General features: G+C 72.3%; 41 protein-coding genes, 1 pseudogene and 1 riboswitch. Of the genes and pseudogenes, 32 read left to right on the top strand and 10 right to left on the bottom strand.

Annotation, left to right across the window (positions count from 1 at the left end; translation table 11 throughout):
• Positions 1-379 precede the first annotated feature (379 nt).
• Positions 380-2527, top strand: a complete 2148-nt coding sequence (locus tag ACZ5C2_RS32550; RefSeq protein WP_468799406.1) for a primosomal protein N' — start codon at positions 380-382, stop codon at positions 2525-2527.
• Between the two features lie 90 nt (positions 2528-2617).
• Here ACZ5C2_RS32550 and ACZ5C2_RS32545 read toward each other — a convergent pair whose 3' ends face one another.
• Positions 2618-3193, bottom strand: coding sequence for a hypothetical protein (locus ACZ5C2_RS32545; RefSeq protein ID WP_468799404.1), 576 nt, complete (start codon positions 3191-3193; stop codon positions 2618-2620).
• A 343-nt stretch (positions 3194-3536) separates the two neighbouring features.
• Between ACZ5C2_RS32545 and fmt the strand changes: the two genes are divergently transcribed.
• From fmt to ACZ5C2_RS32490, 11 genes are all read left to right on the top strand, one after another.
• Positions 3537-4469 carry a methionyl-tRNA formyltransferase gene (gene fmt, locus ACZ5C2_RS32540; RefSeq protein WP_468799482.1) on the top strand — a complete coding sequence of 311 codons (933 nt, stop codon included), beginning with the start codon at positions 3537-3539 and terminating at the stop codon, positions 4467-4469.
• Positions 4470-4534: 65 nt separating this feature from the next.
• A complete protein-coding gene (locus tag ACZ5C2_RS32535) occupies positions 4535-5953 on the top strand; it encodes an RsmB/NOP family class I SAM-dependent RNA methyltransferase (protein ID WP_468799402.1) in 1419 nt (472 codons plus the stop codon).
• 373 nt (positions 5954-6326) lie between these two features.
• On the top strand, positions 6327-7013 hold the full coding sequence (rpe, locus tag ACZ5C2_RS32530; RefSeq protein WP_468799400.1) for a ribulose-phosphate 3-epimerase: 687 nt from the start codon (positions 6327-6329) through the stop codon (positions 7011-7013).
• A gap of 78 nt (positions 7014-7091) precedes the next feature.
• A complete protein-coding gene (locus ACZ5C2_RS32525; RefSeq protein ID WP_468799398.1) occupies positions 7092-8135 on the top strand; it encodes a sugar-binding transcriptional regulator in 1044 nt (347 codons plus the stop codon).
• A gap of 40 nt (positions 8136-8175) precedes the next feature.
• A complete protein-coding gene (locus tag ACZ5C2_RS32520) occupies positions 8176-8571 on the top strand; it encodes a guanyl-specific ribonuclease (protein ID WP_468799396.1) in 396 nt (131 codons plus the stop codon).
• Positions 8568-8921 carry a barstar family protein gene (locus tag ACZ5C2_RS32515; protein ID WP_468799394.1) on the top strand — a complete coding sequence of 118 codons (354 nt, stop codon included), beginning with the start codon at positions 8568-8570 and terminating at the stop codon, positions 8919-8921. The genes ACZ5C2_RS32520 and ACZ5C2_RS32515 overlap by 4 nt, the downstream gene beginning before the upstream one ends.
• A gap of 107 nt (positions 8922-9028) precedes the next feature.
• Complete coding sequence (locus ACZ5C2_RS32510; protein WP_468799480.1) at positions 9029-10471, top strand: GuaB1 family IMP dehydrogenase-related protein; 1443 nt, start codon at positions 9029-9031, stop codon at positions 10469-10471.
• A 330-nt stretch (positions 10472-10801) separates the two neighbouring features.
• Positions 10802-11254, top strand: coding sequence for an Lrp/AsnC family transcriptional regulator (locus ACZ5C2_RS32505; RefSeq protein ID WP_468799392.1), 453 nt, complete (start codon positions 10802-10804; stop codon positions 11252-11254).
• Between the two features lie 275 nt (positions 11255-11529).
• The gene (locus ACZ5C2_RS32500; protein ID WP_468799390.1) at positions 11530-12729 is read left to right on the top strand and encodes an MFS transporter; all 1200 of its coding nucleotides are present in this window, start codon (positions 11530-11532) and stop codon (positions 12727-12729) included.
• 595 nt (positions 12730-13324) lie between these two features.
• Positions 13325-14113 (top strand): carbon-nitrogen hydrolase family protein, encoded by a 789-nt coding sequence (locus tag ACZ5C2_RS32495; RefSeq protein ID WP_468799388.1) that lies wholly within the window; start codon positions 13325-13327, stop codon positions 14111-14113.
• A gap of 53 nt (positions 14114-14166) precedes the next feature.
• A complete protein-coding gene (locus ACZ5C2_RS32490; RefSeq protein WP_468799386.1) occupies positions 14167-15879 on the top strand; it encodes a flavin monoamine oxidase family protein in 1713 nt (570 codons plus the stop codon).
• Positions 15880-15921: 42 nt separating this feature from the next.
• Here the strand turns inward: ACZ5C2_RS32490 and ACZ5C2_RS32485 are convergent, their stop codons facing one another.
• Positions 15922-16608, bottom strand: coding sequence for a DUF5995 family protein (locus tag ACZ5C2_RS32485; protein WP_468799384.1), 687 nt, complete (start codon positions 16606-16608; stop codon positions 15922-15924).
• A 175-nt stretch (positions 16609-16783) separates the two neighbouring features.
• Here ACZ5C2_RS32485 and ACZ5C2_RS32480 point away from each other — a divergent pair, with 175 nt between their 5' ends.
• Positions 16784-17902 (top strand): glycoside hydrolase family 6 protein, encoded by a 1119-nt coding sequence (locus ACZ5C2_RS32480; RefSeq protein WP_468799478.1) that lies wholly within the window; start codon positions 16784-16786, stop codon positions 17900-17902.
• Here the strand turns inward: ACZ5C2_RS32480 and ACZ5C2_RS32475 are convergent.
• Complete coding sequence (locus tag ACZ5C2_RS32475) at positions 17884-19287, bottom strand: uracil-xanthine permease family protein (RefSeq protein ID WP_468799382.1); 1404 nt, start codon at positions 19285-19287, stop codon at positions 17884-17886. The two genes, ACZ5C2_RS32480 and ACZ5C2_RS32475, sit on opposite strands and share 19 nt — an antisense overlap.
• A 175-nt stretch (positions 19288-19462) precedes the next feature.
• Between ACZ5C2_RS32475 and ACZ5C2_RS32470 the strand changes: the two genes are divergently transcribed.
• A complete protein-coding gene (locus ACZ5C2_RS32470; RefSeq protein WP_468799380.1) occupies positions 19463-19921 on the top strand; it encodes an acyl-CoA thioesterase in 459 nt (152 codons plus the stop codon).
• On the opposite strand, the gene ACZ5C2_RS32465 is transcribed toward ACZ5C2_RS32470, so the two are convergent.
• Positions 19881-21086: an MFS transporter gene (locus ACZ5C2_RS32465; protein ID WP_468799378.1), complete on the bottom strand. Its 1206-nt coding sequence runs from the start codon at positions 21084-21086 to the stop codon at positions 19881-19883. The genes ACZ5C2_RS32470 and ACZ5C2_RS32465 overlap by 41 nt on opposite strands.
• A gap of 151 nt (positions 21087-21237) precedes the next feature.
• Here ACZ5C2_RS32465 and ACZ5C2_RS32460 point away from each other — a divergent pair, with 151 nt between their 5' ends.
• Positions 21238-22416 carry an ROK family transcriptional regulator gene (locus ACZ5C2_RS32460; protein WP_468799376.1) on the top strand — a complete coding sequence of 393 codons (1179 nt, stop codon included), beginning with the start codon at positions 21238-21240 and terminating at the stop codon, positions 22414-22416.
• A gap of 297 nt (positions 22417-22713) precedes the next feature.
• Here the strand turns inward: ACZ5C2_RS32460 and ACZ5C2_RS32455 are convergent, their stop codons facing one another.
• Both ACZ5C2_RS32455 and ACZ5C2_RS32450 read right to left on the bottom strand, forming a co-directional pair.
• On the bottom strand, positions 22714-23472 hold the full coding sequence (locus ACZ5C2_RS32455; RefSeq protein WP_468799374.1) for an SDR family oxidoreductase: 759 nt from the start codon (positions 23470-23472) through the stop codon (positions 22714-22716).
• Positions 23473-23688: 216 nt separating this feature from the next.
• A complete protein-coding gene (locus tag ACZ5C2_RS32450) occupies positions 23689-26016 on the bottom strand; it encodes a chitinase C-terminal domain-containing protein (RefSeq protein ID WP_468799372.1) in 2328 nt (775 codons plus the stop codon).
• A 222-nt stretch (positions 26017-26238) separates the two neighbouring features.
• Positions 26239-26369, top strand: a riboswitch (FMN riboswitch).
• Between the two features lie 144 nt (positions 26370-26513).
• On the opposite strand from ACZ5C2_RS32450, the gene ACZ5C2_RS32445 reads away from it, so the two are divergent.
• From ACZ5C2_RS32445 to ACZ5C2_RS32405, 9 genes are all read left to right on the top strand, one after another.
• Entirely contained in the window at positions 26514-27128 is a 615-nt protein-coding gene (locus ACZ5C2_RS32445) for a riboflavin synthase (protein WP_468799370.1), read from the top strand.
• Positions 27125-27766: a nicotinamide mononucleotide transporter family protein gene (locus ACZ5C2_RS32440; RefSeq protein WP_468799368.1), complete on the top strand. Its 642-nt coding sequence runs from the start codon at positions 27125-27127 to the stop codon at positions 27764-27766. The genes ACZ5C2_RS32445 and ACZ5C2_RS32440 overlap by 4 nt, the downstream gene beginning before the upstream one ends.
• Entirely contained in the window at positions 27763-29052 is a 1290-nt protein-coding gene (locus tag ACZ5C2_RS32435) for a bifunctional 3,4-dihydroxy-2-butanone-4-phosphate synthase/GTP cyclohydrolase II (RefSeq protein WP_468799366.1), read from the top strand. The genes ACZ5C2_RS32440 and ACZ5C2_RS32435 overlap by 4 nt, the downstream gene beginning before the upstream one ends.
• A 22-nt stretch (positions 29053-29074) precedes the next feature.
• Positions 29075-29560: a 6,7-dimethyl-8-ribityllumazine synthase gene (ribH, locus tag ACZ5C2_RS32430; RefSeq protein ID WP_468799364.1), complete on the top strand. Its 486-nt coding sequence runs from the start codon at positions 29075-29077 to the stop codon at positions 29558-29560.
• A gap of 34 nt (positions 29561-29594) precedes the next feature.
• Complete coding sequence (locus ACZ5C2_RS32425; protein WP_103543716.1) at positions 29595-29867, top strand: phosphoribosyl-ATP diphosphatase; 273 nt, start codon at positions 29595-29597, stop codon at positions 29865-29867.
• A 46-nt stretch (positions 29868-29913) separates the two neighbouring features.
• A complete protein-coding gene (hisG, locus tag ACZ5C2_RS32420) occupies positions 29914-30777 on the top strand; it encodes an ATP phosphoribosyltransferase (protein ID WP_468799362.1) in 864 nt (287 codons plus the stop codon).
• Between the two features lie 20 nt (positions 30778-30797).
• Entirely contained in the window at positions 30798-31265 is a 468-nt protein-coding gene (locus ACZ5C2_RS32415) for a PH domain-containing protein (RefSeq protein WP_468799360.1), read from the top strand.
• Between the two features lie 297 nt (positions 31266-31562).
• On the top strand, positions 31563-32894 hold the full coding sequence (locus ACZ5C2_RS32410; protein ID WP_468799358.1) for a hemolysin family protein: 1332 nt from the start codon (positions 31563-31565) through the stop codon (positions 32892-32894).
• Positions 32891-33964: a hemolysin family protein gene (locus ACZ5C2_RS32405; protein WP_468799356.1), complete on the top strand. Its 1074-nt coding sequence runs from the start codon at positions 32891-32893 to the stop codon at positions 33962-33964. Before ACZ5C2_RS32410 ends, ACZ5C2_RS32405 begins: the two co-directional genes overlap by 4 nt.
• A 148-nt stretch (positions 33965-34112) precedes the next feature.
• Here ACZ5C2_RS32405 and ACZ5C2_RS32400 read toward each other — a convergent pair whose 3' ends face one another.
• Both ACZ5C2_RS32400 and ACZ5C2_RS32395 read right to left on the bottom strand, forming a co-directional pair.
• Positions 34113-35975, bottom strand: coding sequence for an AAA family ATPase (locus ACZ5C2_RS32400; protein WP_468799354.1), 1863 nt, complete (start codon positions 35973-35975; stop codon positions 34113-34115).
• 426 nt (positions 35976-36401) lie between these two features.
• Positions 36402-37022: a uridine kinase family protein gene (locus ACZ5C2_RS32395; RefSeq protein ID WP_468799476.1), complete on the bottom strand. Its 621-nt coding sequence runs from the start codon at positions 37020-37022 to the stop codon at positions 36402-36404.
• Between the two features lie 331 nt (positions 37023-37353).
• Here ACZ5C2_RS32395 and ACZ5C2_RS32390 point away from each other — a divergent pair, with 331 nt between their 5' ends.
• The 3 genes from ACZ5C2_RS32390 (at position 37354) to ACZ5C2_RS32380 (ending at position 39758) form a co-directional block, all read left to right on the top strand.
• Positions 37354-38727, top strand: coding sequence for a peptidase C39 family protein (locus ACZ5C2_RS32390; protein WP_468799352.1), 1374 nt, complete (start codon positions 37354-37356; stop codon positions 38725-38727).
• Between the two features lie 138 nt (positions 38728-38865).
• The gene (locus tag ACZ5C2_RS32385; RefSeq protein ID WP_468799350.1) at positions 38866-39006 is read left to right on the top strand and encodes an SCO1431 family membrane protein; all 141 of its coding nucleotides are present in this window, start codon (positions 38866-38868) and stop codon (positions 39004-39006) included.
• Positions 39007-39101: 95 nt separating this feature from the next.
• Positions 39102-39758 carry a TetR/AcrR family transcriptional regulator gene (locus tag ACZ5C2_RS32380; protein WP_468799348.1) on the top strand — a complete coding sequence of 219 codons (657 nt, stop codon included), beginning with the start codon at positions 39102-39104 and terminating at the stop codon, positions 39756-39758.
• Positions 39759-39844: 86 nt separating this feature from the next.
• On the opposite strand, the pseudogene ACZ5C2_RS32375 reads toward ACZ5C2_RS32380, so the two are convergent.
• Positions 39845-40063 (bottom strand): annotated as a pseudogene (locus tag ACZ5C2_RS32375) (chitinase); the annotation flags it as partial.
• Between the two features lie 336 nt (positions 40064-40399).
• Here ACZ5C2_RS32375 and ACZ5C2_RS32370 point away from each other — a divergent pair.
• A complete protein-coding gene (locus tag ACZ5C2_RS32370; protein ID WP_468799346.1) occupies positions 40400-41572 on the top strand; it encodes an acyl-CoA dehydrogenase family protein in 1173 nt (390 codons plus the stop codon).
• Positions 41573-41907: 335 nt separating this feature from the next.
• Here ACZ5C2_RS32370 and ACZ5C2_RS32365 read toward each other — a convergent pair whose 3' ends face one another.
• Positions 41908-42339 carry a hypothetical protein gene (locus ACZ5C2_RS32365; RefSeq protein ID WP_468799344.1) on the bottom strand — a complete coding sequence of 144 codons (432 nt, stop codon included), beginning with the start codon at positions 42337-42339 and terminating at the stop codon, positions 41908-41910.
• A 216-nt stretch (positions 42340-42555) separates the two neighbouring features.
• Between ACZ5C2_RS32365 and ACZ5C2_RS32360 the strand changes: the two genes are divergently transcribed.
• The 4 genes from ACZ5C2_RS32360 (at position 42556) to fxsA (ending at position 47163) form a co-directional block, all read left to right on the top strand.
• Positions 42556-42996 carry an Lrp/AsnC family transcriptional regulator gene (locus ACZ5C2_RS32360; protein WP_468799342.1) on the top strand — a complete coding sequence of 147 codons (441 nt, stop codon included), beginning with the start codon at positions 42556-42558 and terminating at the stop codon, positions 42994-42996.
• A gap of 402 nt (positions 42997-43398) precedes the next feature.
• On the top strand, positions 43399-45003 hold the full coding sequence (locus tag ACZ5C2_RS32355; protein ID WP_468799340.1) for an amidohydrolase: 1605 nt from the start codon (positions 43399-43401) through the stop codon (positions 45001-45003).
• A 547-nt stretch (positions 45004-45550) separates the two neighbouring features.
• On the top strand, positions 45551-46504 hold the full coding sequence (locus ACZ5C2_RS32350; RefSeq protein WP_468799338.1) for a polyprenol monophosphomannose synthase: 954 nt from the start codon (positions 45551-45553) through the stop codon (positions 46502-46504).
• A 71-nt stretch (positions 46505-46575) separates the two neighbouring features.
• Positions 46576-47163, top strand: a complete 588-nt coding sequence (gene fxsA / locus ACZ5C2_RS32345) for an FxsA family membrane protein (protein ID WP_468799336.1) — start codon at positions 46576-46578, stop codon at positions 47161-47163.
• The last annotated feature ends 136 nt before the right edge of the window (positions 47164-47299 follow it).

Here is a 47299-nt window from a genome sequence, read left to right as displayed (position 1 = left end):
AAAAACAACCCCCCCCCCCCCCCCCCCCCCCCCCCCCCCCCCACCCCCCCCCCCCCCCCCCCCCCCCCCCCCCCCCCCCCCCCCCCCCCCCCCCCCCCCCCCCCCCCCCCCCCCCCCCCACGACGCGTACGACAGGCCGTACATTGCGGGTGCACGCCGTACCGGCGGGCTCTGTGCTCCCGGCGCGGCGGTGTACACGGCCGGTGCGTAGGCACGGATCCGACCGGGTGCCGATCCCCGCGGGTCCGCATCCTGCCGCCGGTGCGGGACCGCTGCGGCCGAGCGGACCGAGGCGGACGCATCTTCGGGCGTCCGTCCGTACCCGGGTCCCGTCCCCGGCCCGGCGCCGGTGTCAGTGGCGTTTGGTAAGAATGCAGGCGTGAGCAGCGAGAACGGACAGCAGGACGGCGGCGCGGAGGGCACGCCGCCCGAGCAGCTCGCGCTCATCCGGGAGAGCGTGCGCAAGGCCAGGGCTCCCCGGGCCAAACCGCGCACCTGGCGGGGCGCCGCCCTCGCCAAGGACCTGCCCGTCGCCCGCGTCCTCGTCGACAAGGGCGTGCTCCATCTCGACCGCTACTTCGACTACGCCGTGCCCGAGGAACTGGACGCCGACGCGCAGCCCGGAGTGCGGGTGCGGGTGCGCTTCGGCGCCGGACGGCACCGGGTGCGCGAGGGCCGGCGCGAGGGCGGCGGACTGATCGACGGGTTCCTCGTCGAGCGGCTCGCCGCATCCGACTACTCGGGGCCCCTGGCGGCGCTGGCCCAGGTCGTCTCACCCGAGCCGGTGCTCGACGAAGAACTGCTGGCGCTCGCCCGCGCGGTGGCCGACCGGTACGCGGGCAGCCTCGCCGACGTCCTCCAGCTCGCCGTGCCGCCGCGCAATGCCCGGGCCGAGCGGCGCCCCTCGCCCGCACCGCTGCCCCCGCCCCCGACGCCCGTACCCGGCTCCTGGGAGCGGTACGAGCAGGGGCCCGCCTTCCTGGAGTCACTGGCCTCAGGCGGCGCCCCCCGGGCCGTGTGGAACGCCCTGCCCGGCCCGCAGTGGAGTGAGGAACTGGCCCGGGCCGTCGTGGCGACCCTGGCCTCCGGGCGCGGCGCGCTGGCCGTCCTGCCGGACGGGCGGGCCGTGGCCCGTGCCGACGCGGCGCTCACCGCACTGCTGGGGAAGGGGCGGCACGCGGTCCTCACCGCCGACGCCGGGCCGGAGAAGCGGTACGCGCAGTGGCTCGCGGTGCGGCGCGGATCCGTACGGGCCGTGATCGGCACGCGGGCGGCGATGTTCGCGCCCGTGCGGGACCTCGGACTGCTCGCCGTCTGGGAGGACGGCGACGACAACCACAGCGAACAGCACGCCCCGCAGCCCCATGCCCGTGAGGTGCTGCTGCTGAGGGCGGCGCAGGACAAGTGCGGCTTCCTGCTGGGCAGCTGGAGCTGCACGGTGGAGGCCGCCCAGCTGGTGGACACCGGCTGGGCCCGGCCGCTGGCCGCCACGAGGGAGCGGGTACGGACCGTCGCGCCCCTGGTGCGGACCGTGGGCGACCAGGATCTCGCCCGGGACGAGGCCGCCCGCGCGGCGCGGCTGCCGACGCTCGCCTGGCAGGCCGTCAGGGAGGGACTGCGGCACGGACCGGTGCTCGTCCAGGTCCCCCGGCGGGGGTACGTGCCGCGGATGGCGTGCGCCGGCTGCCGGGCTCCGGCGCGGTGCCGGCACTGTTCGGGACCGCTCGAGGCACAGGGAGCCGACGATCTGCGGTGCGGATGGTGCGGGCGCGAGGAGGGCGGCTGGCACTGCCCGGAGTGCGGCGGGTTCCGGCTGCGGGCGCAGGTGGTGGGGGCGCGGCGGACCGCCGAGGAGCTGGGCCGGGCCTTTCCCGCGGTCCCGGTGCGGACCTCGGGGCGCGAGCACGTACTGGACACGGTGCCCGGGGCGCCCGCGTTGGTGGTGAGCACGCCCGGGGCGGAACCGGTGGCCGAGGGCGGCTACGCGGCGGCGCTGCTGCTGGACGGATGGGCCATGCTGGGCCGGCCCGATCTGCGGTCCGGTGAGGACGCGTTGCGCCGCTGGATCGGCGCGGCGGCGCTGGTCCGTCCGCAGCCGGCGGGCGGCACGGTGGTGGTGGTCGCCGAGCCGACGCTGCGGCCGGTGCAGGCGCTGGTCCGGTGGGACCCGGTCGGACACGCGGTGCGGGAGCTGGCCGAGCGGGGCGAGCTGGGCTTCCCGCCGGTGTCGCGGATGGCGGCGGTCTCGGGACCGGGCGGGACGGTTGCCGAGTTCCTCCGCGCGGTGGAGCTGCCGGCCAGCGCGGAGATCCTTGGCCCGGTGCCCCTGCCGGTCACGGCCGCCGACCGGTCACGGCGCCCGGGCGCGCCCCCGCCCGGGGAGCACTGGGACCGGGCACTGATCCGGGTGCCGCCCGGCCATGGCGCCGCACTGGCAGCAGCGCTGAAGGCCGCCCAGGCGGCACGGACGGCCCGGGGAGGAAACGACCCCGTGTGGCTGCGCGTCGACCCGCTGGACATCGGCTGAGCGGACCTCACCGACCGTGCGTGTCCGTCCTGGCGGACGCGCCGCGCCCTCCCGGGGGCGGTGCGTCCGGGAGGGCGGGGGAGGGGCGGCTCAGCCGTTGCGCGGGGTGGGGAAGATCGTCGGGCGTGGTTCTTCGCGGAGGGACGGGCTGCCGGCCGTGGGCTGGGTCGGCATGGAGCGGGCCGCGGGGACCGTCGGCACCGGGGAGACGCCGGCGCCCACATTGACCGTGCGGGTGCCCGACGACTCCGGTGTTCGCTCAGCCTCGGCGGTGGCGGTGGCGGTGGCGGTGGCGGTGGCGGCCGGAGCCTGGGCGGCCGCACGGCGGGCGCCGTAACGGCGGTGCACCGCCTGCTTGGTGACTCCGAGCGCGGAGCCCACCGCGTCCCACGAGAAGCCCAGTGAGCGGTCGAAGTCCACGGCCGCCGTGACCAGGGTCTCGACACTGTCCCGCAGCTCCTGGGCGAGACGGACCGTCGGGGCGGGGGCGCGTCCGTACACGACGAAGCCCGTGGAGGGGCCGGAGCGGCGCGGACGGTAGACGTTGCCCAGCTGGGCGGTGAGCGTGCGCAGTGCGTCCACCTGCCGCCGGACCCGCTCGATGTCCCGCACCAGCAAGTGCAGGCTGGCCCGAGCCTGGGCGTCGTGGGTTGCGTGGTCGGCCATGAACAAGCCTCTCGAACCGGCGTTGAAAGGAATGAGCCCACTTACGGGCCCGTTGGTCAACTCTCTCTTGACCAACGCCTGGGCGCTCCGCTGGTCACGGGGAGAGGGCGTGGCGGCATATGCGTACGCCCCCTCGGGGGTGCGCCTCGGCCTTCGGCCCCGGATGTTCTCCCACCCGCGCACCGCCCGTTTCCCGTGGGCCGAGAGGTGGCGTCTTGCCGCGGGGGGTTGCCCGCCGTCTATGGCTGTCCCCGGTGGCTGTCCCCGGCGGGTGCCGTCGGCGCCGGGTCATAGACTGGTGCGCCGCCCCCAGCCGACCCTGCCCGAGAGGCCCAAGCACTCCATGAAGCTCGTCTTCGCCGGCACCCCCGAGGTCGCCGTTCCCGCCCTGGACGCTCTTCTCGCCTCCGGGCGGCACGAGGTGGCCGCCGTCGTCACACGGCCCGACGCTCCCGCCGGCCGGGGACGCAGGCTGATCGCCTCTCCTGTCGCCGAGCGCGCCGAAGAGGCCGGGATCGAGGTGCTGAAGCCGGGCAGGCCCAGGGACCCCGGGTTCCTCGAGCGGCTCAAGGAGATCGCGCCGGACTGCTGCCCCGTCGTCGCCTACGGAGCCCTCCTTCCCGGGGCAGCCCTCGACATCCCCGCCCGGGGCTGGGTCAACCTGCACTTCTCCCTGCTCCCCGCCTGGCGCGGTGCCGCGCCCGTGCAGCACGCCATCATGGCCGGCGACGAGATCACCGGCGCCGCCACCTTCCTCATCGAGGAGGGCCTGGACTCCGGGCCGGTCTACGGCACCGTCACCGAGGAGATCCGCCCCACCGACACCAGCGGCGACCTGCTCACCCGGCTCGCCTTCGCCGGTGCCGGCCTGCTCGCCGCCACCATGGACGGCATCGAGGACGGCACCCTGAAGGCCGTACCGCAGCCCGCCGACGGCATCAGCCTCGCCCCGAAGGTCACCGTCGAGGACGCCCGCGTCGACTGGAACACCCCGGCGCTGCGCGTCGACCGCGTGGTGCGCGGCTGTACCCCCGCGCCCGGGGCCTGGACCACCTTCCGGGGCGAGCGGCTGAAGATCGTGCAGGCCGGCCCCGTACCGGACCTGACCGATCTCGCGCCCGGGCAGCTGTCCGTCGGCAAGAACAACGTGTACGTGGGCACCGCCTCGTACGCCGTCGAGCTGTTGTGGGTGCAGGCCCAGGGCAAGAAGCCGATGCGGGCGGCGGACTGGGCGCGCGGGGTGCGGATCACCGCGGGGGAGACCGTCGGCGCCTGACGCCCCGCGACCCGTACGACGTAGGCTGGACCGCGCACCTCACCCCACACCCGGAGCACCTTTTCGTGAGCGACCAGCCCCGTCGGCCCCGCAAGCCCGCCAAGCCCTACCGCCGGCCCAGGAAGGACCCCGTCCGCGTTCTCGCCTTCGAGGCCCTGCGGGCCGTGGACGAGCGGGACGCGTACGCCAACCTCGTCCTGCCCCCGCTACTGCGCAGGGCGCGCGAGGAGGGCGACTTCGACGCCCGCGACGCCGCCCTCGCCACCGAGCTGGTCTACGGCACCCTGCGCCGGCAGGGCACGTACGACGCGGTCGTCGCGGCCTGTGTCGACCGGCCGCTGCGCGAGGTGGACCCGCCGGTGCTGGACGTGCTGAGCCTCGGCGCGCACCAGCTGCTCGGGACCCGGATCCCGACGCACGCCGCGGTGTCCGCCTCCGTCGAACTGGCCCGGGTGGTGCTCGGCGACGGGCGGGCCAAGTTCGTCAACGCCGTGCTGCGCAAGATCGCGCAGGACGATCTCGACGGCTGGCTGGAGCGGGTCGCCCCGCCCTACGACGAGGACCCCGAGGACCACCTCGCCGTGGTGCACTCGCACCCCCGCTGGGTGGTCTCCGCGCTGTGGGACTCCCTCGGGGGCGGACGTGCCGGGATCGAGGACCTGCTGCGGGCCGACAACGAGCGGCCCGAGGTGACCCTGGTCGCCCGCCCCGGGAGGGCGACGACCACCGAACTGCTCGACGAGGAGGCCGCCGTGCCCGGCCGCTGGTCGCCCCACGCGGTGCGGCTGGCCGAGGGCGGGGAACCGGGCGCCATCCCGGCCGTGGCCGAGGGCCGGGCCGGTGTCCAGGACGAGGGCAGCCAGCTCGTGGCGCTCGCCCTGGCGGGCGCGCCCGTCGAGGGCCGTGACCGGATGTGGCTGGACGCATGCGCCGGCCCCGGCGGCAAGGCCGCACTGCTCGGGGCGCTCGCCGCGGAGCGCGGAGCCGTGCTGCTCGCCGCCGAGAAGCAGCCGCACCGGGCCGGACTGGTGGCCAGGACACTTGCCGGGAACCCCGGGCCCTACCAGGTGATCGCCGCCGACGGGACGCGCCCGCCGTGGCGGCCCGGAAGCTTCGACCGGGTGCTGGTCGACGTACCGTGCACCGGGCTGGGCGCCCTGCGCCGCCGCCCCGAGGCGCGCTGGCGGCGCCGTCCGGAGGACCTGGACGGCTTCGCGCCCCTCCAGCGCGGGTTGCTGCGCACCGCCCTGGAATCCGTACGTGTCGGCGGTGTCGTCGGCTACGCCACCTGCTCGCCGCATCTCGCCGAGACCCGGGCCGTGGTCGCCGACCTCCTCAAGCAGTTCCCGGACGCCGAGCCGATCGACGCCCGGCCGCTGCTGCCCGGTGTACCGGACCTGGGAGAGGGCCCCGACGTACAGTTGTGGCCGCATCTGCACGGGACCGACGCGATGTACCTGGCCCTCATCCGCCGCACCGGCTGATCCCCGCCCGTCCTCGCCGTCCCGGGTCACGATGCCGTGGGCCTCGCGCCACCGGCCAGGAACTGACGGACCCGGCTCGCCCCGCGCGGGTCCTGCCGCCCGTGCCCTCCCGGTGTGCCCGGTTACGGGCCGGCGTCGTGGGTCCCCGCCGCCCGTGCTCGTCTCCTGTTTCCGGTTCGGGGCTGACGGGTGAGGCTCTCGGCCACGTGCCCGGTGCAGGACGCGAGGGCGCCCCGGGAGGGTCGGGCCGCGACGTCGTGGAGTATCGGCCGGCCGTGAGGCGGGCGGCCAGGCCCGGCCGCAGGCGGCGAGCACCGGTTTCCGGACCGGTACCGGTGCGGGCAACCCTCGTAAGGCATGGCAGTCTTGGTCCATGGCCCCGCAGATCAACCCCAGCATCCTGTCCGCCGACTTCGCCCGCCTCGCGGACGAGGCGAAGGCGGTCGAGGGAGCCGACTGGCTCCATGTCGACGTCATGGACAACCACTTCGTCCCCAACCTCACGCTCGGCGTGCCGGTCGTGGAGTCGCTGGCCCGTGCGACGGACACCCCGCTGGACTGCCATCTGATGATCGAGGCCCCCGACCGGTGGGCGCCGCAGTACGTGGAGGCGGGCGCCGGGTCGGTCACCTTCCACGTCGAGGCCGCCGCCGCGCCGGTGCGGCTCGCCCGGGAGATCCGCGCCAAGGGTGCCCGCGCCTCCATGGCGCTGAGGCCGGCGACCCCCATCGAGCCGTACGAGGACCTGCTCCCCGAGCTCGACATGCTGCTGATCATGACGGTTGAGCCCGGCTTCGGTGGGCAGGCGTTCCTCGACATCATGCTTCCGAAGATCCGCCGTACCCGTGAGCTGATCAGCAGGCACGGTCTGGAGCTCTGGCTCCAGGTCGACGGCGGAGTATCGGAGTCCACCATCGAGCGGTGCGCGGAAGCCGGCGCCGATGTCTTCGTCGCGGGTTCCGCCGTGTACGGGGCGTCGGACCCGGCCGAAGCGGTACGTGCATTGCGCAACCAGGCGGAGGCCGCGACGGCGAAGGCATCGTGGGCATGCGACCACTGAGCGTCAGGAACATGAACGGCGCCCAGCGGGGCTGATCGACCGCGCCGGATCTGCAAGGATGAACGGCGAGTCCAGAGTGTGAACAGCAGTGAGGAGATCGCCGTGTCGGGTATGTCGGCGGGCCGGTCAGCCATGCGGATGGGACCCGCTGAGCTGGTGCAGGCGGCGGCCATGGCCCGCCGCTTCTACCTCGAGGGGAAATCCAAGATCCAGATCGCCGAGGAGTTCGGCGTCAGCCGCTTCAAGGTGGCCCGGGTCCTGGAGACGGCCCTCGAACGGGATCTCGTGCGGATCGAGATCCGCGTGCCGGCCGAGCTGGACGCCGAGCGCTCCGACGCGCTCCGCGCCCGCTACGGCCTCAGGCACGCCGTCGTGGTCGAGTCCCCACCCGAGTCCGAGGAGACACCCGACCCCGAGAACCTGGGAGAGGTGGCCGCCGACCTGCTCGGCGAGCTGGTCAACGAAGGGGATGTGCTGGGGCTGGCCTGGGGCCGTTCCACCATCCACATGGCGGCGGCGCTGGACCGGCTGCCGCCCTGCACGGTCGTGCAGCTGACGGGCGTGTACGACGCCGGGACCGCCGAGCGCGGCTCCGTGGAGGCCGTGCGGCGCGCCGCGCAGGTGTCCGGGGGCGACGCCCACCCCATCTACGCGCCGATGCTGCTGCCGGACGCGGCCACCGCTCAGGCGCTGCGCCACCAGACCGGGATCGCGCGGGCCTTCGAGTACTTCGACAAGGTCACCGTCGCCTGTGTCTCCATCGGTTCCTGGGAACCGGGCATCTCGACGGTGCACGACATGCTCAGCGACGAGGAGCGGGCACACTACGCCTCCCTCGGGGTCGCCGCGGAGATGTCCGCCCACCTCTTCGACGCCGAGGGACGCCGGGTGGGCCGGGACCTTGGGGAGCGGTGCATCACGGTCAAGACGGACCAGCTGCGCCGGGTCCCCGAGGTCGTCGCGATCGCGGGCGGACAGCGCAAGGGCCCCGCGATCGACGCCGTACTGCGCTCCGGTCTGGTCACCAGCCTGGTGACGGACACGTCGGCCGCGGACTATCTGATGACGGCGGGACCGACCCCGCGGTCCGCCCTCAACCGCGCGGACCCGGATGGCCCCTGACAGCGGGTGACGCGGGAGCGGGCCTGGCAGCATCGGCCGCATGGTGCTGAGACGGGCCCTGCTCCCGCGTCTCCTGGCCTGCCTGCTCGTCCTGCTCGTCCTGCTGGTCGGCTGCTCGTCCGCCGGCGACGACGGCGGGGTGCCCGCGTGGGCCGAGGGCATGCCCACCGTCCAGGAGGCCGATCTTCCCGCCGAGGCACAGCGCACCCTCGACCTCGTCGACACGGGAGGGCCCTTCCCGTACGAAGAGGACGGCGCCGTCTTCGGCAACTTCGAAGGGTTGCTGCCCCAGCGGGAACACGGCTACTACCTCGAGTACACCGTGCGGACCCCCGGATCGACCGGCCGCGGCGCGCAGCGCATCGTCACCGGCGGGGAGGGCGAGACGTACTACACCGACGACCACTACGCATCGTTCACGGCGGTCCTGAGATGACACCCGAACTCAGCGACCGGCTCGTGGTCGCACTCGACCTCGACGGGGTCACCGACAAGGCGGGCCTGATGGAGCACTGCGCCCGAGCCCTGGAACTGCCCGACTGGTTCGGCCGCAACTGGGATGCCCTGGTGGACTCCCTCGCCGATCCCACGCTGTGGCCCGAGGGCGCCGTGGAGCGCGGGCTGCTCATCGTCGTGCGCGGCTGGCGGGCGTACGCGGCCGCGCGCCCCGAGGAGTGGGCGACCGCCCAGGACGTGTTCGCCGAGGCGGCGGACCGGACCGTCTCCCTCATCGTGGCACTCGCCCTTGGAGGATCCTCCGGACAGGGCTCTGACCAGGCTGGATGATCCGACCGGGGAAGGCGCCCGGGTCGGCATGGGACAATGAAGTACGTGCTCTTCCCCCTGGCTGACCTGTCGGGGGGCCACCTCTGATCGACTGGGATGTGCAGCACGTGCGTTTCCTCAACGACATCCAGCCCGCGTACGACCTGACGTACGACGACGTCTTCATGGTACCGAGCCGCTCCGCGGTCGGCTCGCGGCAGGGCGTGGACCTCAGCTCCCCGGACGGCACGGGAACCACCATCCCGCTCGTCGTCGCCAACATGACCGCCATCGCCGGACGCCGCATGGCCGAGACCGTGGCCCGGCGCGGCGGACTCGTGGTCATACCGCAGGACATCCCGATCGAGGTCGTGACCGAGGTCGTCTCCTGGGTGAAGGGTCGCCACCTGGTACTGGACACGCCGATCGTGCTGGCCCCGCACCAGACGGTCGCCGACGCGCTGGCCCTGCTGCCCAAGCGCGCGCACAACGCGGGCGTCGTCGTCGACGACGGACACCGGCCGGTCGGCGTGGTCACCGACACCGACCTGTCCGGTGTGGACCGTTTCACCCAGCTCGAAGAGGTCATGTCCAAGGACCTGCTCCTCATCGACGCCGACATGGACCCGCGCGAGGCCTTCAACACCCTCGACACCGCCAACCGCCGCTACGCGCCCGCCGTGGACAAGGACGGCCGCCTCGCGGGCATCCTCACCCGCAAGGGCGCCCTGCGCGCCACTCTCTACACCCCGGCCACCGACGCCCGGGGCAGGCTCCGTATCGCCGCCGCCGTCGGTATCAACGGCAATGTGGCGGGCAAGGCCGAGCAGCTGCTGGAGGCGGGCGTGGACACGCTCGTCATCGACACGGCGCACGGCCACCAGGAGTCGATGATCAGTGCCGTCCGGCTGGTGCGCGGTCTCGACCCCCAGGTGCCGGTCGTCGCGGGCAACATCGTCTCCGCCGAGGGCGTCCGCGATCTGATCGAGGCGGGCGCAGACGTCGTCAAGGTCGGCGTCGGGCCCGGCGCCATGTGCACCACCCGCATGATGACCGGCGTCGGCCGGCCCCAGTTCTCCGCCGTCCTGGAATGCGCGGCAGAGGCGAAGAAGTACGGCAAGCACGTGTGGGCCGACGGAGGTGTCCGCCACCCGCGGGACGTGGCGATGGCTCTCGCGGCCGGCGCGTCCAACGTCATGATCGGCTCCTGGTTCGCCGGAACCTACGAGTCCCCGGGCGACCTCCAGCACGACGCGAACGGCCGCCCCTACAAGGAGTCCTTCGGCATGGCCTCCGCGCGTGCCGTACGCAACCGCACCTCCGAGGAGTCCGCCTACGACCGTGCCCGCAAGGCGCTGTTCGAGGAGGGCATCTCCACCTCCCGCATGTTCCTGGACTCCGTCTCCCCCGGAGTCGAGGACCTGATCGACTCGATCATCGCGGGCGTCCGCTCGTCCTGCACCTACGCCGGCGCCGGCTCGCTGGAGGAGTTCGCCGAGAAGGCCGTCGTCGGCATCCAGAGCGCCGCCGGTTACGCCGAGGGCAAGCCGCTGCACGCCAGCTGGAACTGACGGACCCCTCAGGAGCGGGTCGGGTGCGCAACGGCCCGCAACGCCTGCGCAACGAACACCCGCCGCACCCCGAGGAACGCAATGATCTTGCGCTGGTGCTCGGCTCCCTCTTCTGCGGTGTGCTGGCCGCCGCCATCCGCTCGGCCGGCTCGCCGACGCCTCCAGCATCGGCACCCTGTTCGCCTGTGGATGACGGGCAGCCTGTCCACGGCCACGTGGGCGGTCCTCGGTGTCCGGATGGCCGTCGGGCTCGTGTTCTACTTCCTTACGGCTACCGCCGCTCCCGGCTCGCCGCACCGGACACATCAGAAGCGAAGTGAACCACCCGCAGTGCTGAACGATCTCGACGAACGCATCGTGCACGCCCTCGCCGAGGACGCCCGCCGCTCCTACGCGGACATCGGCCAGCTGGTCGGCCTGTCCGCGCCCGCTGTGAAACGGCGGGTGGACCGGCTGCGCGCCACCGGGGCCATCACCGGATTCACCGTACGTGTGGACCCCGCCGCCCTCGGCTGGGAGACGGAGGGGTTCGTCGAGATCTACTGCCGCAGCAACACCTCACCGGAGACCATCCAGCGGGGCCTGGAGCGCTACCAGGAGGTCGTGGCCGCCTCCACCGTCACCGGCGACGCCGACGCGGTCGCCCAGGTCTTCGCCTCCGACATGCGCCACTTCGAACGGGTCCTCGAACGCATCGCGGGTGAGCCGTTCGTCGAGCGGACCAGGTCCGTGCTGGTGCTGTCCCCGCTGCTGCGGCGGTTCTCGTCGGGATCGCCCACGTAGGGAGGCTCGTACCGGCGTACGCTGACTCCACCCTCGACGGCGAAAGCCTCCGGCCGCGTCGAGCGCAGCGGCGACGTCGTGCTGCAGCCGCTCCCCGCCCGGGAGCGGTGAGCGGCGCAGCCCGGGGAAATGCCCGGCAGGAGCCGCCGCGGCCGGACTAGTATGGGTGTCATGACCTGGCGACATTGATCCACCAGCCGAGCCTCCCGAGGCCCGCCTCGGGCGCCGTACGTCCTCCACGTTCGGTGTCCGAACCGCCCCTCCGGGAAGGCCTCATGACTCTCACGCCCACGCGTGCCTCCGACGTCCGCGTGCGACGGCTGACGACCACGCTGTACGGCTACTCGTTCCTCGAAGACTTCATCCTGCTGTACCCGGTGTACGCGCTGCTGTTCAGCGACACCGGCCTGTCCGTCTGGCAGATCTCCTCCCTGTTCGCCCTCTGGTCGGTCACCGGCGTGCTCCTGGAGGTGCCGTCCGGTGCGTGGGCCGACGCCGTCTCGCGCCGGCTGCTGCTGTGGCTCGGCCCCCTGTTGACCGCCACCGGATTCGCCCTGTGGGTGCTGCTCCCGTCGTACGGCGCCTTCGCCCTCGGCTTCGTGCTCTGGGGCGCCGGGGGAGCGCTCGCATCCGGCGCGCTGGAGGCGCTGGTCTATGAGGAGTTGGAACGGCTCGACGCGACGGACCGCTATGCCCGGATCATGGGCCGGGCCAGGGCCGCCGGACTGGTCGCCGTGATGGCGGCGATGGGACTCGCCGGACCCGTGCTCTCCTGGGGTGGTCACACCGCGGTCGGCGCCGCCAGCGTCCTGGTCTGTCTGCTGACGGCCGCCACGGCACTCCGGTTCCCCGAACACCGCACGCCTGCCGACGGGCACGAGACCTGGACCGGAACCCTGCGTGCCGGACTCGCCGAGGCCCGAGCCGACCGGACGGTCCGCGGGGCGCTGCTGCTCGTCCCGGCCGTGAGCGCTGTCTGGGGCGCCCTGGACGAGTACACGCCGCTGCTGGTCCGGGGGACCGGTGTCGCGGACGGGGCGGTGCCCTTCCTGCTCCTGCTGGTCTGGGCCGGCGCCACGGCCGGAAGCCTGCTGGCGGGGGAGGGCGAGCGACTCGGCACGGGTGGTCTCGCCGCCCTGCTGGCCGGCGCCGGTCTCGCCCTGGCCCTCGGCGCCGCGGACGGAACCCCCTGGGGGTTGATCCTGGTCGCCCTCGCCTTCGGCGGCTTCCAGGCGGCGACCGTGCTGGCCGACGCCCGGCTCCAGCGGCGTATCGAGGGCTCCGGGCGCGCCACCCTGACCTCGGTCGCGGGACTGGGCACGGAGCTGGCGACGGTCGCCGTCTTCGGCGCCTACGCGCTGATCGCCTCCGGCAGCGCGCACAGCACGGCCTTCGCCGTCCTCGCGGTGCCCTATGTGGCGACGGCGTTGCTGCTCGTCGGAGGGCGGGCCCGGTCCGCCAAGGCACGGCCGTGACGCCCGTACCGGTCGGAATCGCAGGCTCCCGCGGCCGGTGCTCTCGAATGAGGACAGCGCTCTTGTATGTGGCTGCCACTCTCGAAGGTGAGCGGCGCTCTCCTGTGTGGCTGCCGCTCTCCCCTGCGAGTGAGACTGCCGCCTCCCCATGCGAGCGGTGCTCTCCCATGCGAGCGGTGCTCTCCCAGATGACCGGTACCGGCGCGGGCGCCGCCGTCGTGGCGTCCGGTGCGGCGGCGATGCTGCTCCCGCTGCCGTGTTCGCCGGCCGTACGGGCGTGGGCTGCACGTGCCGTGCCGCGTCCCGGTCGCAGGGCACCCCCGCGGCGCGGTTCGGCGCCCGGGAGGGCTGCCACGGGCACGCGGACGTGGCAGGGTCGGTGTCCCGCCGCAGGGCGGGAACACCCCGCCGGCCCGTGACTTGCGGTCCGCCCCGGCCCTCCGACGACACGCGCGCAACGAATCGCCGCACGCACCCTTCCACACGCAACGAACCGCTCACCGGCGCGCAACGGCTCCCGCTTGTCCGCCCGAGCCGGCCGACCGTACCTTCTTTCTGGCCCCCGAAACCCCCCGCGTACCGGTGAGGAACACGCATGCGCACCGCCCTGCTCCAGAGCTCCGGACAGCCCGGAAACGTCGCCGAGAACCTCAAGGTCCTCGACGAGGCGGCCCGCCGCGCCGCGGCTGCGGGCGCCGGGCTGCTCGTCACCTCGGAGCTGTTCCTGACCGGGTACGCGATCGGCGACGACATCGGCCGGCTCGCCGAACCCGCCGACGGCGACGCGGCCGACGCGATCGCCGAGACCGCAGGCCGGTACGGCCTCGCCGTCGCCTACGGCTACCCCGAACGCGACGGCGACACGGTGTACAACTCCGTCCAGCTCGTCTCCGCCGGCGGTGGCCGCCTCGCGAACTACCGCAAGACCCACCTCTACGGCTGCTTCGAGCAGGACCAGTTCACCGCCGGGGAGCGGACCGTCGTCCAGGCCGAGCTCGACGGTCTCACCATCGGCCTGATGATCTGCTACGACGTCGAGTTCCCGGAGACCGTGCGCGCCCACGCGCTGGCCGGTACCGACCTCCTTGTGGTGCCCACGGCCCAGATGCACCCGTTCCAGTTCGTCGCCGAGTCCGTCGTACCGGTGCGGGCCTTCGAGAACCAGATGTACATCGCGTACGTCAACCGGGTCGGCCAGGAGGGCGAGCTGGAGTTCGTGGGCCTGTCCGCGCTGGCCGCCCCCGACGGAGTCGTCCGCGCCCGGGCCGGCCGCACGGAGGAACTCGTCCTCGGCGACGCCGATCCCGTCCTCCTCGCCGCCTCCCGCGAGAACAACCCGTATCTGCGGGGCCGCCGCCCCGGCCTCTACGGGTCCCTCGTCTGAACCTCCCCTGCTCCACTCCCTGTTCCACCCCCCCCGCAAGGAGTCCGTACCCCATGACGTCCACGGTGCCCAACGCCGTCGAGCACGCCGACGAGCAGCAGCCGCCGATCACCATGTTCGGCCCGGACTTCCCGTACGCGTACGACGACTTCCTCGCCCACCCGGCGGGCCTCGGGCAGATACCGGCGACCGAGCACGGCACCGAGGTCGCGGTCATCGGCGGGGGCCTCTCCGGCATCGTCGCCGCCTACGAACTGATGAAGATGGGCCTCAAGCCGGTCGTCTACGAGGCCGACCGGATCGGCGGGCGGCTGCGGACCGTGGGGTTCGACGGCTGCGACGCGTCGCTGACCGCCGAGATGGGTGCGATGCGCTTCCCGCCGTCCTCCACGGCGCTGCAGCACTACATCGACCTGGTGGGCCTGACCACCCGGCCCTTCCCCAACCCCCTCGCCGAGGTGACGCCCTCGACCGTCGTCGACCTCAAGGGCGAGTCACACTACGCCGAGACCCTCGACGACCTGCCCCAGGTCTACCGTGACGTCGCCGACGCCTGGGCCAGGTGCCTCGAAGAGGGCGCCGACTTCTCCGACATGAACCGTGCCCTGCGCGAGCGGGACGTCCCGCGCATCCGCGAGATCTGGGCGAAGCTGGTCGAGAAGCTCGACAACCAGACCTTCTACGGCTTCCTCTGCGCATCCGAGGCATTCAGGTCCTTCCGGCACCGCGAGATCTTCGGCCAGGTCGGCTTCGGCACCGGCGGCTGGGACACCGACTTCCCCAACTCCATCCTGGAGATCCTCCGGGTCGTCTACACCGAGGCCGACGACCACCACCGCGGCATCGTCGGCGGTTCCCAGCAACTCCCGCTCAGGCTCTGGGAACGCGAGCCGGAGAAGATCGTCCACTGGCCCTACGGCACCTCCCTGAAGACCCTCCACGTGGACGGCGAGCCGCGCCCGGCGGTGACCCGGATGGGCCGCACCACCGGCAACCACATCACGGTGACGGACGCCGAAGGCGACATCCGCACCTACCGGGCGGCGCTCTTCACCGCCCAGTCCTGGATGCTGCTCTCCAAGATCGCCTGCGACGACGCGCTCTTCCCCATCGACCACTGGACCGCGATCGAGCGCACCCATTACATGGAGAGCTCCAAGCTCTTCGTGCCCGTCGACCGGCCGTTCTGGCTGGACGAGGCCGTCGACGACAGGGGGAACCCGACGGGCCGCGACGTCATGTCGATGACGCTCACCGACCGCATGACCCGCGGCACCTATCTGCTCGACGACGGTCCCGACAGACCCGCCGTCATCTGCCTCTCCTACACCTGGTGCGACGACAGTCTGAAGTGGCTGCCGCTGTCCGCGCACGAGCGGATGGAGGTCATGCTCAAGTCGCTCGGCGAGATTTATCCCAAGGTCGACATCAGGAAGCACATCATCGGCAACCCGGTGACCGTCTCGTGGGAGAACGAGCCCTACTTCATGGGCGCGTTCAAGGCCAACCTCCCCGGCCACTACCGTTACCAGCGGCGCCTGTTCACCCACTTCATGCAGGAGGAGCTGCCGGCGGACAAGCGGGGCATCTTCCTCGCCGGTGACGACATCTCCTGGACGGCCGGCTGGGCCGAGGGCGCCGTCCAGACCGCGCTGAACGCGGTCTGGGGCGTCATGCACCACTTCGGCGGCGAGACCGACCCGACCAACCCGGGCCCCGGCGACGTCTACGACGAGATCGCACCCGTCGAACTCCCCGAGGACTGAGCCCGCCCGGATCTCCGCGGCCCGCGGCCGGGAACGGCCGGATCAGTCGGACAGCGGGGTGAGGAGCATGCGCCCGGCGAAGCCCACCGCCGTGTCCAGCCGCTGGGTGAACTCCCCGGCGACGTCGGGCAGCCCGCGCAGCGCCCACAGGGCGCGGGCCGCCGTCCAGGCGGCGTCCCGGGCGCGTTCCAGGCTCCAGGCGCCGAGCAGATGGGTCAGCGGATCGGCGATCCGCAGCAGGTCGGGGCCCGGTGTCAGCTCCTCGCGGATGCGTTCCTCCAGCGAGAGCAGGAGCTCGCCCACCCGGTCGAACTCGTCCTCCAGGTCGACAGGCTGGCAGGCCAGCGTACGACAGGTGTCCACGACGGACAGCGCGAGATCGTGACCGATGTGCGCGTTGATGCCCGCCAGGGCGAACTGCAGCGGGCGTACCCCCGGATGGCGGCGGAACGCGAACAGCGGACGCCAGCAGGCCGGTGGCAGCCGCTCCTCGGACACCGCGTCGACCGCGGCCAGATAGCGCTCCGCGAACCGCACGTCCAGCGCGATCGCCGCCGTGGTGTCCGTGAACCGGCCGGCGTCGATGCGCCGGTCCACGGCCTCGGTCACGGCGAGGTAGACACGGTTGAAGACCGCGACCCCGTCCCGGGCGGGCAGGACCGCGTCGAGGGCGCGCATCCGGGAGATGACCCCGTCCACGGGGGTGAGGACTTGTTCGCATTGCGCCATGAGCGCAGAGTTGCACCTTTAGGGTGGCGCCAGTGGCGGCGGGCCCGACGCTTCCCCGGAACGGGGGAACGCTTCCGCCGCGGGGGAGGGGGGGAGCAGTACTGTGTCAGGCCCGCGTACCCAGCGCCTGTCCGCGCTCAGAGCCGAGCGCCGCCGTGCCGCCCGGCGCGGAACGATGGTCGCGGTGGCGTCCGTCGTGGTCGCGGTCGGCACCGCCACCGGCATGATCTCCGCGGTCGGCGATGGACGCGGTGCGGACGAGGCCCGGCCCGAAGTGTCCGCCGCCCCGCGCCTGGAACCGCTGCCCGCCGTGCCGTCACCCTCCCCGTCGGTGACCAAGTCCCCGTCGCCCAAGGCCAGTCCGAAGAAGAAGGCGAGCCCGAAACCGTCCGCGTCCCGGACCGGGAAGAAGCGGCAGACCACCCCGCTGCCCACCCGTCTGTACCGCCATTCCGAGAGCCGGGTCCTGGACTGGGTGCGGGCCAACCCCGACGACCCGCGCCGCGCGGTCATCGAGTCCCGGATAGCCGACCAGCCCGCGGCCGTGTGGTTCGCCGACTACTCCCCGGACTCGATCACGTCCCGGGTACGCGCGGTGGCGTCCGGCGGCGCCGCGCAGGGCCGGACGCCGGTCCTGGTGCCGTACACGATTCCCGGCCGCGACTGTGGCGGGCACTCCCAGGGCGGAGCCCCCGGTCCGGGTGCCTACGACGCCTGGATCGACCGCTTCGCCGCAGGTCTCGGCAGGGGTGAAGTCATCGTGATACTGGAACCCGACTCGGTCGCCCAGGCCGCATGCCTCACCGCGGGACAACGCGCCGACCGCTTCGCCTCGCTGGCCCGCGCGGGACGGGTACTCAAGGAGGCCAACCCCCGGGCCCGCGTCTACTTCGACGCCGGGCACTCCGGCTGGAACGCGCCCGCCCAGCAGGCCGGCTGGCTGCGGCAGGCCGGAGCCGCCTCGGCCGCCTCCTCGGACGGCGTCTTCAGCAACGTCTCCAACTTTCACAGCACGGCCGACGAGACCGCCTACGACCGTGCCGTGCTCGACGCCCTCGGCGGCCCGTCGGGCCTCGGTGCCGTCATCGACACCAGCCGCAACGGCAACGGCGCCCCGGGGGACGGCGAGTGGTGCGACCCCGCCGGCCGCAAGCTGGGCCGGACCCCGACGCTCAGCACCGGCGAGGCCGGGATCCACGGCTATCTGTGGGTGAAGCTCCCCGGTGAGTCGGACGGCTGCGAGGGAGCGCCGGGCACCTTCACCCCGTCGTACGCCTACGACTTGGCGCGCTGATCCCCCTCGGCGCCGCCCGTGTCGTAGGAGGACGTGCCCTCGTCGAGCAGCGGCTCCTGCGTCTTGAGGTGGGCGGGCGCGAAGGCGCGCAGCGCGTGGTAGCCGGTGATGACCACCAGTGTGCCGAGTGCGATACCGCTCAGCGAGAAGGTGTCGGTGAACTGCATCGAGACGTTGCCGACGCCGATGATGATGCCGGCCGCGGCCGGTACGAGGTTCAGCGGATTGCGCAGATCCACCTTGGCGTTGATCCAGATCTGGGCACCGAGCAGGCCGATCATGCCGTAGAGGATCACGGTGATCCCGCCGAGCACCCCGCCAGGGACGGCCGCCACGACCGCGCCGAACTTCGGGCAGAGACCGAACAGCAGGGCGAAACCGGCGGCGGCCCAGTACGCGGCCGTGGAGTAGACCCGGGTCGCGGCCATGACGCCGATGTTCTCGGAGTAGGTGGTGTTCGGCGGGCCGCCGACGGCGGTGGACAGCATGGAGCCGACGCCGTCGGCGGAGATGGCCGTGCCGAGCTTGTCGTCGAGGTTGTCCCCGGTCATCTCGCCGACCGCCTTGACGTGCCCCGCGTTCTCGGCGATCAGCGCGATGACCACCGGCAGGGCGACCAGGATCGCCGACCACTCGAAGGAGGGGCCGTGCAGGGCCGGCAGGCCTATCCAGTCCGCCTGGCCGACGGCGGACAGGTCCAGACGCCAGTGGTCGGTGACCTTGCCGCTCGCGTCCGCCGAGTGGATCTGTCCGAAGACCCGGTCGAGGGCCCAGGACAGGACGTACCCGAAGATCAGCCCCAGGAAGATCGCGATCCGGGACCAGAAGCCGCGCAGACAGACCACGGCCAGACCGGTGAACAGCATCACGAACAGGGCGGTCCACTGGTCCTGCGGCCAGTAGGTGGAAGCGGTCACCGGTGCCAGGTTGAAGCCGATCAGCATCACCACCGCGCCGGTCACGATCGGCGGCATCGCCGCGTGGATGATCCGCGCACCGAAGCGCCGCACCGCGAGACCCACCAGGAACAGCGCGGCCCCGACCACGAACACCGCGCCGGTGACGGTGGCGCTGGACCCGCCCTGGGCCCGGATGACCGCGGCGACGCCGACGAAGGAGAGCGAACAGCCGAGGTAACTGGGCACCCGTCCGCGGGTCGCCAGCAGGAAGACGATCGTCGCGACACCCGACATCATGATCGCCAGGTTGGGGTCGAGACCCATGAGCACCGGAGCGACGAAGGACGCCCCGAACATCGCCACGACGTGCTGGGCCCCCAGGCCCGCGGTGCGGGGCCACGAGAGCCGTTCGTCGGGGCGGACCACCGCGCCCGGGGCCGGGGTGCGTCCGTCGCCGTGCAGTGTCCAGCGGACGCCGAGATCCATGAGCTGTCGCTTTCGTCGTTCGGCCAGCGTGTCCGGACCATTGTGAGGGCTGGTCAGGAGTGCTCCGTACAGCTGACCGGGAGCGACGGGTTCGGCTGAGCGTCTGCTTAGTATGAGGGTGCGCCGCTGTTCGACGGAGAGCGGCACTCACCCGTACGTCCCAGGAGCCCCACCCGTGACCGCCCAAGCAACGCTCGCCCCCGCACTCTCCTGCGGCCGGCTGATCCCCGTGACCGTTCACTTCGACGACCTCGACGCGCTGGGGCTGCTGCACAACGCCCGGTACCCGCTCCTGGTGGAGCGGGCCTGGACCGAGCTGTGGCACGACAACGGCGTCCGCTTCGAGGGCGACTGGGCCGCGGCGGGCGACGCCTGCAACGCGGTCAGGGAACTGCGCGTCACCTACGACGCCCCGGTGACCCGGCCGGGCACCTACGCCGTGCACCTCTGGCTGGACCGGCTCGGCACCACCGGGCTCACCTACGGCTTCCGCTTCTGCTCGGAGGACGGGGCGGTGACCTACGCCCGGGGCACCCGGGTGCTGGTGCGGCTGGACGCCAGGACACTGCGCCCGGCGCCCTGGAGCGAGACGTTCAGGGGCGCGGCTCGGGAACTGCTGCGTCCGGACGCGTGACCTTCCTGCGGTCTCCCGCGCGCAGGACGCTCGCGAACCCCGCGATGCCACACGACAGCACCGTCACCAGGACGAACGACACCATCAGGCTGGTCGCCTGGGCCAGCAGTCCGATGGCGCTCGGAGCGATCAGCCCCGAGGTGTAGGTGATGGTCGCCACGCCCGCGATGGCGAGGCTCGGATTGGCCCCACTGCGGCCCGCCGCGGCGAAGCACAGCGGCACGACCACCGCGATGCCGAGCCCCATCAGCGCGAACCCGCCCATCGCCGTCGCGGGGTGCTCGGCGAGGACGATCATCAGTGCGCCGAGCACGGCGACCACACCGCTCGCGCGGACCGTGCGCACGGCGCCGTAGCGGTCCACCACACGGTCCCCGGCTATCCGGGCGATCGCCATGGTGAGCGTGAAACCGGTGGTGCAGGCCGCGGCCAGACCCGCCGAGGAGCCCAGCTGGTCGCGCAGATAGACCGCCGACCAGTCCAGGCTCGCGCCCTCCGCGAACACCGCGCAGAAACCGATCGCGCCGATGAGCAGCGCGGAGCGGGGCGGCAGCGCGAACCGCGGGGGCGGCTCCTCGTCCTCGGCGGGCTGCAGATCGAGCACCCGGGCGCAGGCCGTGACACCCGCCACCGTCAGCACGGCCGCCGCGAGCGCGTGGTGCAGCCGGGCGTCCGTGCCGAGGTGGGCGGCGAGCGTGCCGGCCGCCGAACCGATCAGGGCGCCGGCGCTCCACATCCCGTGCAGTCCCGACATGATCGACTTGTTGAGACGGTTCTCCACCTCCACACCCAGCGCGTTCATCGCCACATCCGACATGCCCGCCGTGGCGCCGTAGACGAACAGGGCCAGACAGAGGGTGAGCAGGCCGGGGGCGACCGACGGCAGGATCAGCGCGAGGGTCCACAGCGCGATCAGTCCGCGCAGCGCGTTCCGGGCCCCGAAGCGGTGGCTGATGCTGCCCGCCAGCGGCATCGCGACGGACGCGCCGAGCGCGGGGAAGGCAAGCGCGAGGCCCAACTGCCCGGCGCTCACGCCGGCGTGGTCCTGGATCCACGGGACACGGGTGGCGAACGAGCCGGTCACGGCGCCGTGCACGGTGAACACGGCCCCCACGGCGTACCGCGCCCGTCTCACCTCGCGCTGTGTGTACACCACTGCACTCATCAACCCGCCCCTCCCGTGGTCCGTTGCTTCAAGCGCCGGAGTAAACTATCAGGAACCCTGCCTGAAAGATAAGTGGTGGTGAGTCCGCCCTCGCTCGTTTCGCTGCCGGTCCCCGCGCCGACCGGTCCCGACGATCTGGAAGGATCCCGGCATGGCCGCATCCCCCAGCACCGCCAGAGCCATCAACGACCGGCTCGCCCTGCGCCTGCTCCAGCAGGAGGGCCCGCTGACAGCCGGGCAGTTGAAGCAGATGACCGGTCTGTCCCGGCCCACCGTCGCCGATCTCGTCGAACGTCTCACCGCGGCCGGCCTCATCGCGGTGGCGGGAGAGGCGGGCGAGCAGCGGCGCGGACCCAACGCCAAGCTCTACGGCATTGTCGCGGGCCGGGCACACCTGGCCGCGCTGGACGTCCGCACCGAGGGCGTCACCGTGGTCGTCTCCGACCTCGTCGGCGAGGTCCTGGCCGAGGCCTCCCTGCCCATCACCGGCGACGTCGGCACGGGGCCGGCGGTGGACCAGGCCGTCGCCCTGGTCGAACGGACGGCGAAGGAGGCGGGCGCCGACCGGCTGCACACCGTGGGGATCGGCGCGCCCGGGCTGATCGATCCCGCGAGCGGCGAACTGCGCGACTCCACCGGCCTGCCCGAGTGGCACCGCCGCCTGGTCGCCGCACTTCAGGAACGGTTTCCCGAGGCCCGCGTCAGCGTCGAGAACGAGACCAACCTCGCCGCGCTCGCCGAGCAGCGCGACGGGGCGGCCCGCGACCGGGACACCTTCGTCCTGCTGTGGCTCGGCCACGGCACCGGCGCGGCCGTGATCCTCGACGGCACCCTGCGCAGGGGCGCCTCCGGAGGCACGGGCGAGATCGGCTTCCTCCCGGTCCCGGGCACCCGCGGCCTGCCGTCGGCCACCGACTGCGAGGGCGGCTTCCACTCGCTGGTGGGGGCGGCGGCGGTCGCGGAACTGGCGCGGGAGTACGGCATGGCGGCGGAGGCCGGGACAGACCCCGAGGCGGCCGGTGCGGTACGCGCGGCGCTCGCCGCGTCCGCCGGGGCCCCCTTCCTCGACACCCTGGCCGACCGGATCGCGGTGGGCGTCGCGTCGGTGGTCGCGCTGCTGGACCCCGGGTGCGTGGTCCTGGGCGGCGAGGTCGGGCAGGCGGGCGGCGAGGCCCTCGCCGCGCGGGTGCGGGACCGTCTGGCCACGATGTCGCCGCTGCCCGCCGACGTGCGCCCCGGCGCCCTGGGCGGCGGCGCGGTGCTGCGCGGAGCCCTCCTGACGGCCCGCGACCACGCCCAGAACGAACTGTTCGGTACACCGGGGCACTGACGTACGCCCCGGCCGCCACCGGCCGCGGGCGGTCGTGCCGCTGGGGCGGCACGGCTGGGCGCGACGGCACTCCGCAAGCACCGGGCCGCGCCGCGCACCCCGCCCGGCGCAACGCGGCGGGACCCCGCAAGCACCGGGTCGCACGACCCACCGGTCCACCCGCGCACGGCCACCCGCAAGCGGTGGACCCGGCCCCGCCGGCCTCGACGGCGCCGCTGCCCGGGTTCCAGGGACCGGCCGGCGGTCAGGCGGCCAGGGGCACCGGACCGGCGGGGACAGCCGGGGGCGCCGCCCTCCTCACCGGCGCACGACACCCGCTCCCGCCCGCTTCGCCAGGAACTCGTCGAACGTCTCCTTGCCGACCGCATGCTCCGGAGCGAGATGAAGTCCCTCGCGAAAGGCCCGGTACGCCGCGCCGCGCAGCGGGACCTTCACCACCGCGCGGCGCCGGCCCGTGGCCTTCAGATACGCCCGGGCCAGGGAGTCGAACGTCCGGACCTCCGGGCCGCCCATGTCGTCGACGCGGCCCGCCGGTGCACCCTGGGCCAGCTCGGCCAGACGGTCCGCGACCTCCGTGACATCGACCGGCTGGTCCTTCACCCGGGCCGGCAGCAGCACGACCGGCAGCTTCGCCAGACCCTGGAGCACAGTGAGGACCAGATCGTGGAACTGGGTGGCGCGCAGCACCGTCCAGCCGATCCCCGAGTCCTCGACCAGCCGCTCCACCGCCAGCTTGGACCTGTAGTAGCCGTACGGCACGCGGTCGACGCCGACGATCGAGATGTAGACGAGATGCCCCACCCCGGCCCGCCGCGCCGCGGCGACGAGGTTCCGCGCGGCCTTCTCGTCGCCACCGCGCGGTGACGTCGCGCAGTGCACCACCGTGTCCACGCCCGTGACGGCCGCGTCCAGCCCGCTTCCGCCTTCGCGCAGATCGACGGCGTACGGCTGCGCGTGCCGGCTGAGCACCCGCACCTCGTGCCCGTCCGCCCGCAGCCGCTCGGTGAGATGCCGGCCGAGGGTTCCGGTACCGCCGGTCACCAGGATCGTGGTCATGCTGTTCAGCCCCTTCGGACACCGGCGCTCCCCGACGGAGCGCCCTTCGTCGACCAGGGACGGATCAGCCACGTCGGATGTGACATCACGCGTGCCGGCCGACGCCGTACGCCCTCCAGCTTCGCCGGGTCACCCGCCGCGCGCATCCGCGCATGGTGAGGCCCGGCGGTGGGCAAGGGCCGTCGTCACCACCGCCGGGCCGGTTCCTCGTGGGGGTCAGCAGGCTCCCTGGTCCCGCCACACTCCCCATTCGCCGGTGGTACCGGGCTCCTCTCCCCGCGTCCACCACTGCGCCTTCCAGAGGCGCCCCGCGTGGGACACCACGCTGCTCCCGCCGTACGCGGTCGCCGCGTCCCAGGCCGGCTCCGCGCAGTCGCCGCCCTCGCCGGGCGGTGTCGTCGGGTCGGTCGGGGTGCCCTCACCCGGGTCCACGACCGTGGTCCCGCGCGCCAGGTCCCCGGCCAGGGCGTACGTCTTCCCGCCGAACGTCACCGTCCAGTTCGACGGCGTGGACACCGGCAGGTGGTACACGAAGTCCAGCTCCGCCGACGCGCCCGGAGCCAGCGACTGCCAGGCCGGCAGCTTCAGCGACACCCGGTGGTAGTCACCGTCGAGACCGCCCGCGTTGCTGCCCGTGTGGTCGGAGCGGATCACCGTCGTCCCCCACCCGGACTGGTCCTTGGCGTTGCCGGGAGCCGAGGTGGCGTAGTCGAACCGGAACTCCGTGCCGCCGGGCAGAGCCGTCGACGTGTTGTTGGTGATCTTCAGCTTGGGGCTGATGGGGTAGTTGGAGTCGCCGAGCGGAAACTGCCCGAAGTCGACGCCGATGTCCAGTGCCTCGGACGGCGTCTCGGTCGTCGCGCGCGTCGCGCCGTACGGGGAGGCCGACTTGAACTTCTCGTACATCGCCGTCGTCAGCGTGGAGCCCGGCTCGTACTGCCCCGCGGCCGCGTTCCAGTCGTAGTCGCCGGCCAGCTCCCACACCATCGTGCCGCCGATACCGCGGTCGACGACGTAGTCGGCCTTGGCCTTCACCGACTGCTCGTCCTCGGTGGACAGGAACACCCTCTTCTCGGCGTTCCACAGCCAGGGCGCGACCAGCGTGGAGTCGTACTTGCGGGCGTAGGTGCCGGTCAGCCGCGTGTCGGCCGGGAAGCCGTAGTCCGTGACGTAGTCCCCGACGACACCCTTCTCCAGGTTCTTGGCGTGCCACATCGGGTTGGAGCCCGCCGGGGACTCCGCGCCGTCCGTGTCCAGGTCGTGCCAGAGATTGTCGATTCCGGTCGCGCCGTCACCGCACTTGGTCAGCCCGGAGCCTGCCGGGCAGTCGGACGAGGGAGCCCTGCCCCAGAGGCCGTCCGTGCCGCCGGTGACGTTCTTGAACCCGCGCGTGTAGTACGGCAGCCCGATGTTGATCCGGCCGGCCGGCATCGAGCCACGGAAGTAGTGGTACGCCCAGTCGGTGTTGAGGTAACCGGTCCCGCCGTACTGCGACGTCGTGTAGACGCCCGCGGCGGCCAGCTCGGCATCCTTGCCGTCGTCGAAGAGGGAGGCGTTCGGACCGACGTACTCGTTCCAGGCGCCGTGCAGGTCGTACGACATGATGTTGACGTAGTCCAGGTACTTCTGGACCTGGAAGGTCTCCATGCCGCGCAGCAGATAGCCCGACGAAGGGGCCGCCACCGTCAGCATGTAGTGCCTGCCGTCGGCCGCGCCCGCGCGGTCCAGCTTCTCGCGCAGTGTCTTCATCAGCGCCGCGTAGCCCTTGACCAGCCCGGCACGTCGGGCATTGGCGAAGGTCCAGTCGAGCGGGTTGCCGGCATCCTTCATCGTCGTCGGGTACTCGTAGTCGATGTCGACGCCGTTGAAGCCGTAGGTCCGGATGAAGTCGACGGCCGAATCGGCGAACGTGTCAATGCCGGACTGGTTGACCGAGCCGTCGGCGTTGGTGGCCATCGAGTAGAAGCCGCCGGAGTCCACCCGGGCGCCGCTCTCGTCGAAGTAGCCACCGGTCTCCGCCCAACCACCCACCGAGATCAGTGTCTTGACGTCGGGGTGCTGCTTCTTGAACTTGGTGAGCTGGTTGAAGTGCCCCTGATAGGGCAGGCCCGGGTCCATCTCCGCGCCGGGGACGCCCGGCCAGGTCATCCCGGTCGCCGGGTTGGTGCCGCCGTCCGCACCCACGGAGAGCTTGTTGCCCTTGTCGACGTGCGCGAACGCGTAGTTGATGTGGGTGATCCTGTCCCACGGGATGTCGGACGCGAGGTAGGCGGGCTTTCCGTCCTTGCCGGTGCGCCAGCCGGTGAAGTAGCCGATCACCCGGCGCTGGTGGTCGGCGCCCATCTTCTCCCGGCCTGCCGAGTCGTAGACCGAGCAGTACGGGACGTCGACACCCGGTGTGCTGTACAGGCCGTCGGGACGGCAGGACTCCTGGTCGGCGGCGTGCGAGACGGTGGCGGGCAGGGTTGTGAGCAGCAGCCCCGCGATGGCGGCGGCACAGGCGAGCAGCGCGGGTCTCGCCCCGGGGCGTGAGGGGGACGGCACAGTGGGTTCCTCTCCACGGAAGTTGGCTCGGACCCTAAGAGGACTAGACCACAGCGTCAATAGGTATGGACCAATCGCGGCTCGGTCAAGGTGCGCTGGTGCGGGGGGAGTTGCCCGGGGTGTGAAGCCCGGCGGCCCCGATGTCACCGCCTGTGAGCCACTCCACACACCTCGCCCGCATGGAGGGTCTCCGGTCGTGGCAAACTGGCCCTGTACCAGTAGCAGCGCACTCCGGGGTCGGTGAAAGTCCGAACCGGCGGTTACAGTCCGCGACCCGGTCGCTTCCAGCGGCCGGTTGACCAGGTGAAATTCCTGGACCGACGGTTAAAGTCCGGATGGGAGGCAGTGCGCGGCGGGCGGGCATCCATGCGCGCCGCCGTACCGGTTCGCCGTTGAGGCGAGCTCCGTCCGGCGTCGCTCGCGGTGTTCCCGCTCGTACTCTCTGTCGTCATCGACAGCCCCGGAGTCCGTGCCCCAATGGCAGGAGGACCCGGGAAGTGTTCACCGGAATCGTCGAAGAGCTGGGCGAGATCACCGCCGTCGAGACCCTCGACGACGCCTGTCGCTTCCGGCTGCGCGGCCCCGTCGTCACCCAGGGCGCACAGCACGGCGACTCCATCGCCGTCAACGGCGTCTGCCTCACGGTCGTCGAGCACGAGGGCGACGAGTTCACCGCCGACGTGATGGCGGAGACCCTGAACCGTTCCAGCCTCGGCGCCCTCGCCGCCGGTTCCCGCGTCAATCTCGAGCGCCCCACCGCCGTGGGCTCCCGCCTGGGCGGCCACATCGTGCAGGGGCATGTGGACGGCACCGGCGAGATCCTCGGGCGCACGCCGTCGGAGAACTGGGAGATCGTGAAGATCTCGCTCCCCGCGGACCTCTCCCGCTACGTCGTGGAGAAGGGCTCCATCACCGTCGACGGCGTCAGTCTCACCGTCGTCGACGCCGGAGACGACCACTTCACCGTCAGCCTCATCCCCACCACCCTCGCCCTGACCACGCTCGGCCTCAAACAACCCGGCGACCCGGTCAACCTCGAGGTGGACATCATCGCCAAGTACGTCGAGCGGATGCTCGGCGACCGCGTCATCGATGCGGGGGCGGCCCGGTGAGCTGGCTCAACTCCGAGGCGTTCACCCTCTTCGACCAGCACATCAAGTGGTCGGACATGATCGGCAACGTGGTCGGTCTGATCGCCCTCGCCCTCGGCTGGCGCCGCTCCCTCTGGACCTGGCCCGCCCAGTTCGTTTCCGGCCTGGTCCTCTTCGGGGCTTTCGCCACCGCCCACCTCTCGGGCAGCGCGGGCAAGCAGGTCGTCGTCATGCTGGTCGCCGCCTGGGGCTTTCGGCAGTGGAACCGCGGCCGGCAGCAGGCCCAGGACGGCTCCATCGCCGTACGGTTCGCCACGTGGCGCGAGCGCGGCGCACTGCTTGCCGGGGCCACCCTGGGCACCCTCGCCGTCGGCGGGCTGTTCACCCTCTACCCGTCCCTGTCCTGGGACCCCTGGCCGGACGCCTACATCTTCGTCGGCACGATCGTCGCCATGTACGCCCAGGCCCGCGGCATGGTCGAGTTCTGGTTCGCCTGGCTGCTGGTCGACCTCGTCGGCGTCCCGCTGAACTTCGCCAACGGCTTCGCCTTCTCCGGCTTCGTCTACGTCATCTACGGCGCACTGGTCCTGTGGGGCCTGCGCGACTGGTGGCTGCGCTCCCGCGACGCGCGGCCCGCCCTGGAAGGAGCGCCGGCATGAGTGCGGCACCGATCCTGTACGGCACCGAAGGCCCCGAGGACCTCACGCTCGACCCGGTCGAACAGGCCGTCGCCGACATAGCGGCCGGCCGCCCGGTCGTGGTCGTCGACGACGAGGACCGCGAGAACGAGGGCGACCTCGTCATCGCGGCCGAGATGGCGACCGAGGAGATCGTCGCCTTCATGATGAGCGAGTGCCGCGGCCTGATCTGCGCCCCCATGGAGGGGGACGAACTGGACCGACTGCGCCTCCCGCAGATGGTCGACGACAACACCGAGTCGATGAAGACCGCCTTCACCGTCTCCGTCGACGCCTCCGCCGCCCACGGAGTGACCACCGGCATCTCCGCCGCCGACCGTGCCGCCACGCTCCGGCTGCTGGCGGCGGGCACCGCCGAACCCGCGGACCTGGTCCGCCCCGGCCACATCTTCCCGCTGCGCGCCCGTCCCGGCGGCGTCCTGGTGCGCGACGGCCACACCGAGGCCGCGGTCGACCTCGCCCGCCTCGCGGGACTGCGACCGGCCGGCGCCATCGTCGAGATCGCCGGGGAGGACGGCCGCATGCTGCGGCTGCCCGAGCTGATCCCGTTCGCCCGCAAGCACGGCCTGACGATCATCTCCATCGAGGACCTGATCGCCTACCGCCGCTCCGCCGAGCCCACCGTCCGCCGCGAGGCCGAGGTACGGCTGCCCACCTCCCACGGCACCTTCACGGCGTACGGCTACCGTTCCACCGTCGACGGTGTCGAGCACGTCGCCCTCGTCCACGGCGAGATCGGTGACGGGGAGGACGTCCTGGTGCGCGTCCACTCCGAATGCCTCACCGGCGACATCTTCGGCTCCCGGCGCTGTGACTGCGGCCCCCAGCTGGACGCCTCCCTCGACCGCATCCAGGCCGAGGGCCGGGGCGTCGTCGTCTACCTGCGCGGGCACGAGGGACGCGGCATCGGCCTGATGTCCAAGCTGCGCGCCTACGAACTCCAGGAGCGCGGCCGGGACACCCTGGACGCCAACCTCGAACTCGGGCTGCCCGCCGACGCCCGCGACTACGGCGCCGGCGCGCAGATCCTCGCCGACCTCGGGGTCCGCGGCGTCCGCCTGATGACCAACAACCCCGACAAGTCCGATGCGCTCGTCCGCCACGGCATCCAGGTCATCCGGCGCGAGCCGATGCCCGTCACCGCGAGCGAGCACAACCTCCGGTACCTGCGGACCAAGCGGGACCGGATGGGTCACGACCTGCCCTGGCTGGACACACCGACCGTGCCCGCCTGCGGCAACCAGTAAGAGAACCACCGAGGAGAGACGCGTGAGCGGCAAGGGTGCACCGGAGTTGTCCGTACGCGATGTGGGAGACCTGCGGGTCGCCGTCGTCGCGGCACAGTGGCACGAGAAGGTGATGGACGGACTGGTGAACGGCGCCCTGCGCGCCCTGCACGACCTCGGCATCGACGAGCCGACCCTGCTCCGGGTCCCCGGCAGCTGGGAACTTCCCGTCGTCGCCAAGGTCCTGGCCGGCCGGGGCTACGACGCGGTCGTCGCCCTCGGCGTCGTCATCCGGGGCGGCACACCGCACTTCGACTACGTGTGCCAGGGCGTCACCCAGGGCCTCACCCAGGTCTCGGTCGACACGGGCGTCCCCGTCGGCTTCGGTCTGCTCACCTGTGACACCGAGGAGCAGGCCCTGGACCGCGCCGGACTGCCCGGATCCGGCGAGGACAAGGGTCATGAGGCGGTCACCGCGGCCGTGGCGACCGCGGCCTGCCTGCGTTCGGTATCCGAACCCTGGCGGTGAGCAGCCCCCGTCACCGCGTAGGGTAAGGACCACCATGTCCAAGAAGACGTTCGAGGAGCTCTTCACCGAGCTCCAGCACAAGGCCGCCCACGGCGATCCCGCCACCTCCCGCACCGCCGAGCTGGTCGACAAGGGCGTCCATGCCATCGGCAAGAAGGTCGTCGAGGAAGCCGCCGAGGTCTGGATGGCCGCCGAGTACGAGGGCAGGGAAGCGGCCGCCGAGGAGATCTCGCAGCTGCTCTACCACGTCCAGGTGATGATGGTCGCCCGCGGCATCTCCCTCGACGACGTCTACGCCCACCTGTAAACCGTCACGTTCGTGACACCCCTTCACACAAAAGGAAGCCGACCTCATGCTGCGCATCGCCGTCCCCAACAAGGGTTCCCTGTCAGGCCCCGCGGGGGAGATGCTGCATGAGGCCGGCTACCAGCAGCGCCGCGAGTCCAAGGAACTGCGGATCGTCGACCCGACGAACGAGGTGGAGTTCTTCTACCTCCGCCCGCGCGACATCGCGATCTACGTCTCCTCCGGCAAGCTCGACATCGGCATCACCGGCCGCGACCTGCTGGTCGACTCCGGTGCAAACGCCGAGGAGATCCTGCCGCTCGGCTTCGCCCGCTCCACCTTCCGCTACGCCACCAAGCCGGGCACGGCGAGCGGCGTCGCCGACCTGGGCGGCATGACGGTCGCCACCTCCTACGAGGGCATCGTCGCGGGGCACCTCGCCGACCACGGCATCGACGCCTCGGTCGTCCACCTCGACGGCGCCGTCGAAACGGCCATCGAACTGGGTGTCGCCGAGGTCATCGCCGACGTCGTCGAGACCGGCACGTCCTTGCGCAACGCGGGCCTGGAGGTCATCGGCGAGCCGATCATGAAGTCCGAGGCCGTCGTCGTCCGCCGCACCGGCGCCTCCGCCGACGCCGACGAGACCGTCGAGCCCAAGGTGCAGCAGTTCCTGCGCCGCCTCCAGGGCGTCCTGGTGGCCCGGACGTACGTGATGATGGACTACGACTGCCGGGTCGAACAGCTGGAGAAGGCCGTCGCGCTCACCCCGGGCCTGGAGTCCCCGACCGTCTCCCCGCTGCACAACGAGGGCTGGGTCGCCGTCCGCGCGATGGTCCCGTCCAAGGAGGCGCAGCGGATCATGGACGATCTGTACGACATCGGAGCCCGCGCCATCCTCACCACGGCCATCCACGCCTGCCGCCTCTGACCGGCCCCGGAGCACACCCCATGTCGGATTCCACGCCGGGCGCCCTGCCCCCACTGCCCGTCACCTTCCGCCCAGCCCGCACCCGAGGGGTGCTGCTCACGGCGGGCACCGCGCTGTTCCTGGTCATCACCCTCATCGCACTGCTGCTGGAGCTCAGCCCGGGGGAGCGGATCAGCTTCGTCTTCACCGCGGCGCTGCTGGCCGGTGTGCTCTTCCTGCTGGCCCGGCCGAAAGTCGTCGCCGACGAGGCGGGCGTCACCGTCGTCAACATCATGAACCGGCGCCGGCTGGAGTGGGCGGAGATCCTTCAGGTGAACCTCCGCCCGGGTGATCCCTGGGTCTTCCTCGACCTCAGCGACGGCACCAGCCTGCCCGTGCTCGGCATCCAGCCGGGCATCGCCAGGGCGCGCGCCGTCGCCGACGCACGCACCCTGCGGGCGCTCGCCGAGGACCGCTCCACGGCCGGTCCCGGGACGGCGCAGGGCTGACCATCCGGGCCGCCCCGGCGAGCCGCCCCTCGGAGGCCGCTGGAGGGCCGGTTCCGGGAAGCGCCGGGGACGTCCACCTGCCGCAGTCGCCCATGTCTTGATTAATCTGGTGGGCGAAGGCGCGACGACAGCGCCTTCGCCCCTGCCGCCCCGCCCGGTGGCCCAGGGGCTCCAGCTACCCGAGGAGTGACCCTCTCCGGCGATGGACGGATCGTCCTGCAGTACCTGCGCCGCCCCCTGCCGACATGGCGCGGACCCGTATCCCCGGGCAAGCGCGCATGTGGAGGCGGCGGCATCATGACCACCCCCCTGCTGCTGCTCGCAGCCGCGTTCCTGCTGATCCTGGCCAACGGATTCTTCGTGGCCGCAGAGTTCGGCCTCGTCACCGTCGAGCGAGCGGACGCCGAAGAGGCCGCCGCGGGCGGCGACCGTCGCGCCCGCCGGGTCGTCGCGTCGCTGAGGGAACTGTCCTTTCAGCTCTCCGGCACCCAGCTCGGCATCACCATCACCTCCCTCGTCGTCGGCATGCTGGCCCAGCCCGCGCTAGCCGGAGTGCTGCACGGCCCCTTCGCCGGCATCGGCATACCGGAGGGCGCGGTCCCCGGCGTCGTGGTCGTCGTCGGAATGCTGCTGGCCTCGGCCGTGCAGATGGTGATCGGCGAACTCGTCCCCAAGAACTGGGCGGTCTCCCGCCCTCTGCAGGTCGCCCGATTCGTCGCCGGCCCGCAGCATACGTTCGCCCTCCTGTTCCGCCCCGTCATCGCCGGGCTGAACGCCGTGGCCAACCGCCTGGTGCGGGCACTGGGCATCGAGCCCGCCGAGGAGCTGGCCTCCGCCCGCACCCCCGGCGAACTCGTCTCCCTGGCCCGGCACTCCGCGCGGGCCGGGACCCTGGAGCAGGACACGGCGGACCTCTTCGTCCGCACCCTGTCCCTGGGCGAGCTGACCGCGCAGCATGTCATGACCCCCCGTGTGAAGGTCAGCGCACTGCACGCGTCGGCGACCGCCGAGGACGTGGTCAATCTGACCCGGGCCACCGGTCTGTCCCGCTTCCCCGTGTACCGGGAACGGATCGACGAGATCGTCGGCATGGTCCATCTCAAGGACGCCCTCGCGGTGTCCGTGCGGGACCGTCTGCGCACCCCCGTCGGCCGCATCGCGCGCCCGGCCCTGCTGGTCCCCGAAACCCTGCCCGTACGGCCGCTGCTCACACGGCTGCGCAGCGAGCAGCCCATCGCGGTCGTCGTCGACGAGTACGGGGGCACGGCCGGCGTGGTCACGCTGGAGGACATCGTCGAGGAGATCGTCGGTGAGGTGCGCGACGAGCACGACGGACAGGACGTCCCCGAACTCGCCGCCGCGCCGCCGGAGGACGGCAACCCCGCCTGGGACGTCGACGGCGGAGTCCGCGTCGACATCCTGCGGCGCATTGGCATGGAAGTGCCCGAGGGCCCCTACGAAACGGTGGCCGGCCTGGTCGCCGATCTGCTCGGCCGTATCCCGGCCGTCGGCGACCGTACGGAACTGCCCGGCTGGCGGCTCTCGGTCCGCCGGGTGGGCCACTACCGTGCCGAACGCGTCCGCCTGGTCAGGACCGCCCCGCTGCCTCTCGTGGAGGTGGCCGGATGAGTGTCCTGCAACTTCTCTTCGCGGCGCTGCTCGTGCTGGCCAACGGCTTCTTCGTCGGCGCGGAGTTCGCGCTGGTCTCGGTCCGCCGCAGCCAGATCGAACCGCTCGGCACCGCCCGCGCCCGCCAGGTGCTCTACGGCCTGGAACACCTGCCGCAGATGATGGCGGCCGCCCAGTTCGGCATCACCGTGTGTTCGCTCACCCTGGGCGCGGTCGCCGAACCGACGGTCGCCCGGCTGCTGGAACCGGTCTTCGAGTGGATCCGTCTGCCGCACGGCGTGATCCACCCGCTCGGCTATGTCATCGCCCTCGCCGTCGTGGTCTTCTTCCACCTCGTCATCGGCGAGATGGTCCCGAAGAACCTGGCGATGGCGGCCCCCGGGAAGGCCGCGCTGTGGCTGAGCCCCGGACTGGTCTGGTTCGCCAGGCTGTGCAAGCCGGTCACCGTCGCGCTCGGCGCCTGTGCCCAGGCCGTCCTGCGGCTCTTCCGCGTCGAGCCGAAGGACGAGGTCGAAGCCGTCTTCACCAGCGAACAGCTCAACCGGCTGGTGGAGGACTCCGGCCAGGCGGGTCTGCTCGACCCCGAGGAGGCCGAACGTCTGGAGGACGCCCTGGGGCTGGGCTCCCGTCCGGTGACGGACGTGCTGCTGGCGGGCGAGTCGCTGGTGACGGTCACCCCCGCGGTCACCCCGGCGCAGATCGTGGAGCTCACCGCCCGCACCGGGTACTCCCGCTTCCCCGTGGCCGCGGACAGCGGCGCCTTCATGGGCTACCTCCACGTCAAGGACGTGCTGGACCTGGAGGACTCCGACCGCGCCGTCCCGCAGCAGCTCTGGCGCCCCATGACGACCCTGCGCCCCGAACTGCCCCTGGACGACGCCCTCACGGTGATGCGCCGCGCCGCCACCCACCTCGCCCAGGTCTCCGATCCCACCGGCAAGGTCCTGGGCCTGGTGGCCCTGGAGGACGTCCTGGAACTCCTGGTGGGCGAGGTACGGGACCCGGCCCACCGGGAAGTGACCCTGACGCCCCAGCGGGCGAACGGAACCCCGGAGGAGGTCCCCGCGTAACGGTCGGCAGCCGCGCCGCCTCAGCCGTTGGCACCGGTGCCTTCCCCGCCGCGGGCAGTCGTGCCGGTGGGGCGGCACGGGTGGGCGCGGCGGCACCCCTTCAGCGGGGCGAGTGAGCATCCCGTGCGCCGCCCTCCACGCCGGAGCCCTACAGCGCGGAGGAAGGCCCCGACGGCCCCCGCCCCGACAGCACCTCCCCATACGCCTGCATGAGATCCGGCAACCGCAACGTCGCCAGATCCTCCCGGGTCAACGCCCCCGGATACACCGACAACCGCAAATCCCGGTACGCACAGCTCTTCTCGTACAGCGTCCGCAGGAACCGCCCGTTCCCCAGCTCGTCGATCCACCCCTGGTCCACCACGTGCCCGGCGATCGACCTCAGTTCGTCCAGGGCCTCCTCGTCCCACACGTCCCCGTTCTCACCGGCCAGCACCTCACCGATCGAGGTGAGTTCCAGCGGCCGGTACGAGGGAAAGTCCACCCGCGTGGTGAACCGTGACGACAGCCCGGGGTTCGCGGTGAGCAGCCGATCCATACCCTCCGGATAACCGGCGAGAATCACCACCAGGTGATCGCGATTGTCCTCGGCCCGCTTCAGCAGCACCTGAAGCGCCTCGTCCCCGTACGCATCACCCTTGCCGTACCCCGAGTTGGACAGCGAGTACGCCTCGTCGACGAACAGCACCCCGCCGAGCGCGGAGTCGATCAGTTCGTTGGCCTTCACCGCGGTCTGCCCGAGATACTCCCCCACCAGATCCGCCCGCTGGGCCTCCACCAGATGGTCACCGCCGAGCAGCCCGAGGGCGTAGAAGACACGGCCCAGAATGCGGGCCACCGTGGTCTTGCCGGTCCCGGACGGCCCGGAGAAGACGAAGTGCCGTTTCGGCGGCTGCACCGGCAATCCCTGCCCGGACCGCAACCGTGCCATGTTCAGCTGCGCCGACAACGCCTTGACCTGGCGCTTCACCGGCTCCAGCCCCACCATGCGCTCAAGTTCGGCGAGCGCCTCCTCCAGTAACGCCGGATCGGTGGGCCCTGACGGCAGCGGCGAGGTGGAGCCGCCCGCCCGCTCGCGCACCCCCGGGCCGGTGACCGCCGGCCGCGGGGCAGCCGGCGGATCGGGCTCGGACAGCCGGAGGTCGCGCCCCTCGATGCCGAAGAGCGGGTCGAGCGTATCGGGGCCGTCGATCATGTCCCCGGCGCCGGTCAGGGTGATCGCGGCGAGATCGGCGCCATCGTCGTAGCCGTCGCCCTCGGCGATCGCGGTGAGCCGGGCCGAGGTGTCCATGAAGGCCGGATCGACCCGGTGCACCGCCCGGTACAGCGGGAGGGCGGCGGCGCTGCGGCCGGTCCCCTCGTGGGCGCGCGCCAGCCAGTAGCGCAGCTCCTTGCGCTGCGGCTGTTCGCTGCGGCACCGCATCAGGGCCGCCGACAGCAGCGGCTCGGCCTGCCCGTACATCTCCAGACGCACCCGGGCCATGCCCCCGAACAGCCCCGCCTCGATGCCCAGCATCGGATCCTCGACCAGGGAGTCCGTGTGCCGGACCAACTGTTCCCAGTCCTTGATCAGATAGGCGCGGCAGGCGTGCAGGAAGCGGACGTGTGGATCGGTGTCCACCGGAGGCAGCCCGGCCAGTGCCCGGTCCAGCTCGGGGACGTGGCGGCCGTCCAGCCAGTGGGAGGCGTGCGCCAGCAGCAGATCGCGAGGGCTCTCCAGCACCGGTTGCACCCACCAGCCAAGCCAGTACCAGGAGTTGAGGGTGCGCCGGTGTCGGGTGCGCTGTTCGCCGAAGCGCTCCCGGTGGCGGAACATCCGCAGCAGCGCGGTCGTCGTGTCGACGCGCAGCGCGTGCAGCCCGAGCCAGCCGTCGGCCATCCCGGGGTCGGTCCGCACCGCGGCCCGGAACTCCTCCTCCGCCTGCGGATAGGCGCCCATCGTGTACGCGTCCACGCCTCGCAGCCAGGCGAGGTCGGCCGGGGCTTGCGGGCCCTGCGTGCCGAAGTCCATCACGTCCCCCACAAACCGTGCCCCCGTCGGTGTGCCGGCCGGCCCTCGGCCGTCGGCGCCCTGTGGTCGAACCGCTTTACCGCGGACCGGAGTTGCAAGGTGCGCGAAGGAGCGTCCGTGTCGCACCGAGGGCATCGTACCTGCGGCGGCGTCACGTCCGTAGGGTGCCGTGCGGGTGGAGGAGCGGGACGGGAGAGCAGAGCATCGACCGCACCGTGACCCAGGGTTATCGCCATATGCCGCTGAGCGGTTGGAAAGTGTGAAGAGGGCAGAACGAAGCCCCCGATCACGGGGGAACAACCGGGGGCTTCGTGTCCGCGGGCGGCTCCGAAGTGCCGCTCATTGAGAACGTAAGACCTGTACGGGCCCCCGGTCAAGCGGAGTTGGGGTGCTCCGGCAACATGTCCAGAGGTGCCTTTCACAGGTTCACCACATTGCCGACGGCCCGTCACCGTGTGTGAGTGGAGAGATCGATTCACCTGTCCCGGCAGGCCCCGGGAGCACCTCGTACCCCTCCCCGCGCTGCCGCACCAGAAGGTCCGCGAAGGGGCGCGAGGGGTCGCCCGCGAAGTGCGCGTCCTCCGCGCGGACCCAGCCCTCCCAGAACTCCCGCTGCTCCGTACCGTCCCGTGCCCGGCCCCGGGACCAGGACTCCTCCCGGTCCAGGTCCATCCACAGCAGCAGCGCCAGATACGGGCGCAGTGCCCGGCGGCCCGCGCCGACACCCTCCACGAGGATCACGGGGGCCGGCGGCAGCGGTCGGGGCGGCCCGAAGCGGCGGGCGCGCCAGTCGTAGGGGGAGTAGTACGCCGTCTCGCCGCGGTCGAGCGGTTCGATCACCTGGCTCAGCAGTCGTCCGGTCCAGCCGAACGGTTCCTCGTGGCTGGCGATGTCGTCGAGCCGCAGAACCGGGGCGCCGTCCAGCGCCCCGGCCAACCGCCCGGCGAAGGTCGACTTCCCCGAGCCGGCATGGCCGTCGAGACCGATGAACCGGACCGGCCCGCAGGAGGGGCCGAGCCGGCGGATGCGGGAGGCGAGAGCGTGAATGGCTGGTCCCGGGGCTGGGGAGGGCTGACCGGAAGGACTCTAAGGGGTGCCGTTCTGATCGGCCCGACTCCCGTGGGTGATTCCCTGCCGGCCCGTGCGGTCCGGGCGGGATCCGGAGCGCCGCCCGTCGGCCCCGGCCGGGGGGCCCGCAGCGCGTCCCGCCATTGGTCGAGTCCCATGTTGATTGAGCGCGGTACGGCCAGGGTGCTGGCAGGATCCACCCGGCTGCGTTCATAGTTGGCCCACACCCGCTCCATCCGGCGGACGTACGCCGTCCCGCCGGCCGTGCACTGGCCCTGTCCCGACTCCGACACCTGGGGGTCCTCCGCCCATGAAGAGAGCCGAACTGCCGTCTCGCAGAACCCTTCTGGCAGCGGCAGTCGTCGCCACCGTCGCCGGGAGCGCTGCCCCGGCGTCCGCCGGCACCACGACCGCCGGTGCCACCGGCACCGCGCACACCGGGCGGGCCGCCGCCCGCACCGTCGACAACCGGGCCTGGACCTCGTACACCGACTGGCGCGGTGGCACCGCCGACGGGACCCGCGCCGTCGCCGGCGCCCGTCCCGGCCTGGTGATCGCGAGAGCCGCCGGCACCACGGACTACACCGACCCGCACACGGGCCGTACGTCCGCCTGGGAGTACGCGCGGTGGACCTCGCCCGTCCACCGCCTCAGGGTTCCGGCCACGGAGGTCATCGCCTCCTGGAACGCACACACCCCCGAGGGCACCTGGCTCCAGATCGAGCTGAAGGGCACGTACTCCGACGGCACGGACACCCCCTGGTACGTCATGGGCCGCTGGGCGGCCGGGGACCAGGACATCCGGCGCACCTCGGTGGACGACCAGGGTGACGGCCGGAGCAGCGTCTGGACGGACACGGTCGCTCTCGATGACGCGGCGTCGGGCCTGCGTCTGGTCTCCTACCGGCTGCGCCTCACCCTCCACCGCCGCCCCGGCACGCGCATCACTCCGACCGTGTGGCGGACCGGCGCCATGGGCTCCGACATCCCCGACCGGTTCACCGTGCCCGCCTCCACGCCCCGACTGGCCCGGGAGCTGATCGTCCCGCGTTACTCGCAGGAGATCCACAAGGGCCAGTACCCGGAGTACGACAACGGCGGTGAGGCCTGGTGCAGCCCGACCTCCTCGCAGATGATCATCGAGTACTGGGGCGGCAGGCTCACCGAGGAGCAGCTGTCCTGGGTCGACCCGTCCTACGCCGACCCGCAGATCTGCCACGCGGCCCGGTACACGTACGACCACCAGTACGCCGGCTGCGGCAACTGGCCGTTCAACGCCGCCTACGCGGCGACCTTCAAGGGCTTGCAGGGCGCGGTCACCCGTCTCCGTTCCCTCACCGACCTGGAGACGCTGATCGCGGCGGGCATCCCGGCCATAACGTCCCAGTCCTTTCTTGAGAAGGAGCTGACCGGGGCGGGGTACGGCACCTCCGGGCATCTGATGACCGTCATCGGCTTCACCGCCGACGGCGACGTGATCGCCAACGACCCCGCCTCTGACGACAACGAGGCCGTGCGCCGGGTCTACCAGCGGCGCGAGTGGGAGAACATCTGGCTGCGGACCAAGCGGTACAACGCCTCCGGCAAGGTCGTCTCCGGCACCGGAGGGGTCTGCTACCTGTACTTCCCTGCACATCCGACTCCGCGGCAGCGCACGGCGCTTGCGGCGGTGGGGGTGCGCTGAGCCGGTCCTGCGGCGGGCCCCGGACGACCGGGGCCCGCTGTCGTGTGACCGATGTCTCGGCCGCAAAAGCCGCTCGCGGTGGCAAGGTGGACACCATCCGCAGAGGAGTCCGCGCACCACCGAGACCAGCGAGATGCCATGACCGCGAACGCAGCCACCGTCACCCGCGCCCGCACCGGCGGCCCGCAGGAGGACGGGCCGAAGATCCTCGAGCACGTCATGGGATGGACGCTTGTCGTGGTCCTCGCGATGCTCGTGACCCAGCTGGGAATGCTGTAACCCCCCAGGCCCCGGGCCGCCGGATCCCGCCGGGTGGGCGACCTGCCATACTGCGGCGGGATTGTCCCGCCGCCCGCAGGAGACCTGGGTCGACAGTGAACATCAGCCAGCAGTCCGCCGTGCGCCCCGCAGCGCGCGGCACCCAGCGCTCCTCGGCCCGCCGGGCCGAACTCATCTCCATCGGGCGGAGCCTGTTCGCCGACACGTCGTACGACGCGCTCTCGATGGACGACATCGCACGTCAGGCGCGGGTCGCCAAGGGGCTGATCTACTACTACTTCCGCTCCAAGCGCGGTTACTACCTGGCGATCATCGAGGACTCGGTGGCCGGCCTGGTCACCTACGCGGCGAGCGGCGCGGAACTGCCGCCCGTGGAGCGGGTCCAGCGCACCATCGACAGCTATCTGCGGTACGTCGAGCACAACCAGGCCGCGTACCGCGCGATCGTCAGCGGCGGCGTCGGTTTCGACACCGAGGTGCACGCCATCCGGGACGGGGTGCGGGAGGCGATCGTCACGACCATCGCCGAGGGTGCCTACGGCCGTACCGACATCGCGCCGGTGGCGCGGATGGGGCTGCTGGCCTGGGTGTGCAGCGTGGAGGGTGCCGCGCTGGCCTGGATCGACCGCGGTGAACTGCCCCGCGAGACCATGCGCGAGCTGCTGGTGAAGACGCTCGGCGGAGCCATGCGTGCGATCGAGGAGCTGGACCCCGCTCACCCCGCCCCGGCGCCTGCCCGCTGCGACGCCTGAGCCTGACCGGCCGAACGGCAGGGGTCGGAGGTCCCTGTGGAACCCCCCTGGCCGCACCGCAAGGGCCACCGGATCGGAGGGCTGGCGGACGCGTGGGAGGCGCCGATGGCGCACGTGCCGCCGGTGGCGTCGCCGAAGGCGCAGTCGATGTGGGTGAGCCTGTCCGCGGAGCCGGATGTCTCGATGTTCTTGACGTAGTGCTCGCGGTCGCAGATGCCCCGCTCGGTGAAGTACCCGATGACCGCGGAGCCGGCGGCGGCCTCCTGAGCCGAGGTCGCGGCGGTGGCGGTCGATGTGCCCGGGCCGACAGGAGAGCGGGGTGGGAGTTGGCGGGAGAGCGAATCGACGGGCATGGACGTGGCGATTCGTGGGTGGACCAAGACTCTAGGAGGACTAGACCAGTCGGTCAATGGTGCGGACCAATTCTGATCGGGGGGTGTGGTGAAGGTATCCTGAAGTAAGCGGTCGTTAACAAGTGACGTGCTTCTGTCGATCGGGCATACTCACAGCGCACAGCCGCTGGTCAGCAGCTTCCGAGACCCGGGAGCGCGAGCATCGGCCAGGCACCGAAACGACCCCGGCGGAGCTGCCCCCACCCAAGGCGCACGCCGATGTGCCCGAACAGGGAGGAGAGCGTCGCCATGCCCGACCGCGCCCCGCAGCCGGTGGACCGGCAACTGCCCACGGACGAGGCCCGGGACCTCATCTCGCTCGTCCGCGACATCGCTCAGCGCGAGGTCGCCCCGACGGCGGCCGAGGAGGAGGACGCGGGCCGCTTCCCGCGCGAGCTGTTCAGCCTCCTCTCCGAGTCCGGTCTGCTCGGCCTGCCCTACGACTCCGAGTACGGCGGCGGCGACCAGCCGTACGAGGTCTACCTCCAGGTCCTCGAGGAACTCGCCATGGCCCGCCTCACCGTCGGCCTCGGCGTCAGCGTGCACACCCTGGCCTGCTACGCGCTCGCCGCCTTCGGCGCCAAGGAGCAGCAGGCGGAGCATCTGCCCGCGATGCTCGGCGGCGGTCTGCTCGGCGCCTACTGCCTCTCCGAGCCCGCGTCGGGCTCGGACGCGGCCTCGCTGCGCACCAGAGCGGTGCGCGACGGCGACCACTGGGTGATCACCGGCACCAAGGCATGGATCACCCACGGTGGAGTCGCCGACTTCTACACGGTCATGGCCCGCACCGGCGAGGCGGGGCCGCGCGGCATCACCGCGTTCCTGGTACCCGGCGACGCCGAAGGGCTGAGCGCCGCCGTGCCGGAGAAGAAGATGGGGATGAAGGGCTCACCCACCGCCCAGGTCCACTTCGACGGTGTCCGGGTCTCCGACGCGCGACGCATCGGCGAGGAGGGGCAGGGCTTCGCGATCGCCCTGTCGGCACTGGACGGCGGCCGGCTCGGCATCGCCGCCTGCGCCATCGGCCTGGCCCAGGCGGCGCTCGACGAGGCGCTCGTCTACGCGACCGAACGCCGGCAGTTCGGCAAGCCCATCGCCGACTTCCAGGGGCTGCGCTTCATGCTCGCCGACATGGCCACGCAGATCGAGGCGGGGCGCGCGCTGTACCTGGCGGCCGCCCGGCTGCGCGACGCGGGGCGGCCGTTCGCCAGGCAGGCGGCCATGGCCAAACTGCACTGCACCGACACCGCGATGCGCGTCACCACCGACGCCGTGCAGATCCTCGGCGGCTACGGCTACACCGCGGACTTCCCCGCCGAGCGCTATATGCGCGAGGCCAAGGTCCTGCAGATCGTCGAGGGCACCAACCAGATCCAGCGCATGGTCATCGCCCGCCACCTCGCGGGCCCGGAAACCCGCTGAACCGGGCGAGCCGTCCCAAGGTGCGGCGATCCGGGTCCACTCCGGGTCGAGCCGCCCGGGCACCGTACGGCCCCGGTCGGCCCACTGGCGCATGAGATCGCGGTAGATCGGCGGGTCCGGGAGCCGGGGCGGCGGGGCGGGTACGGCCGCCTCCACGGGGGGTGGAACGAAGACACGGTGTTGACGCCCGGTCGTCGCATACGTGGGGGTCGTCATGCCTGGGCAACGAGGAAGCCGCCGGACGGGTCACCGACGGCCGCAATAGGGCGTGCGTTCGCGACCGTCCCGTACGGCGGAAGAGGGTGGCGGACCTCGCCACCCTCTTACCGGCGGGCTCAGGCGGCGTGGCGCCGCATCGACGGGACCTGGATCGGGCGCGAGCCCGGGCCGCCGACGTGCGAGAAGGGCTGGGTGCGCCAGTCGAGTCCCTGAGGGAGCGTCAACAGCAGCGCGGTGTCCTGCTCCTGCGGCGTGACGGACTCGTCCGCCGGCCGGGCCTCGCAGGCCCGGCGGCCGGTGCCGGCGCAGACCGTGAGCCCGAACGGGTTCCACGGTGAGGCGCACAGCGCGTGCTCCGGCAGGACGTCCTCGTCCGCAAGCAGGGCGATGGGCTGCGCACAGTCCGGGCAGATCACCCGGTACATCTCGAAGGTGTCGTACGCGTCGGGTTCGTCGTCCAGGGTGTCCGGTTCGACGTACTCCGGCTCGGGCGCGACGACCGGCTGCCGCTTGGACGTGCTACGACCAAGGCGCTTAAGACTCTGCATTGGGTTCTCCCCCTCGGGCTGGGCCGTGAAGGCGCTGCGGCCTCGACCACAGCAAGCACTTCCCGTCGCCCGTCGGGCGTAATCACGAGAACATCACGGAGACGGCCTGAAGGCTGTGGTGTTCGTCACATGCCGCTCGCAGGTGCCCCGCGCGGCGACGTCGCGGCCCCCGCTCAGGTATCCGGGGCGATCAAGTGCACTGTAGGTTCTTGCGCCATGGAGGAGCTGGACCGACAGATCGTGCAGCTGCTCGTCAAGGACGGGCGGATGAGCTACACAGACCTGGGCAAGGCCACGGGCCTGTCCACGTCGGCCGTGCACCAGCGGGTGCGCAGGCTGGAACAGCGTGGCGTCATCCGCGGCTATGCCGCGGTCGTCGACCCGGGGGCCGTCGGCCTGCCCATCACCGCGTTCATCTCGGTCAAACCGTTCGACCCCAGCGCCCCCGACGACATCGCGGACCGCCTCGCCGGCGTCCCCGAGATCGAGGCCTGCCACAGTGTCGCGGGCGACGAGAACTACATCCTCAAGGTGCGTGTGTCCACACCGCACGAACTGGAGGAACTCCTCGCCCGCGTACGCTCCCTGGCCGGCGTCTCGACCCGTACGACGGTCGTCCTTTCCACGCCGTACGAGGCACGACCGCCGCGGATCTGACCCGGTCGCCGTGGCGACCCGTCCGGCCGTTCCGACCGCCGAACCCGGCTGGTGTGCGCCGGTGCGGGTCCGCGGGCGCGGGTGTGGCGGAGGGCGTTCTCGGGTGAGCGCTGCTCTCGTGAGCGGACGAGTGGGTGGTGCTCTACAAGGTGAGCAGCGCTCACGGAGGCGGCCGGTGCTCTTGCAGGTGAGCGGTCTCTCGTCTGTGACCGGCGTTCTGGCTCGAGGCGGCCGCTCTTGCGGGTGCGCGGTGCTCTCGCGGGAAGCCGATGCCCCGAGCCGGGACAGGGCTCCGCGTGTGTGCGGTGCTCTGGCCCGTGGTCAGTGCTGCGGGCGGGAGTTCGGGCGCCGTGAGCCGGACCTGCGTGCGGGCGGGCTCGTCCGACGCGCGAGACTGTGGGCATGAGTGAACGCACCGTCCCGTCGCCCACCGTCCTGCTTCGCCGGGGAGAGGTCCACAGTCCCGCCGACCCCTTCGCGACCGCGATGGTCGTCGAGCGTGGCCGGGTCGCCTGGGTCGGCTCCGAGGGCGCGGCAGACGCCTTCGCGGACGGGGCCGACGAGGTGATCGACCTGGACGGGGCACTGGTGACTCCGGCGTTCACGGACGCGCACGTGCACACCACGGCCACCGGTCTCGCCCTCACCGGTCTCGACCTGTCCACCGCTCCCTCGCTCGAGGCCGCGCTGGTCCGCGTACGGGAGTTCGCCTCCGCCCGCCCCGACGACCGGGTCCTGCTCGGGCACGGCTGGGACGCCGCCCGCTGGCCCGGCGGCCGGCCTCCGGCCCGCACGGAACTCGACGAGGCCACCGGCGGCCGTCCCCTCTACCTCAGCCGGATCGACGTCCACTCCGCGGTCGTCACCACCGCGCTGCTCGACCTCGTCCCGGGCGGCGTCGCCCGGGAGGACCGTCCGCTCACCGGGGACGCCCACCACGCGGTGCGCGCCGCCGCCCTGGCCGCCGTCACGCCGGCCCAGCGCGCCGAGGCCCAGCGCGCGGCCCTCGCGCACGCCGTCTCCCTCGGCATCGGCACGGTGCACGAGTGCGGCGGCCCGGGGATCTCCTCCGAGGACGACTTCACCGGCCTGCTGCGGATCGCCGCCGAGAAGAGCGGCCCGCGCGTGGTCGGCTACTGGGCCGAACAGGACGTCACCAAGGCCCGGGAGTTGGGCGCGGTGGGCGCCGCGGGAGACCTGTTCGCCGACGGCGCCCTCGGGTCGCACACCGCCTGCCTGCGGGAGCCGTACGACGACGCCGGCCACACCGGCAGCGCTCACCTGAACACCGCCGCCGTCGCCGCCCACGTCGTCGCCTGCACCGAGGCGGGTCTGCAGGCGGGCTTCCACGCCATCGGCGACGCTGCCGTGAGCACCGTCGTCGACGGTGTGCGTGCCGCCGCCGAAAAGGTGGGCCTCGCCCGTCTCCGCGCCGCCCGGCACCGCGTCGAGCACGCAGAGATGCTCACCCCCGAGACCATCGCCGCCTTTGCCGAACTGGGCCTGACCGCCTCCGTGCAACCCGCCTTCGACGCCCTGTGGGGTGGCGAGGAAGGCATGTACGCCCGTCGCCTGGGCGCCGACCGGGCCCGCTCCCTGAATCCGTTCGCGGCCCTGCTGCGTGCCGGCGTGCCGCTCGCCTTCGGCTCCGACAGTCCGGTCACCCCCCTCGACCCCTGGGGCACGGTCCGTGCCGCGGCCTTCCACCGTACTGCCGAGCACCGTGTCTCCGTCCGCGCGGCCTTCACCGCGCACACGCGCGGCGGCTGGCGGGCCGTCGGACGCGACGACGCGGGCGTCCTGGTGCCCGGCGCACCCGCCGACTACGCCGTCTGGCACACCGGCGAACTCGTTGTCCAGGCGCCCGACGACCGGGTGGCGCGCTGGTCCACCGACCCCCGCTCCGGCACCCCCGGCCTGCCCGACCTCACTCCGGGCCGTGACCTGCCCGTCTGCCGGCGCACCGTGGTCGGAGGGCGCACGGTCTTCGTACGGCCGGGCGAGTGATCTACGGCGGGGGCGTGGTGACGATCATGTGTCGCGCCCCTGTCTCGCGACCTGCGCATCCTCGCCGCTGACCAGGCATGTGAACCACATGACGCAGGTCAAACGACTGTTGACAGGCGGCGGCAGGGGGCCGGTAGGTTCGGCCGGGTCCACCACCGGACGCCCGCCCGGACGCCTTCCCGCCACTCGTGTCAGCGCCGCTGGGTCAGGGACGGTGTGCCGCACCGGGGCACCGCCACTGGGAGCCAGGCTCAGCACCGGCGCAGTACCGAGGGAAGGTCCAGCCGGTCGGGGAGGTGTGACCCCGGGTGGGGCCCGGGCGCTCAGTAGACAACGGCTTCAGGTCGATCCGCAGCCGGCGGATCCCAGGCCGGCCCGAAGGGCGCCGGGCCCCCATCCGCCGTCGCACCCCCGTCCCCGGCGCGGCCGAAATGCGTAGCGCTACCCGATCTCCGGTAGACGACACCACCGTACGAACGTCCTGTCGCCTCGGCGCAGGCCCCGACGACTATGGTGGGACCCTGCGCACAGACATGAAGGGGCAGCAGTGAAAGACGGCGACGGGACCCCCGCGGCGGGATCCCAGGGGCGGAACTACGGCCCGCTCGGCACAGCCTTGGTGATCATTCCGACCTACAACGAGGCGGAGAACATCAAGGCGATCGTCGGCCGGGTGCGCGAGGCCGTTCCCGAGGCACACGTGCTCGTGGCCGACGACAACAGCCCTGACGGCACCGGCAACCTCGCCGATGAACTGGCCGCTCAGGACGACCATGTCCAGGTGCTGCACCGCAAGGGCAAGGAGGGCCTGGGCGCGGCCTATCTCGCGGGCTTCCGCTGGGGCATGGAGCACGGCTACGGCGTACTGATCGAGATGGACGCCGACGGCTCCCATCAGCCCGAGGAACTGCCCCGGCTGCTGACCGCCCTCAAGGGCGCCGACCTGGTGCTCGGTTCGCGCTGGGTGCCGGGCGGCCGCGTGGTGAACTGGCCGAAGTCCCGTGAGTTCATCTCGCGCGGCGGCAGCCTCTACTCACGGATGGCGCTCGACCTGCCGTTGCGTGACATCACCGGCGGGTTCCGCGCCTTCCGCACCGAGACCCTGAAGGGCATGGGCCTCGAAGAAGTGGCCTCCCAGGGGTACTGCTTCCAGGTCGACCTGGCCCGCCGCGCGGTCAAAGCCGGCTACCACGTCGTCGAGGTGCCCATCACCTTCGTCGAGCGCGAACTCGGTGACTCCAAGATGAGCCGCGACATCCTCGTCGAGGCGCTGTGGCGGGTCACCGCGTGGGGCGTGGGGGAGCGGGTGGGCAAGGTCCTGGGGCGCGGCGGCGGCAAGCAGTCCGAGCCGGGCGTCAGGCAGTCCGAGCCATGGGCCGGGCACGCCGAGCCGGTGGCTGGTCACGGCGAGCCGGTGGCCAGGCAGGCCGAGGCGGTGGTCAGCCGGCCCGCACCGGAGACCAAGGAGGCCGGGTCGGATGTCAAGCAGCCCGAGTCATAGGCGTACGACCCGCTGACCGCGCCGTTGCCCCGCTTATCCCGCACTGAGCCCCGCCCAGGCACACTGGGAGTATGACGACTGGCGCTCAGACCCCTCACCCCGTACGGCCCCGGCGTTCCCGGTCGCGCGGCTTGCTCCCGCTGGCCGTCGCCGCGTGGCTCGTTCTGGAGATCTGGTTGCTCACCATGGTCGCCGGGGCGTCGAACGGCCTGGTGGTCTTCCTGGTCCTGGTGGCCGGCCTCGTCCTCGGCTCGGTCGTCATCAAGCGGGCCGGCCGGCGGGCGTTCAAGAACCTCACCGAGACGCTGCAACAGCAGCAGACCGGCGGAGCGGCGGCGCCCGGGCCCCGGCCGAACAGCGAGGGCAACGGCCTGATGATGCTGGGCGGCCTGCTGCTGATCATCCCCGGTCTCGTCTCGGACGTGCTCGGGCTGCTCCTGTTGGTGCCGCCGGTCCAGAAGGCCGTGAGCCGTCATGCCGAGCGCACCTTCGAGCGCAAGCTTCGTGAGGCGAGGGACGGCTCCCTGGGGGGTGCCTTCCAGCAGGTCCGTATCCACCGGCCCGACGGCAGGGTGGTCCAGGGCGAGGTGGTCCGGGAGGAGCCAGGGAGCGCTCCGGGGGACACCCCGCAGGGGCCGCCCCCGCCACTGACGCGCTGACGCCGGCCCGGGAACCGGGCCGGGAGGGAACGCGGACAGGACCGGGGGGGGGGGGGGGGGGGGGGGGGGGGGGGGGGGGGGGGGGGGGGGGGGGGGGGGGGGGGGGGGGGGGGGGGGGGGGGGGGGGGGGGGGGGG

The sequence above is a fragment of the Streptomyces sp. NPDC031365 genome (assembly GCF_055569765.1).
Note: the sequence above shows the minus strand (reverse complement) of the source record. Positions and strands in the feature narration are given on the sequence as shown.

Coding starts and splice junctions, on each gene's coding strand:
- ACZ5C2_RS32365 (WP_468799344.1), bottom strand. CDS start 42,339: ATGCAGAGTCTTAAGCGCCTTGGTCGTAGCACGTCCAAGCGGCAGCCG.
- ACZ5C2_RS32355 (WP_468799340.1), top strand. CDS start 43,399: ATGAGTGAACGCACCGTCCCGTCGCCCACCGTCCTGCTTCGCCGGGGA.
- ACZ5C2_RS32485 (WP_468799384.1), bottom strand. CDS start 16,608: ATGGCGCAATGCGAACAAGTCCTCACCCCCGTGGACGGGGTCATCTCC.
- ACZ5C2_RS32460 (WP_468799376.1), top strand. CDS start 21,238: ATGGCCGCATCCCCCAGCACCGCCAGAGCCATCAACGACCGGCTCGCC.
- hisG (WP_468799362.1), top strand. CDS start 29,914: ATGCTGCGCATCGCCGTCCCCAACAAGGGTTCCCTGTCAGGCCCCGCG.
- fxsA (WP_468799336.1), top strand. CDS start 46,576: ATGACGACTGGCGCTCAGACCCCTCACCCCGTACGGCCCCGGCGTTCC.
- ACZ5C2_RS32495 (WP_468799388.1), top strand. CDS start 13,325: ATGCGCACCGCCCTGCTCCAGAGCTCCGGACAGCCCGGAAACGTCGCC.
- ACZ5C2_RS32435 (WP_468799366.1), top strand. CDS start 27,763: ATGAGTGCGGCACCGATCCTGTACGGCACCGAAGGCCCCGAGGACCTC.
- ACZ5C2_RS32405 (WP_468799356.1), top strand. CDS start 32,891: ATGAGTGTCCTGCAACTTCTCTTCGCGGCGCTGCTCGTGCTGGCCAAC.
- ACZ5C2_RS32360 (WP_468799342.1), top strand. CDS start 42,556: ATGGAGGAGCTGGACCGACAGATCGTGCAGCTGCTCGTCAAGGACGGG.
- ACZ5C2_RS32415 (WP_468799360.1), top strand. CDS start 30,798: ATGTCGGATTCCACGCCGGGCGCCCTGCCCCCACTGCCCGTCACCTTC.
- ACZ5C2_RS32370 (WP_468799346.1), top strand. CDS start 40,400: ATGCCCGACCGCGCCCCGCAGCCGGTGGACCGGCAACTGCCCACGGAC.
- ACZ5C2_RS32400 (WP_468799354.1), bottom strand. CDS start 35,975: ATGGACTTCGGCACGCAGGGCCCGCAAGCCCCGGCCGACCTCGCCTGG.
- ACZ5C2_RS32520 (WP_468799396.1), top strand. CDS start 8,176: ATGGTGCTGAGACGGGCCCTGCTCCCGCGTCTCCTGGCCTGCCTGCTC.
- ACZ5C2_RS32390 (WP_468799352.1), top strand. CDS start 37,354: ATGAAGAGAGCCGAACTGCCGTCTCGCAGAACCCTTCTGGCAGCGGCA.
- ACZ5C2_RS32490 (WP_468799386.1), top strand. CDS start 14,167: ATGACGTCCACGGTGCCCAACGCCGTCGAGCACGCCGACGAGCAGCAG.
- ACZ5C2_RS32500 (WP_468799390.1), top strand. CDS start 11,530: ATGACTCTCACGCCCACGCGTGCCTCCGACGTCCGCGTGCGACGGCTG.
- rpe (WP_468799400.1), top strand. CDS start 6,327: ATGGCCCCGCAGATCAACCCCAGCATCCTGTCCGCCGACTTCGCCCGC.
- ACZ5C2_RS32465 (WP_468799378.1), bottom strand. CDS start 21,086: ATGAGTGCAGTGGTGTACACACAGCGCGAGGTGAGACGGGCGCGGTAC.
- ACZ5C2_RS32475 (WP_468799382.1), bottom strand. CDS start 19,287: ATGGATCTCGGCGTCCGCTGGACACTGCACGGCGACGGACGCACCCCG.
- ACZ5C2_RS32385 (WP_468799350.1), top strand. CDS start 38,866: ATGACCGCGAACGCAGCCACCGTCACCCGCGCCCGCACCGGCGGCCCG.
- ACZ5C2_RS32545 (WP_468799404.1), bottom strand. CDS start 3,193: ATGGCCGACCACGCAACCCACGACGCCCAGGCTCGGGCCAGCCTGCAC.
- ACZ5C2_RS32480 (WP_468799478.1), top strand. CDS start 16,784: ATGGTCGCGGTGGCGTCCGTCGTGGTCGCGGTCGGCACCGCCACCGGC.
- ACZ5C2_RS32410 (WP_468799358.1), top strand. CDS start 31,563: ATGACCACCCCCCTGCTGCTGCTCGCAGCCGCGTTCCTGCTGATCCTG.
- ACZ5C2_RS32515 (WP_468799394.1), top strand. CDS start 8,568: ATGACACCCGAACTCAGCGACCGGCTCGTGGTCGCACTCGACCTCGAC.
- ACZ5C2_RS32425 (WP_103543716.1), top strand. CDS start 29,595: ATGTCCAAGAAGACGTTCGAGGAGCTCTTCACCGAGCTCCAGCACAAG.
- ACZ5C2_RS32455 (WP_468799374.1), bottom strand. CDS start 23,472: ATGACCACGATCCTGGTGACCGGCGGTACCGGAACCCTCGGCCGGCAT.
- fmt (WP_468799482.1), top strand. CDS start 3,537: ATGAAGCTCGTCTTCGCCGGCACCCCCGAGGTCGCCGTTCCCGCCCTG.